At 66.7% G+C, this 40,439-nt stretch carries 39 protein-coding genes; 18 read left to right on the plus strand and 21 right to left on the minus strand.

What is annotated here, in order from left to right; genetic code table 11:
- Positions 1-26 precede the first annotated feature (26 nt).
- The 6 genes from ABE485_RS25095 to ABE485_RS25120 form a co-directional block, all read right to left on the minus strand.
- Complete coding sequence (locus tag ABE485_RS25095) at positions 27-1,046, minus strand: Bug family tripartite tricarboxylate transporter substrate binding protein (RefSeq protein ID WP_346517954.1); 1,020 nt, start codon at positions 1,044-1,046, stop codon at positions 27-29.
- Between the two features lie 91 nt (positions 1,047-1,137).
- Positions 1,138-1,572, minus strand: coding sequence for an ester cyclase (locus ABE485_RS25100; protein WP_346517955.1), 435 nt, complete (start codon positions 1,570-1,572; stop codon positions 1,138-1,140).
- Positions 1,573-1,846: 274 nt separating this feature from the next.
- Positions 1,847-2,731: a DMT family transporter gene (locus tag ABE485_RS25105; protein ID WP_346517990.1), complete on the minus strand. Its 885-nt coding sequence runs from the start codon at positions 2,729-2,731 to the stop codon at positions 1,847-1,849.
- A gap of 56 nt (positions 2,732-2,787) precedes the next feature.
- The gene (locus ABE485_RS25110; protein ID WP_346517956.1) at positions 2,788-3,123 is read right to left on the minus strand and encodes a thioredoxin family protein; all 336 of its coding nucleotides are present in this window, start codon (positions 3,121-3,123) and stop codon (positions 2,788-2,790) included.
- 13 nt (positions 3,124-3,136) lie between these two features.
- Entirely contained in the window at positions 3,137-4,414 is a 1,278-nt protein-coding gene (locus ABE485_RS25115; protein ID WP_346517957.1) for a Zn-dependent hydrolase, read from the minus strand.
- A 116-nt stretch (positions 4,415-4,530) separates the two neighbouring features.
- The gene (locus ABE485_RS25120; protein WP_346517958.1) at positions 4,531-5,328 is read right to left on the minus strand and encodes an enoyl-CoA hydratase/isomerase family protein; all 798 of its coding nucleotides are present in this window, start codon (positions 5,326-5,328) and stop codon (positions 4,531-4,533) included.
- Positions 5,329-5,465: 137 nt separating this feature from the next.
- Here ABE485_RS25120 and ABE485_RS25125 point away from each other — a divergent pair, with 137 nt between their 5' ends.
- Positions 5,466-6,377 carry an SDR family oxidoreductase gene (locus ABE485_RS25125; RefSeq protein WP_346517959.1) on the plus strand — a complete coding sequence of 304 codons (912 nt, stop codon included), beginning with the start codon at positions 5,466-5,468 and terminating at the stop codon, positions 6,375-6,377.
- Here ABE485_RS25125 and ABE485_RS25130 read toward each other — a convergent pair.
- Positions 6,341-7,066 carry a TetR/AcrR family transcriptional regulator gene (locus ABE485_RS25130; RefSeq protein WP_346517960.1) on the minus strand — a complete coding sequence of 242 codons (726 nt, stop codon included), beginning with the start codon at positions 7,064-7,066 and terminating at the stop codon, positions 6,341-6,343. The genes ABE485_RS25125 and ABE485_RS25130 overlap by 37 nt on opposite strands.
- A gap of 169 nt (positions 7,067-7,235) precedes the next feature.
- On the opposite strand from ABE485_RS25130, the gene ABE485_RS25135 reads away from it, so the two are divergent.
- Together ABE485_RS25135 and ABE485_RS25140 are read left to right on the plus strand one after the other, a co-directional pair.
- The gene (locus ABE485_RS25135) at positions 7,236-8,855 is read left to right on the plus strand and encodes an acyl-CoA synthetase (RefSeq protein WP_346517961.1); all 1,620 of its coding nucleotides are present in this window, start codon (positions 7,236-7,238) and stop codon (positions 8,853-8,855) included.
- 142 nt (positions 8,856-8,997) lie between these two features.
- Positions 8,998-10,854: a phosphoenolpyruvate carboxykinase (GTP) gene (locus ABE485_RS25140; protein WP_346517962.1), complete on the plus strand. Its 1,857-nt coding sequence runs from the start codon at positions 8,998-9,000 to the stop codon at positions 10,852-10,854.
- Between the two features lie 114 nt (positions 10,855-10,968).
- Here the strand turns inward: ABE485_RS25140 and ABE485_RS25145 are convergent, their stop codons facing one another.
- The gene (locus ABE485_RS25145) at positions 10,969-11,847 is read right to left on the minus strand and encodes an aldo/keto reductase family oxidoreductase (protein WP_346517963.1); all 879 of its coding nucleotides are present in this window, start codon (positions 11,845-11,847) and stop codon (positions 10,969-10,971) included.
- A 104-nt stretch (positions 11,848-11,951) separates the two neighbouring features.
- Between ABE485_RS25145 and ABE485_RS25150 the strand changes: the two genes are divergently transcribed.
- Complete coding sequence (locus ABE485_RS25150) at positions 11,952-12,866, plus strand: LysR family transcriptional regulator (RefSeq protein ID WP_346517964.1); 915 nt, start codon at positions 11,952-11,954, stop codon at positions 12,864-12,866.
- A 53-nt stretch (positions 12,867-12,919) separates the two neighbouring features.
- Positions 12,920-13,549 carry a class I SAM-dependent DNA methyltransferase gene (locus tag ABE485_RS25155; RefSeq protein ID WP_346517965.1) on the plus strand — a complete coding sequence of 210 codons (630 nt, stop codon included), beginning with the start codon at positions 12,920-12,922 and terminating at the stop codon, positions 13,547-13,549.
- A 64-nt stretch (positions 13,550-13,613) separates the two neighbouring features.
- Here ABE485_RS25155 and ABE485_RS25160 read toward each other — a convergent pair whose 3' ends face one another.
- Positions 13,614-14,000: a VOC family protein gene (locus ABE485_RS25160; protein ID WP_346517966.1), complete on the minus strand. Its 387-nt coding sequence runs from the start codon at positions 13,998-14,000 to the stop codon at positions 13,614-13,616.
- A 300-nt stretch (positions 14,001-14,300) separates the two neighbouring features.
- On the opposite strand from ABE485_RS25160, the gene ABE485_RS25165 reads away from it, so the two are divergent.
- Complete coding sequence (locus ABE485_RS25165; RefSeq protein WP_346517967.1) at positions 14,301-15,482, plus strand: MFS transporter; 1,182 nt, start codon at positions 14,301-14,303, stop codon at positions 15,480-15,482.
- 100 nt (positions 15,483-15,582) lie between these two features.
- On the opposite strand, the gene ABE485_RS25170 is transcribed toward ABE485_RS25165, so the two are convergent.
- Complete coding sequence (locus ABE485_RS25170) at positions 15,583-16,101, minus strand: O-acetyl-ADP-ribose deacetylase (RefSeq protein ID WP_346517968.1); 519 nt, start codon at positions 16,099-16,101, stop codon at positions 15,583-15,585.
- Between the two features lie 264 nt (positions 16,102-16,365).
- On the opposite strand from ABE485_RS25170, the gene ABE485_RS25175 reads away from it, so the two are divergent.
- Complete coding sequence (locus ABE485_RS25175; protein ID WP_346517991.1) at positions 16,366-17,154, plus strand: class I SAM-dependent methyltransferase; 789 nt, start codon at positions 16,366-16,368, stop codon at positions 17,152-17,154.
- A 283-nt stretch (positions 17,155-17,437) separates the two neighbouring features.
- Positions 17,438-17,818: a hypothetical protein gene (locus ABE485_RS25180; protein ID WP_346517969.1), complete on the plus strand. Its 381-nt coding sequence runs from the start codon at positions 17,438-17,440 to the stop codon at positions 17,816-17,818.
- A gap of 131 nt (positions 17,819-17,949) precedes the next feature.
- Here ABE485_RS25180 and ABE485_RS25185 read toward each other — a convergent pair whose 3' ends face one another.
- Positions 17,950-19,179: an MFS transporter gene (locus tag ABE485_RS25185; protein WP_346517970.1), complete on the minus strand. Its 1,230-nt coding sequence runs from the start codon at positions 19,177-19,179 to the stop codon at positions 17,950-17,952.
- Positions 19,180-19,311: 132 nt separating this feature from the next.
- Between ABE485_RS25185 and ABE485_RS25190 the strand changes: the two genes are divergently transcribed.
- Positions 19,312-20,337, plus strand: a complete 1,026-nt coding sequence (locus ABE485_RS25190; protein ID WP_346517971.1) for a GlxA family transcriptional regulator — start codon at positions 19,312-19,314, stop codon at positions 20,335-20,337.
- Between the two features lie 212 nt (positions 20,338-20,549).
- On the opposite strand, the gene ABE485_RS25195 is transcribed toward ABE485_RS25190, so the two are convergent.
- Positions 20,550-21,071 (minus strand): GNAT family N-acetyltransferase, encoded by a 522-nt coding sequence (locus ABE485_RS25195; protein ID WP_346517972.1) that lies wholly within the window; start codon positions 21,069-21,071, stop codon positions 20,550-20,552.
- A 71-nt stretch (positions 21,072-21,142) separates the two neighbouring features.
- On the opposite strand from ABE485_RS25195, the gene ABE485_RS25200 reads away from it, so the two are divergent.
- Positions 21,143-21,694 (plus strand): XRE family transcriptional regulator, encoded by a 552-nt coding sequence (locus tag ABE485_RS25200; RefSeq protein ID WP_346517973.1) that lies wholly within the window; start codon positions 21,143-21,145, stop codon positions 21,692-21,694.
- Between the two features lie 86 nt (positions 21,695-21,780).
- Here ABE485_RS25200 and ABE485_RS25205 read toward each other — a convergent pair whose 3' ends face one another.
- The 3 genes from ABE485_RS25205 to ABE485_RS25215 all read right to left on the minus strand — a co-directional run bounded on the left by ABE485_RS25205 (position 21,781) and on the right by ABE485_RS25215 (position 23,924).
- Positions 21,781-22,191, minus strand: a complete 411-nt coding sequence (locus ABE485_RS25205) for a hypothetical protein (RefSeq protein WP_346517974.1) — start codon at positions 22,189-22,191, stop codon at positions 21,781-21,783.
- Positions 22,192-22,221: 30 nt separating this feature from the next.
- Entirely contained in the window at positions 22,222-22,701 is a 480-nt protein-coding gene (locus ABE485_RS25210) for a hypothetical protein (protein WP_346517975.1), read from the minus strand.
- 332 nt (positions 22,702-23,033) lie between these two features.
- Positions 23,034-23,924, minus strand: a complete 891-nt coding sequence (locus ABE485_RS25215) for a LysR family transcriptional regulator (RefSeq protein WP_346517976.1) — start codon at positions 23,922-23,924, stop codon at positions 23,034-23,036.
- A 150-nt stretch (positions 23,925-24,074) separates the two neighbouring features.
- Here ABE485_RS25215 and ABE485_RS25220 point away from each other — a divergent pair, with 150 nt between their 5' ends.
- Both ABE485_RS25220 and ABE485_RS25225 read left to right on the plus strand, forming a co-directional pair.
- Positions 24,075-25,082 (plus strand): tripartite tricarboxylate transporter substrate-binding protein, encoded by a 1,008-nt coding sequence (locus ABE485_RS25220; RefSeq protein WP_346517977.1) that lies wholly within the window; start codon positions 24,075-24,077, stop codon positions 25,080-25,082.
- Positions 25,083-25,130: 48 nt separating this feature from the next.
- On the plus strand, positions 25,131-26,078 hold the full coding sequence (locus tag ABE485_RS25225; RefSeq protein ID WP_346517978.1) for an amidohydrolase family protein: 948 nt from the start codon (positions 25,131-25,133) through the stop codon (positions 26,076-26,078).
- Positions 26,079-26,083: 5 nt separating this feature from the next.
- Here the strand turns inward: ABE485_RS25225 and ABE485_RS25230 are convergent, their stop codons facing one another.
- The 3 genes from ABE485_RS25230 to ABE485_RS25240 form a co-directional block, all read right to left on the minus strand.
- Entirely contained in the window at positions 26,084-27,139 is a 1,056-nt protein-coding gene (locus tag ABE485_RS25230) for an RNA methyltransferase (RefSeq protein ID WP_346517979.1), read from the minus strand.
- A 34-nt stretch (positions 27,140-27,173) separates the two neighbouring features.
- Positions 27,174-27,881, minus strand: coding sequence for a hypothetical protein (locus tag ABE485_RS25235; protein ID WP_346517980.1), 708 nt, complete (start codon positions 27,879-27,881; stop codon positions 27,174-27,176).
- Between the two features lie 89 nt (positions 27,882-27,970).
- Complete coding sequence (locus ABE485_RS25240; protein WP_346517981.1) at positions 27,971-28,945, minus strand: hypothetical protein; 975 nt, start codon at positions 28,943-28,945, stop codon at positions 27,971-27,973.
- A 403-nt stretch (positions 28,946-29,348) separates the two neighbouring features.
- Here ABE485_RS25240 and ABE485_RS25245 point away from each other — a divergent pair, with 403 nt between their 5' ends.
- Positions 29,349-29,879: a hypothetical protein gene (locus tag ABE485_RS25245; protein ID WP_346517982.1), complete on the plus strand. Its 531-nt coding sequence runs from the start codon at positions 29,349-29,351 to the stop codon at positions 29,877-29,879.
- A 61-nt stretch (positions 29,880-29,940) separates the two neighbouring features.
- Complete coding sequence (locus tag ABE485_RS25250; protein ID WP_346517983.1) at positions 29,941-30,351, plus strand: DUF2185 domain-containing protein; 411 nt, start codon at positions 29,941-29,943, stop codon at positions 30,349-30,351.
- Between the two features lie 53 nt (positions 30,352-30,404).
- Here ABE485_RS25250 and ABE485_RS25255 read toward each other — a convergent pair whose 3' ends face one another.
- Both ABE485_RS25255 and ABE485_RS25260 read right to left on the minus strand, forming a co-directional pair.
- Positions 30,405-33,116: an autotransporter outer membrane beta-barrel domain-containing protein gene (locus tag ABE485_RS25255; protein WP_346517984.1), complete on the minus strand. Its 2,712-nt coding sequence runs from the start codon at positions 33,114-33,116 to the stop codon at positions 30,405-30,407.
- Between the two features lie 246 nt (positions 33,117-33,362).
- Positions 33,363-34,226 (minus strand): pirin family protein, encoded by an 864-nt coding sequence (locus tag ABE485_RS25260; RefSeq protein ID WP_346517985.1) that lies wholly within the window; start codon positions 34,224-34,226, stop codon positions 33,363-33,365.
- Positions 34,227-34,397: 171 nt separating this feature from the next.
- Between ABE485_RS25260 and ABE485_RS25265 the strand changes: the two genes are divergently transcribed.
- The 4 genes from ABE485_RS25265 (at position 34,398) to ABE485_RS25280 (ending at position 40,129) form a co-directional block, all read left to right on the plus strand.
- Complete coding sequence (locus ABE485_RS25265; RefSeq protein WP_346517986.1) at positions 34,398-34,943, plus strand: DNA-deoxyinosine glycosylase; 546 nt, start codon at positions 34,398-34,400, stop codon at positions 34,941-34,943.
- Positions 34,944-35,051: 108 nt separating this feature from the next.
- Entirely contained in the window at positions 35,052-35,825 is a 774-nt protein-coding gene (gene dsrO / locus ABE485_RS25270) for a sulfate reduction electron transfer complex DsrMKJOP subunit DsrO (protein WP_346517987.1), read from the plus strand.
- A 19-nt stretch (positions 35,826-35,844) separates the two neighbouring features.
- Positions 35,845-36,894, plus strand: coding sequence for an NrfD/PsrC family molybdoenzyme membrane anchor subunit (gene nrfD, locus ABE485_RS25275; RefSeq protein ID WP_346517988.1), 1,050 nt, complete (start codon positions 35,845-35,847; stop codon positions 36,892-36,894).
- Positions 36,895-36,931: 37 nt separating this feature from the next.
- Complete coding sequence (locus ABE485_RS25280) at positions 36,932-40,129, plus strand: tetrathionate reductase subunit A (protein ID WP_430795465.1); 3,198 nt, start codon at positions 36,932-36,934, stop codon at positions 40,127-40,129.
- Here the strand turns inward: ABE485_RS25280 and ABE485_RS25285 are convergent.
- Positions 40,126-40,439, minus strand: a 314-nt coding sequence (locus ABE485_RS25285) for a c-type cytochrome biogenesis protein CcmI/CycH (protein WP_430795464.1), incomplete at its 5' end; no start/stop codon positions are given. The genes ABE485_RS25280 and ABE485_RS25285 overlap by 4 nt on opposite strands.

Below are 40,439 nucleotides of genomic sequence, written 5' to 3' on the forward strand. Positions count from 1 at the left end.
CCGGGGCGGCCGGCGCCCGGGCGGGATTATTCGGGCTTCAGGCCGGCTGCTTCCACGACGGGCCGCCAGCGCTCGAATTCGCTTTTCGCGTAGCTGTTCAGCGCTGCGGACTTCATCATCAGCGGCTGGCCGCCCAGGTCTGCAATGCCTTGCTCCAGGTCGGGCTGGCGCAGCACGCTGTCCATCGCGTCGGACAGGGCATCGATAACGCTCCGCGGCGTCGCGGCGGGCGCGAAGATGCCTATCCACGAGGTGACCGATGCATCGCCGTAGCCCAGTTCTTTCAAGGTCGGCGTGTCGGGCAGCGCAGGCAGGCGCTTGTCGCCGGTCACTGCCAATGCGCGCAGTTTTCCGGCCCTGATGTGGGGCGCCGTGCTGGAGACGTAGTCGAAGGCGACGTTCAGATCGCCGCCCAGCAAGCCCGAGATCACGGGCGCCGAGCCTTTGTAGGGCACGTGCACCAGCGAGGTATGCGTCACGCGCTGCAGCAGTTCGCCTGAAAGATGGGATGCGGTGCCGACCCCGGTGGAACCGTAGGCGATGGCGCCGGGCTTGGCGCGGGCCTTGTCGACCAGGTCGGCCAACGAGGCAAGCGCCGGATCGGGGTTGGCGACGATCACCAGCGACAGGCCCATCACGCCATGGACCGCGGTCAGGTCGCGATTGGGGTCGTAGGCGATCTTGTCCTTGTAGACCAGCGGGTTGATGACCTGCGTGGCGATGGTCCCCAGAAGCAGGGTGTAGCCGTCGGGGGACGCCATGGCGACTTGCCGCGTGCCGATCGCACCGCCGGCGCCGGGCTTGTTTTCGACGACCACCGATTGATTGAGCGCCTCGCCCAGCTTGCGCGCGACCAGCCGTGCCGAGGCGTCGGTAATGCCGCCGGCGGTGAAGGGAACGACCAGGGTTACCGGCCTGGCCGGATAGGATTCGGCGGCTTGCGCGCCTGCCGCGGCAACGCTGAACGCAAAGGCCGCGGCGTGCAGCAGCGCCGGGGCGAGCCAGCGCCCGCGCCGGCCGCCCGCAGAGGATTTCGAATGGGTCATGTTGTCTCCTGATTGTTGTTCTTGCCGGCCCACGCGGCGCCGTTGATGGGCGCCGCGCGGCGGGCCGGCTGCGCGTTCCGGCGCCCTGGGCTCAGATCAGGCCCAATGCCCGCAGCTTCGCGTCGGGCGCGGAATAGGGCCGTTCACAGATGATCTTGTCCGAGTCGGGGGCGAACTCGAAGGTGGCCGCGATGCGCACATTGAATTCCCGGCCGGTGGGCGCATAGGTCTTTCCGCCCGCCGCCAGGGGACCGAGATGGGTGCCGCGCAGCCAGAACTCCACCAGCACCGTGTCGCCGTCGGCGGCGATGGCAATGATCTCGTTGCGCAGGTCGGGAAATGGCACGCGCGACGAATCGAAGTACCCGCGGACTTCGTCTTCTCCGTCGAACACCACGCCGCTGCCATGCATTTCGTAGCGCGGATGCTTGAACGTTGCGATTACCGCATCCCATTCGTGCGTGCATTCCAGCGCCATGTGATCGCGAACCGTCTTGATGCGTGCTGCTGCCAAGTCTTGGGACATCCTGTCTCTCCGTGGAAAAGTAGTGGTAATGGAAACGTTTCTACAAGAATAGGAGATGAAGCAGCGGCTAGGCAATAGCGGAAATTAAGGGACTTCCCTGTGTTGTCGCCCACGGAATTCGGAAGCGCGGAAAAACGTTTCTATTTTTCGGCGCAGCGCAAGGGGGCGGTTAGAGGAATGGAATGCGATCGCCCTGGTCCAGGCCGTTGCGGGAGCACCGGCCCGGAACCAGGGCGATCGACAGGCAAGAAAAACGGGACGGCGGTGCGCGTGCCTAGCGCCTGCGCAGCAGTTCCCTGACCATTTCGGCGCCGCTGACCAGGGTGATGCCGGCCAGCACCATCAGCGCCCCGGCCACGAAGCCCGCGTCCAGCGGCTCATCCAGGATCAGCACGCCGAAGCTCACGCCGAACAGCGGCGTCAGGAACGACAGGATGGACAGGCGCGACGCCAGGTAGCGGCGCAGCAGCCAGAACCACGCCAGGTAGCTGGACAGCGCCACGACGACCGATTGGAACGCCACGCTGAGCACCGCCGCCTGCGTGTACCGGATGCCGTGATGGCCGGTGGCGGCGGCAAAGGCCAGCAGACCGACGCAGGCCACCGCCATCTGGTAGAACAGGGTCTTGGCGGGGGCGGCTTCCGACAGCGAGGTCTTGCGGATCGCCACGGTGGTGGCGCCCCACAGCAGGCCGGCCAGCAGGCCCATGGCGTCGCCCAGCAGCATGTTGGCGGCGCCGGCATGGGCGGGCTGCTGGCCGCCCTTGCCCAGGAATGCGACCGCGATGCCGCCGAATGCGATCGCCACGCCCACCCATTGCAGCGGCTTCATGCGTTCTTCGGGCAGCAGCCAATGCAGGCCCAGCGCCGCGAAGATGGGCGCAGTGTAGAGAAACACCGACATGTGCGAGGCCGTGGTGTAGACCAGGCCCTGCGCGACGAACAGAAACTCGCCCGCGAACAGCAGGCCCACCAGCAGGCCGGGCAGGGCGGTGCCGTCGGTGAATGCCCGCAGGCCCTCGCTGCGCCACACGACCACGGCCAGCACCAGCGCCGCGAAGGTGGAGCGCAGGCCGATCTGCATGATGGGCGCGATGTCGTCCGCGACCAGTTTGATCGCGATCTGCTGGAAGCCCCAGCACACGCACAGCAGCAGCATGGTGCTTGTCGCCAGCGCGTCCAGGGGCAGGCGCTGGGGCCTGGCGGCGGCGACGCTCACGGCAGTTCGGCGGGGTAGCTGTCCAGCGCCAGGCCGATCTGCTGGCGCAGGTCCCATTCGGCCAGCGTGGATTGCACGGGTCCGAAGAAGGCGCCGTCGCGGGTGACGAACATGGCGGGCAGGTGGAAGACCTCGTAGCGCTCGACCAGGCCGCGGTTGTCGCCGGCATCGACCCAGCAGACGCGCTCCACCGGCAGCTCCAGCCCGGGCAGCTGTTCGCGCGCGACGCGGCAGGTGCCGCAGGTGCGGCTGTGGAAGACCAGCAGCGACAGGCCGGGCGCGTCCAGCAGGTAGCGGTCGGCGGTGCTGTCGTTGAGTTCTATCTGTTCCATGGGGGTGTGGTCCTCAGGCGCCGCGCAGCGCGCGGTCCAGTTCAAGCACCGACTGGTACAGCACGCGGGTGCCGTCCAGCAGTTGCTCGGGTTCGATCCATTCTTCGGGGCAGTGGCTGCGGCCGTTCAGGCAGGGGATGAAAATCATGCCGATGGGGCCGGTGGGCGCCATGTACACGGCGTCGTGCCCGGCGCCGCTGGGCAGCCGCATCGATGCGTAGCCGAGCTGGTCGGCGGCCGCCTTGACCGCGTCCATGACCAGCGGCGAACAGTCCGTGGGCTGGGCGCGGCTCAACTGCGTGAAGCCGGCCGTCAGGCGCAGCGCCTTCAGGTCGTCGGCCACGCCCGCCATCAGGGTTTCGGGGAAGGCGTCCAGCACGGCGTTGCTGTCGCTGCGCATTTCCAGCGTCAGTTCGACGCGGCCCGGCACCGCATTGGCGGCGTTGGGCGTCATGGACAGCCGGCCCACGGTGGCCACGACGTAATGCGGGTTGCCACTGGCCGCGCTGGCCTGGCGGCTCGCGGCGTCGATGATGCGGGCCGCGCCCACCAGGGCGTCGCGCCGGATGTCCATGGGCGTGGTGCCGGCGTGGTCGGGCTGGCCTTCGACCACGATCAACACGCGGCGGATGCCGACGATATTGGTGACCACGCCGATCGGCAGCTTGCGGCTTTCGAGGACGGGGCCTTGTTCGATGTGCAGTTCGACGAAGGCGGCGGTCTCGCCCGCGCGGCGTAGCGGCGCGCCCAGCGCGGACGGGTCGCCGCCGATGCGGGCAATGCCCTGGGCCAGCGTTTCGCCTTGCGGGTTGCGGGCGGCCAGCATGTCGGCGGTGAGCTGGCCGCACAGCGCGCGGCTGCCCACGCACGAGATGCCGTAGTCGCTGGGTTCTTCGGACAGGAAGTCGATGACTTCGAAGGGATGGTCCAGTTCGATGCCGTGTTCGCGCATCGTGTGTGCGACTTCGATGCCGGCCAGCACGCCGATGATGCCGTCGAAGCGGCCGCCGCTCATGACGGTGTCGCAATGCGAGCCGGTGGCGATGGGCTTGCGCGCGGCGTCGCGTCCGGCGCGGGTGCCGATCAGGTTGCCGCCCGCATCCAGGCGCGTGGCCAGGCCCGCGGCTTCGAATTCTTCGCGCAGCCAGGCGCGCGCGTCGTCAAACAGCGGCGAAAAGGCGCGGCGGGTCCAGGGGACGTCGGGCAGCGTGAACCGGGACAGGGTTTCAACGCGGGACCAGAGGCGTTCGGCGTTCAGGGGGGGAAAGGCGGGCGGTGTGGCTTGCGGCATGAGACTTCCAGAAGATCGCCCTGGATTATGGCATCAATGGCGGCGCCGGCCGGGACGCCAGGGATGGCAATCGTGGCAGGGGCGCGTCGGCGCGCGGCCCCTGCAAGGCGTGCCGTCTACGCGGTCGCCTTGCGCCAGGAAGGCTCGCGCTTTTCCAGGAAGGCGGTCACGCCTTCCTTCGCCTCGTCGGTGCCGCGGATGGCCGCGATGCGTTCCACGGTGTCGGCGATGAGGCCGTCGTCCAGGGGCTTGCCCGCGAAATCGCGCACCAGCCGCTTGCTGGCCTGCACGGCGCCGGGTCCGTTGGCGCACAGGGTCCGGCACAGGGCTTCGGCTGCGTCCTGCACCTGCGCCAGCGGGGTCACCTCATGCACCAGCCCCAGCCGCAATGCGGTGGCGGCGTCGAAGCGTTCCGCCGTCAGGAAGTAGCGGTTGGCGGCGCGCTCGCCCATGGCGCGGATCACGTAGGGGCTGATGGTGGCGGGCAAGAGGCCCAGTCGCGTCTCGGACAGGCAGAAGTGCGCGCCGTCCGCCGCGACGGCGATGTCGCAGGCGGCCACCAGGCCCATGCCGCCGGCGTAGGCGTCGCCGTTGACGCACGCCACGACGGGCTTGGGGCACGCCCACACCGCGTGCAGCATGGCGGCCAGCCGGGCCGCGTCGGCGCGGTTGTCGGCGTCGGTCAGCGAGCCCATCTTGCGCATCCAGTTCAGGTCGCCGCCCGCGCAAAAGGCCTTGCCGGCGCCCGTCAGCAGCAGGACGCGGACCTGCGGGTCGTCCGCGGCCGTCTTGACCGCGGCCGTCAGCGCGGCGATCAGCGTATCGTCGAAGGCATTGCGCATGTCCGGCCGGTTCAGCGTCAGCCGGGCAATGGGGCCGTCCAGGGCCAGGTCCAGCGGGGCATTCAGCGTCATGCGGTGTCTCCGGTGTTGTTGAATATGGCTCAATGGATGCTCTGATCCCGTGGGCTGATTTTATGGGTAAAAGTGCGGAACGGCGATTCAATCGCCAATACTATTGAGTTATCCTCAAAAAAATAACGGAGAGAGACATGAACCAGCACGCAGGCGGCCAGGCCGCCGATCAGCGCTATGCATCGGTGTTCCGCCCCGGACTGTTCGATGGCAAGACGGTGATGGTGACCGGGGGCGGCAGTGGCCTGGGCCGCTGCGCGGCACACGAACTGGCTGCCCTGGGCGCCAGCCTGGCCCTGGTGGGCCGCAATCCCGACAAGCTGCGTGCCACGGCCGAGGAGATCGCCCGGATCTATCCCGAGGCGGCCGGCCGCCTCAGCCAGCACGCCTGCGACATCCGGGATGAAGCCGGCGTGCGCGCCGCGGTTGCCGAGGCATTGGCCGCGCACGGCGCGATCGACGGCCTGTTCAACTGCGCGGGCGGCCAGTTTCCCGCGCCGCTGGACCGCATCAGCTTCAACGGCTGGAACGCCGTGGTGCAGAACAACCTGCACGGCACGTTCCTGGTGTCGCGGGAGGTCTACACGCAGCACATGCGCCAGCACGGCGGCGCCATCGTGAACATGCTGGCCGACATCTGGGGCGGCATGCCGGGCATGGGCCACTCGGGCGCGGCGCGCGCGGGTGTGTGGAACCTGACCGAAACCGCCGCCTGCGAATGGGCGCATGCCGGCGTGCGCGTCAATGCGGTCGCGCCCGGCTGGATCGCGTCCAGCGGCATGGACAGCTATGACGAGGACTACCGTAAAGTGCTGCGCGAACTCAAGACCAAGGTGCCGCTGCAGCGCTTTGGCACGGAGGCCGAACTGGCCGCGGCGGTGGTCTTCCTGCTGTCGCCCGCGGCGGCGTTCATCAATGGAAGCGTGATCCGGGTGGACGGCGGCGTGCCGAACGCGCGTCATTCATGGGCGCTGCAGCCCGCCGAACGCGGCGACACCTACAACGGCTTTCCTCAGTACGCGGCGCCGTCGCTGTTTTCAGAGGCCTGAAGGCGATGCAGGGCGTTCTGCACCTCGCCGCGGAACTGCGCCAGCGCCAGCGCATCCTGGCGCGGCGGCTGCAGGGCCTGCCACAGGAAGCCGACCAGGTGGTCGGCGGTGGCGGCGATGTCGCCGCGCGCGCCGCGCAGCATCGCGTCCCAGAGCACGTGCTCCATCGGCCCGTAGACCGCCGACCGCAGCAGCCGCAGCGGCATGTCGCCGCGGATGTCGCCGTCTGCCTGTCCCTGGGCCAGGATCCGCATCAGCGGGGCGGTGTAGCGGCGCTGCAGGTCGGCGTAGATCTCGCCGAAGTCGTCCTGGCGCGCGCGCCCCTCGGACAGGATGAATGCGCACAGGCCGGGGCCTTCGGCCAGCAGATGGCGCAGATGGGTGTGGACCAGATAATGCAGTTGGGCCCGCGCCCCGTGCACGTGGGGCAGATTGTCTTCCACCTTGGCGATGATCTCGTCGTACCAGTCGCTGATCACGCGCACGCAGAGTTCGCGCTTGCCGCCGAAGTACGTGAACACGGTGGCTTCCGACACGCCCAGGCGCTGCGCGATCTCGGTCGTGGTGGCCGCCTGGAAACCGGATTCGGAGAAGACCTGGCGCGCGACGCGCAGGATGTCGCGGATGCGTTGTTCGGATTTGGCGCTGGCCGGCGGGCGGCGCATCGGGACGGCGGAGGTTTTTTCCATTCGGGCCGGAAGGGGGAGGGCGGGGCGTATTCTCGCCGACAACGGGGACCTTTATTATTGAGCCAGGGTCAAGTTCGTGGCAAGGCGGGGGGGACGTTTCTGTTCCCAGCCCACCGCGCTTCGGATTGAGCAGCCCTGGATTATCTAAAAACAACATCAGAGACAAACCATGCTGTCCAGAGCCGATTCCTACACGCAGCTCGTGTCCCAGTTCCAATGGCAGGTGCCGGCGGCCTACAACATCGGCGTCGACGCCTGCGATAAATGGGCGGACGGCAGCGGCCGTCTGGCGCTGATCTACGAAAAGAGCGACGGCGCCCAGACGCGCCTGACCTTCGACCAGATCAAGGCGCAGTCCAACCGGCTGGCCAACAGCCTGGAGCGCCACGGCATCCGGCGCGGCGACCGCGTGGCCATCTACCTGCCGCAGGCGCCCGAAACCGCGGTCACGCACATCGCCGTCTACAAGATGGGCGCGGTGGCGGTGCCGCTCTTCACCCTGTTCGGCGTGGACGCCATCCAGTACCGCCTGGCCAACAGCGGCGCGGCCGCGCTGGTGACCGACGCCGAAGGCTGCCGCAAGCTGCGCGAGATCCGCGACAGCCTGCCGGGGTTGAAGGTGATCTATTGCATCGATGGCGAGGAGGATGGCGCCGTGCCGTTCCACCCGGCGCTGGCGCGGGAGTCCGACGCCTACCAGCCCGTGCCCACCGCCGCCGACGATCCCGCCGTCATCATCTATACGTCGGGCACCACCGGCAAACCCAAGGGCGCGCTGCATGCGCACCGCGTCCTGCTCGGGCATCTGCCGGGCGTGGAGATGTCGCACGAATTCTTCCCGGAAAACGCCGCCCTGATGTGGACGCCGGCCGACTGGGCCTGGATCGGCGGCCTGCTGGATGTGCTGCTGCCGTCCTGGCACCACGGGGTGCCGGTGCTGGCGCGGCGTTTCGAGAAATTCGACGGCGCCTCGGCGCTGGAACTCATGGCGCGCCATGGCGTGACGCACACCTTCCTGCCGCCCACCGCGCTGAAGATGATGCGCGGCTGCGAATGGCCCGACGCCGCGGGGCCCAGGGCGCTGCGCTCGGTGGCCAGCGGCGGCGAATCGCTGGGCGCCGAGCTGATCGACTGGGGGCGTCGCGTCCTGGGCGTGACCATCAACGAGTTCTACGGCCAGACCGAATGCAACATGCTGGTGTCGTCCTGCTCGTCACTGTTCGATCCCTGCATCGGGGCGATCGGGCGGGCCGCGCCCGGCCACCGCGTGGCTATTGTGGATGACGCGGGCGCCGAAGTGGCGGATGGACAGGAGGGAAACATCGGCGTAATGCGGCCGGACCCCGTCATGTTCCTGGGCTACTGGAACAACCCGCAGGCCACCGCCGACAAATTCGCGGGCGAGTACCTGCTTACCGGCGACATCGGCGTGCGCGATGCGCAAGGCTTCATCCGATTTGTCGGCCGCAACGACGACGTGATCACCAGCGCCGGCTACCGGATCGGCCCGGCGCCCATCGAGGACTGCCTGATCGGCCACCCGGCCGTCCGCATGGCGGCGGTGGTGGGGCTGCCGGACGCCCAGCGCACCGAGGTCGTGGCGGCGTTCGTCGTGCTGAACGACGGGTACGAGGGCGACGACGCGCTGGTCAAGGCGCTGCAGGAGCACGTGCGCACGCGTCTTGCGGCCCACGAATACCCGCGCGTCATCCGCTTTGTAACCAGTTTGCCGACCACCGCCACCGGCAAGATTATCCGCAGGGCGCTGCGCGACGGAAACCCGGCCTGAACCGTCTCACCCGGTGACAATCTCCTCCATGAGGATGGGTTGACGGGTTGCCCGGCGCTGCAAGTATGATGGCGCAAACTGCATACGGCCCCACGCAATTGGGGCCGTATGCCCATTAGCCTTAGTATGGAGATAACCCCAAATGAATAAGCCTTTGGACGGGGGATTGGCAGCCTTGAACGTGCCCGCGTACGTCAAGCACCGCGGCCTGATCGACTGGGTAGCCAGTTTCGTCGCGCTTGCCAAGCCGGACCGCGTCGTGTGGTGCGACGGCTCGCAGGAAGAGTACGACCGCCTCTGCGAACAGATGGTCCAGGCCGGGACCATGCGCCGGCTGAACCCCGCCAAGCGCCCCAATTCATACCTGGCCTGGTCCGATCCGTCCGACGTCGCGCGCGTCGAAGACCGCACCTTCATCTGTTCCGACCGCGAAGAAGACGCCGGCCCCACCAATAACTGGGCCGATCCCGCGGAAATGCGCGATACGCTCAACGGCCTGTTCGACGGCGCGATGCGCGGCCGCACGCTGTATGTGGTGCCGTTCTCGATGGGCCCGCTGGGCTCGGACATCGCGCACATCGGCGTCGAGCTGTCCGACAGCCCGTACGTGGCCGTCAACATGCGCATCATGACGCGCATGGGCAAGCAGGTTTACGACGTGCTGGGCACCGACGGCGACTTCGTGCCCTGCCTGCACACCGTGGGCAAGCCCCTGGCCGACGGCGAAGCCGACGTGGCCTGGCCGTGCAACCCCACCAAGTACATCGTCCATTTCCCCAAGTCCCGCGAAATCTGGAGCTACGGCTCGGGCTACGGCGGCAATGCGCTGCTGGGCAAGAAGTGCTTCGCGCTGCGCATCGCGTCCACCATGGGCCGCGACCAGGGCTGGCTGGCCGAACACATGCTGATCCTGGGCGTCACGTCGCCCAAGGGCCGCAAGTACCACGTGGCCGCCGCCTTCCCGTCGGCCTGCGGCAAGACCAACTTCGCCATGCTGATCCCGCCGCAAGGCATGGACGGCTGGAAGGTCACCACCATCGGGGACGACATCGCCTGGATCAAGCCCGGCCCGGACGGCCGCCTGCACGCCATCAACCCGGAAGCCGGCTACTTCGGCGTGGCGCCGGGCACCAGCGAGCAGACCAACTTCAACGCCATGGCCACGCTCAAGGCCAACGTCATCTTCACCAACGTCGCCCTGACCGACGACGGCGACGTCTGGTGGGAAGGCATGACCGACACGCCGCCGGCCCACCTGGTCGACTGGCAGGGCAAGGACTGGACGCCCGACATCGCGCGCGAAACCGGCCGCAAGGCCGCGCACCCGAACGCGCGCTTCACCGCGCCGGCCGCGCAGTGCCCGTCCATCGACCCCGAATGGGAAAATCCCAAGGGCGTGGTCATCGACGCCTTCATCTTCGGGGGCCGCCGCTCCACCACCGTGCCGCTCGTCACCGAGGCCCGCAACTGGGTCGAAGGCGTCTACATGGCCGCCACGATGGGCTCGGAAACCACCGCCGCCGCGGCCGGCCAGCAAGGCGTGGTGCGTCGCGATCCCTTCGCCATGCTGCCGTTCTGCGGCTACAACATGAGCGACTACTTCGGCCACTGGCTCAAGCTGGGCAAGCAGCTGGAAGCCGCGGGTGCCACCTTGCCGCGCATCTATTGCGTCAACTGGTTCCGCAAGGGTCCGGACGGCAAGTTCGTGTGGCCGGGCTTTGGCGACAACATGCGCGTGCTGCGCTGGATGCTGGGCCGCATCGACGGCCAGTCCAAGGGCGTGGACCAGGTGTTCGGCATTTCGCCCAGCTACCAGGACATCGACTGGACCGGCCTGGAATTCAGCCCGGACAAGTTCGAGCAGGTCATGTCGGTGGACGCCGCCGCGTGGCGCGATGAACTGGCGCTGCACCAGGAACTGTTCGGCCAGCTGGCGCAGGGCCTGCCCCAGGAACTGCCGGCCACCAAGACGCAGATCGAAGGTCGCCTGGCGGCCTGACGCCATCAGGCATCTGTAGCGAAAAACCCGCCTGCGTTGCGCGCAGGCGGGTTTTTTATTGACCTGCCGGCGCCGGACCGGAGCGTCGCCTTGCCGGCGCGGCAATCCCGCCGTTCAAGCCGACGCGTTGCCGCCGATGCCGTCCAGCGCGTCGGCCACGTCGTCCGGCAGGCGCAGCGCCGCCGCGGCCAGGTTTTCCCGCAGATGGCCAAGGCTGGAGGTGCCCGGAATCAGCAGGATGTTCGGGGAACGGCGCAGCAGCCAGGCAAGCGCCGCCTGCATGGGCGTCGCTCCGATCCGCGCGGCCGCATCGGACAGGATCGACGACTGCAGCGGGCTGAATCCGCCCAGCGGGAAGAACGGTACGTAGGCGATGCCGTCATGGTTCAGGTCGGCGAGCAGGGCGTCGTCCCCGCGGTGCGCCAGGTTGTAGTGATTCTGCACGCACACGATCTCGCAGATGCCGCGCCCTTCGGCCACCTGCCTGGCCGTGACGTTGCTGAGCCCGATGTGGCGGATCAGGCCCTGGCGCTGCAGGTTGGCCAGGACGGTGAGCGGGGCTTCGATGGAGCCTTCGGCCGGGCCGTGGGTGTCGAACATGGCGCGCAGATTGACCACGTCGAGCACGTCGCGGCCCAGGTTGCGCAGGTTGTCATGCACGGCGCGCGTCAGCATGTCGGCCGAGAAAGCCGGGTTCCAGGACGCGTCGTCGCCGCGCACGGCCCCGACCTTGGTCACGATCACAAGATCGTCCGGATACGGGGCCAGCGCCTCGCGGATCAGCTGGTTGGTGATGTGCGGGCCGTAGAAATCGCTGGTGTCGATATGGTTGACGCCGGCGGCCACGGCCTCGCGCAGGACGGCAAGCGCGGCGTCGCGATCCTTGGGCGGACCGAACACGCCCGGGCCGGCCAGCTGCATGGCGCCGTAGCCCAGGCGTTTGACCTGGTGCGTGCCCAGGGTATAGGTGCCGCTTTCGTCGATGAGGGACATGGTCGTTGCTTCCGAGTGGTGGGGGGTACGGTTCGGACGATAGACGGTCTGTGGCGCTTTGATAATCCAATACAATCCGAACAGGTTGTACGGATTATGGAACAGTGATGGCCGATCTGAATGATCTCAAGGCATTCGTGGCGGTGGCGCGCGCCCGGGGCTTTCGCGAAGCGGCGCGAACGTCCGGCGTCAGCGCGTCGCGGCTGAGCGACACGGTGCGCCGGCTCGAGGCGCAGTTGGGCGTGCGCCTCTTCAACCGCACGACGCGCAGCGTGGCGCTGACCGAGGCCGGCAACGAACTGCTGTTGCGGCTGGGGCCGGCCTTGACCGAAGTGGACGCGGCGCTGGACGCCGTCAACGGCTATCGCGACAAGCCCGCGGGCACGCTCAAGCTCAACGTGCCGCTGAGCGCGGCCCGTCTGGTCCTGCCCTCGATTGTTCCCGCCTTCCTGGCGGCGTATCCCGACATCCGGCTCGAGGTGGTGGCCGAAGAGAGCTTTGTCGATGTGCTGGCGGCGGGATGCGACGCCGGCATCCGCTACGACGACCGCCTGGAGCAGGACATGATTGCGGTGCCCATCGGCCCGCGCGTGCAGCGCTTTGCCGCTGCCGCGTCCCCCGCCTACCTGGACCGCCGCGGCCGCCCGGAGCACCCGCGCGAACTGATCCGGCATGCCTGCCTGCGCGGCCGCTTTCCCAGCGGCGCGATGCCGGCGTGGGACTTCGAGCGCGACGGCGAGGCGGTGCGGATCGATGGAACCGGGCCGCTGGTCGTGGAGATCGGCGGCGCGGTCGACCTGGCTGTCGAGTCCGCGATTGCTGGCGTGGGCGTGGCGTATCTGTTCGAGGACTGGCTGCGCCCGCACCTGGACAGCGGGGCGCTGGAACCCGTGCTGCAGGCGTGGTGGCCACGGTTTTCCGGACCGTTTCTCTACTATTCCGGACGGCGCCTGGTGCCGTCGCCGCTGAAGGCGCTGATCGATTTCATCAAGCGGCCGGCGGGTCAGGCATCGCCCTGAATGGCGGCGCGGGGGCGTCGCGCCGCAACCCGCTTTTCATGCACAATCAGCCCATGAAACTCGATTCCGAAGACCTCGCCAAGATCTCCTCCCTGACCCTGGCCCACTACGACGAGAACGCCGACTCGTTCGAGGCCGGCACGCGCGATCACGACGTCAGCCAGAACATCGCCGCGTTGCTGCGGCATATTGAAGGCGAACCGCCCTACGACATCCTGGACCTGGGCTGCGGGCCGGGCCGCGACCTGAAGACATTCTCCGCGCTGGGCCATCGGCCTGTGGGCCTGGACGGCGCGCCGCGCTTCGTGGACATGGCGCGCGCCGCAAGCGGGTGCGAGGTCTGGCACCAGGACTTCCTGCAGCTGGCGCTGCCGGTGGGGCGCTTCGACGGCATCTTCGCCAACGCCGTGCTGTTCCACGTGCCGGGGCAGGAACTGCCGCGTGTGCTGCGGGAACTGCGCGACGCCTTGCGGCCGCGCGGCGTGCTGTTCAGCTCGAATCCGCGCGGCGGAAACCAGGAAGGGTGGAATCGCGGGCGCTATGGCGCCTATCACGACCTGGACGGGTGGCGCGCGTTGCTCACGCAGGCCGGCTTCCAGGAACTTGAGCATTACTACCGCCCCGACGGGCTGCCGCGCGAGCAGCAGCCCTGGCTGGCAAGCGTGTGGCGGCGCCTGGACTAGTGCGCGGCTTCATGCAGGGATGCGTCGGCATGGCGCAACGCGCCGCGCGTCGACGTGCATCCACTCAGGCAGGGCGGTGGTACACCGCCTCGACGTTGTAGCCGTCGGGGTCCAGGATGAAGGCGCCGTAGTAGTGCGGGTGATATTGCGGGCGCAGCCCGGGCGCGCCATTGTCGCGGCCGCCGGCCGCCAGCGCCGCGCGGTGGAAGGCGTCGACCTCGGCGCGGCTGCGGGCGCGAAAGGCCACGTGCACGCGCGGGGTGCTGGGCGTGCCCTGGTGGATCCAGAACTCGCCGCCCGGGTCGCCCGCGTCATCGGGCTCGCCAATGCCAAAGCCCATGCCGGTTGCCAGCGCCTTGCGCGGCACAAAGCCCACGGCCGCGAGCGCGCTCAGGTAAAACGCCCGGCTGCGCGCGAAATCGCTCACGTGTATCTCGATATGGTCCAGCATGCGTGTTCCTCCATCAGACGGCTACCGTGGCAGACCAGCATAGGTCAGCGGGCAGGGCGAGGGCGCTTCGATTTGCAACGGTGCCCGTCGCAAGTTGCCCGGCAGTCGGGTGCCCGGGGCGTCGTGAGTGCCGGGGGGGGGCGGGCCGGCTGGGCTGGGTGGGGGGGGCTGTCCGCCGGCTGCCAGCCAGGCGCGAAGGGCTTTCGCTACACTCTCGGGGTTCCCGCGCCGATGGCCGCCGGGCCGGCCTCGCGTGCAGGCACGGCGGCGGCCAGGCGGTCAGTCTCTCATTCTCCCGTCATGTCGCAACCCGATTCGTTCAATCTGAAGCAGATCGCCGTGCCGGCGTTCGGCCCGTCGCTGCTCTATGGCATCAGCAACGGCGCCATCCTTCCCGTGATCGCGCTCACCGCGCGCGAACAGGGCGCGTCGGTGGCCGCCGCCGGCCTGATCGCCGCCCTCATCGGGGTCGGCTCGCTGCTCTCCAACATTCCGTCCGCGCTGATCACCGAACGCTTCGGCGAGAAGCGCGCGATGGCCGGCGCGGCCGTGCTGAGCATGATCGGCCTGCTGCTCGTGATCGGCGTGCCCAACCTGTGGGTGCTGGCGCTGGCCATGCTGATGCAGGGCTGCGCGCAGTCGGTGTTCCAGCTGGCGCGCCAAAGCTACATGATCGAGGTCGTGCCGCTGGCCTACCGGGCGCGCGCCCTGTCCACGCTGGGCGGCACGACACGGATCGGCACCTTCTTCGGCCCCTTCCTGGGCGCGGCGCTGATCCACTTCCTGGGACTCGACGGCGCCTATTGGGTTGCCATCTGCGCCATGTTCGGCGCGGGATTCATCGCCATCAAGGCGCCCGACATCGAACCGTCGGGCAGCAGGGCGGCGGGCAAGCCGCGCGCGCGCATGGGCGAGGTCGCGCGCGACCATCGCGGCGTCTACGCGACGCTAGGCGTGGGCGTGATGCTGATCAGTGCGCTGCGCGCGTCGCGCCAGGTGGTGATTCCCCTGTGGGCAGACCATCTCGGCCTTGACGCCACCACCACGTCCCTCATCTACGGGCTGGTCGCCGCCGTCGACATGTCGGTGTTCTATCCCGCCGGCAAGGTAATGGACCAGCGTGGCCGCCTGTGGGTGGCGCTGCCGTGCACGCTGCTGATGGGGCTGAGCCTGATGGCGATCCCGCTGACGGGTGGGGTGGCCAGCTTCATCCTGGTGTCGTTGCTGCTGGGTTTTGGCAACGGCATCGGATCGGGCATCGTCATGACGCTGGGCGCCGACGCCGCGCCGCCGGGCGCACGCACGCAGTTCCTTGGCATCTGGCGTTTCATGGCGGACCTGGGCTCCAGCGGCGGCCCCGTGGCGCTGTCGGTGCTGACCGCCGTGGCCTCGCTGGGCGGCGCATCGTTCGGCGTCGGCACGCTGGGCCTGGTGGCGGCCGGCGTGTTCTGGCGCTGGCTGCCGCGCAGCGCGCGGGCTTGATGGTTACGCGCCGATAGCGGGAGCCGTCCTGGCCGCTGGCTGACGGAGTCGGCGGCGGCAGGCTATGCCGGATCCTTGAACGCCGCCTCCCTGCATCGGATCATGCAGGCGACCCATTCAAGATGCGCTCATAATGCACCAGGTCTTCCTGCGAGAAACAGCAGAAGATCACCTCTTGAACAGACGAGTCCTTCGACAGGCTGTCGCGGACGCTTTTGACGGCGACTTCCGCCGCCAATTCGATGGGGTAGCCGTAGATGCCGGTGCTGATGCTGGGAAACGCAATCGACGCGACCGCCTTTTCTTCCGCCAGCTCGATGCATCGGCGATAGCAACTGGCCAGCAACGCCGGTTCGCCGTTTTCTCCACCCCGCCAGACCGGGCCGACCGTGTGAATGATGTAGTGGGCGGACAGGCGATAGCCTTTGGTCACCTTCGCATCGCCCGTCTTGCAGCCACCCAGCAACCGGCACTCATGCACGAGGTCCGGGCCTGCGGCGCGATGGATCGCCCCATCGACGCCGCCACCGCCCAGCAATGAGGAGTTCGCGGCGTTGACGATGGCGTCGACTTGAAGCTTTGTGATGTCGGAGCGGATTGCGCGAAGGGTGGTGGGCATGGTTTGGGTCCTTTTGATGGGAACACCGTTGCTGCGGGACGCTGTGGGTGCGATCGCGAAAGCAGCGCTCTGGCAGCGCGGGGTCTGGCCAACATTCAAGAAGGATTGTAGCGGGACACCTTTTCCCGGCCGTTGACCAGATCTCAATCTCGGGGAGGGGAGGCGGGCATCGCGGAGGGAGATTTCCGGCCAGGAGTGGACACGCAGCAGAAGCGCCTTGAGAAGAAAGCTGCGACGCTGAAATTGCACAACTTAAAGGACTATATGACTGAAGCTATCGACGTATTCACCCACAATCAAGCCGCTTGGAACCTTCAAGCCGCGCAAGGCTGTGCATGGTCCAAGCCGGTGACTTCGGAAGAAATCAGGGCCGCTCGTGCAGGCACCTGGAGCGCCCGACTTACGCCCGGACCGCTGCCCTCCGGCTGGTTGGATGATGTACGCGGCCTGCGCGTACTTTGCCTGGCGGCTGGTGGCGGTCAGCAGGCCCCCATACTGGCGGCGGCGGGAGCAGACGTCACTGTCTTCGATTTTTCAGAGGGGCAGTTGGAGCAGGACCGAAAAGTAGCCGCGCGAGACGGCCTTGACCTGCGTTGTGTCCAGGGAGACATGCGAGACCTCTCCACATTCGGAGATGCCAGCTTTGACTTGGTCTTCCACCCGATTTCCAATCTGTATGTACCCGACGTGCGCCCGGTCTGGCGAGAGTGCGCCCGAGTGCTGGTATCGCAAGGACAACTGTTGTCCAGTTTCTGGAACCCTGTGGTTTTCGTAGGTGATCGCGACCAAACGCTAAGCGCCCAAGGCCTGGTGCGTCCCAACCGGAGGCTTCCCTATTCGGACATCGCGCATTTAACCGCATCAGACCTGGCGGCCAAACGCGAGCGTGGTGAGGCACTGGTGTTCGGGCATACGCTCGCAGACCAGATCGGCGGGCAACTTGACGCCGGTTTCGTGCTGACGGGTTTTCACGAGGACTGGCAACCTCAACCACGTTTCGTGGTTGAGAACGTCATGCCAACCTTTATAGCGACCAAAGCCGCAAAGCGTTGACCCAGGCGCTGCGCGGCGAATGCCCGCTTGGGGGGAACCTGTCGGTCGTCGATGGCGGCCTCCGGCCAGAAGCGGAAGTTGGGGTGATCCTGCGCCGAACGCTCAAGTGTCTGCTCTCGTCTGATAACAGCCGCCTCGCCGGCCTACGCGCCTGGCGATACACATCGTTGCATCGATTCATAAGCCAATAACATCAAATCGGGCATATTGCATCCGCCGCATCGGCAACACGATCGCCGGCGGTGCTGCGCAACCCGAACCTTTATCCCATTGGAGACCTGAATTGCCGATTCTCAAGCAAGCTTGCACCGTTGTTTCTCGCGGCAAGACGGCCGCTTTGCTGACCGCCGCCCTGACCTGCGGGAGTGGCGCCGCCGTGGCGCAACAGGCCGTTCCCGGCCAGATGCCGAACCTGGCTGCGCTGGGCGGTCAGATGCATGCCGCCGCCGAGTACTGCAATGCCTATACGGCCGCGCAGCTGGACCAGATGAAGCAACAGCAGAAGACGGCGGCAGGCGCCCAGGGCATGGCTGCCGCGGACTTCGACGCTGCCTTCTCGCAGTCGTACACCGCGGCCAAGGGTCAACTGGGCTCGCTAAGCGCGGCTGATAAGACAAAGACCTGCGCGCAGCTCAAGGCGATTTCGGCGTCGCGCCCGCAGTAGTCGCCACGCCCTCATTACCGACCAGCCCGCATCCTCCCGGATGTCCCTTCCTGGCCAGGAACAGCCACAACCAGAGAAAGGAAGCGGACATTCAGTGCCGACTTCGGCGTCTGGAGAGGTAAGCCGCAGGGTCAATTCGCCTCTGCTACCGCAGCTGCTCCCCGGGCCGTCCCACGCGCCCACCACCATGTCATCAGACCGGCAGCCAGCACCACTGGCAGCATGGCCGCGTTCAGCGCTTCCCACCCGAAGGCGTCCAGTGCCGGTCCGGCCGCCAGTGTGGCCAGCGCGGTAACGGCATATCGCAGCATCTCGGCCGCGCCTTGCGCGCGGGCGCGTTCCGACGGACGGTAGGACTGCGCCAGCAGCGTGGTGCCGCCGACGAACATGAAGTTCCATCCCACCCCCAGGCAGAACAGCGCCACATAGAACGCGGGCAGCGACGGGGACGTCATCGCGATCAGCGAGCACGCGACGTTCAGCAGCATGCCGGCACCCAGCACCCGCGGCAGGCCGAAGCGCTGGATCAGCGTGCCGGCAAAGAAAGCCGGCGCGTACATGCCGACCAGGTGCCATTGCATGATGTTGGCGCCGTCACCGATGCTGTGGCTGCACGCCACTGCGGCCAGCGGCGCGGCGGTCATGATGAACATCATCGAAACCGACCCGACCACGTTGTTGGCAAGCGCGGCGACGAACACCGGTTGGCGGGCCACCTCGCGCAGCGGCCGCGCCGGCAGGCTGGGGTGGGTCTCGCCTGCCGCGGCGGGCGCTTCGGCGTCGCGATAGCCGCCCCACAGCAGCGCGGCCGACAGCAGTGCCAGCAAGGCCACCATCAAATACGCGCCGGCAAAGGTTACCGGTGCAAAAAGGTCACGACTCCAGGCGGCCAATGCGGGGCCGGCAATGGCAGCGATGACGCCACCCGCCATCACCACCGAGATCGCGCGGCTCTTGGCGATGGGCTCGACTGCGTCCGCCGCCGCCAGCCGGTAATACTGGGCAAAGGCCTGGAATACGCCGACGAGCGCGGTGCCGGCGCAGAACACCCAGAAATCGCCATGAAACACGGCCCATACCGATAATCCGCCGCCCGCCGCGCCGGCCAGTGCGCCCAGTACGAATCCCCTGCGTCGGCCGATGCGCTGCATCAGCAACGAGGCAAACCAGGTGACCAGTGCGCCCGCCACCGTGATGAGCGCGAATGGCAGGGTCGACAATGCTTTGTTGGGCGCGAGCATGTGGCCGGTCAGCGCCGTCAGCGTCAGGTCGATGGAGATGGCGGCGACGAACAGGCCCTGGCAGATGGCCAGGATGCGGGCGTTGCGACGGCCGGTAGTGGGGGAGGCTGACGAGGGCATGGCGGGATCGAATGGGAATGAGCGGTTTGGGAGGGGCGGCAAGCGCGGCCGCGTGGGGCTGACGGGTTTGACAGGCCTCACTTTATCGGCGCAAACTTTGGCGTAAATGACATAATTCCCTTAAAAATCGCCATGCCGCACGACGTCATCTTTCTACTGGTGCCGGACTTCCAATTGCTGGACATGTCTGGCCCTGCTGCGGTGTTCCAGACGGCCGGCAAGCAGGCTCGAACTGTCGCCGGTCCGGCCTATGCGGTTCACGTCGTGTCGGAGCGTGGCGGAACGGTGCGCAGTTCTTGTGGGGTCGAAGTCTTGACTCAATCCTGGCGCGACGCGCCCGCAGGCACGCTTGTGGTGCCGGGCGGCGAGGGCGCGCGGGCGGCCGCCGTCTCCCCGGCCATGCGCACGTATCTGCACGCTCATCGCCAGGCCGGCCGGCGCCTGGCTAGCGTCTGCACGGGCGCGTTCGTGCTGGCAGCCGCGGGCCTGCTTGACGGGCTGCGCGCCACCACCCACTGGCGCCATGCCGCCGAGCTCGCGCGCAACCACCCGGACGTGCGAGTCGACGCGGACCGGATCCACGTTCGCGATGGCGATACTTGGACCTCGGCCGGCATCACCGCCGGCATCGACCTTGCGCTGGCGATGGTCGAATCCGACCTGGGCGCGGAGGTGGCGGGCGCCACGGCCCGTGAGATGGTGGTCTACCACCGCCGCTCGGGCGGCCAGTCGCAGTTCTCGGCGCTGCAGGACCTGGCGCCCGACAGCGAACGCATCCGCGCTGTGCTGGAGCACATCCGCGGCAATCTTGGCGCGGCGCTGACCGTCGAGCATCTGGCCGACGTGGCCTGTGTCAGCCCGCGCCAGTTCCTGCGCAGCTTCAAGGCCGAAACCGGCGAAACGCCCGCCAAGGCGGTCGAACGCATTCGGGCGGAGGCGGCGCGCGCGCACCTCGAGGCCGGTGCAGACAGTATCGACAGCGTGGCGCGGCGGGCGGGCTTTACCGACAGCGAACGGATGCGGCGGACTTTCCTGCGGGTCTACGGCCAGCCGCCACAGGCGCTGCGGCGTATGGCTAGGCAAGGCCGGGCCTGGGTCGACACCGTCCGGGACCCGGATCTTCCCGGCTCAGCGGCAGCGGCCCTCGAGCGGCGATAGGCATTCAGCCAGCGTCTCGATGCTGCTCAGGGATTGAGTGGTAGGAATAAAGTTCGCCGTTTCGGGAAGCGGCGTTTTCGGACTGCTGATTTTTATCTCAAAGCCCGTCTCTTTTTTGGCGGGCGCTGTCTTAATTGCGCACTTTGTCGGCCGGCGACGTGCGGATCACGGACTACGCCTGTTCTCGGCCATGAGCGGTCATTGGTCTGTCGTCATTCTTCATTCGGATGCGCAGGGGTGCGCAACACCTTTTGATAGAACGCGAGGTCGAGCCAGCTTCCGAACTTGTAGGCCACCTCCTTGATAACGCCAGCAGGCTCAAAGCCCAGACGTTCGTGCAGCACGATGCTCGCCTGATTCGTGGTGTCGATCCCGCCTACCATGGTGTGGACATCCCTTGCTTGCGCTTCTTCGATCAGCTCGGTGAGTAGGCGGCGTCCGAGTCCCAGGCCGCGGCACTCGTGGTGGATGTAGATCGAATGTTCAACGCTGTACTTGTACGCGGGCCACGCACGAAACGTTCCATAGGATGCAAAGCCCAGCAACTTCCCGGCTTCGTCCTCCACCCCAAGGACCGGGAAGGAGTTCTTGCGTTTAGTCTCGAACCAACCGGCCATCGCCTCAGCTGGGCGAGGTTTGTAGTCGTACAACGCGGTGGAATGCAGGATTGCATGGTTGAAAATCTCAAGCATGGCAGCAGCGTGGCGGTCTTCAGTGCAATGTACGGTGTGCATACAAGTCCTCTAATTTCACGATAGAATACGAATCGTCTAATATACGAGACGATTGAGAAAAAGGAAACTCGATGTTGGTTGAAGACGTAATTGCGCAACGCATTTCGGAGTTGAGAACTTCGCAGCGGCTGAGTCTCAGCCAGTTGGCCGAGCGCTCCGGCGTCAGCAAGGCGATGATTTCGAAGATCGAGAGACGGGACAGCAGCCCAACTGCGGCAGTGCTCGGCCGTCTTGCGTCGGGCCTTGGGGTCGCGCTGACAGAGCTACTGGCGCCGATTTCATCCCCTAATCCATTTTTGGTCCGTCATAAGGCAGACCAAACAACTTGGCGGGATCCCGCCACAGGTTACGTCCGCCGGCAGATCGCAAAACTGGATGAGAGAACCGGCACTGAACTCATAGAAATTGAATTGCCCAATGGCGCCCGCGTCGACTATCCCCAATGGCATTCGAAACCGTACCGCCAGCGCCTATGGCTGCTCAAGGGCGTACTTGAACTGAGTTACGGAGACGAGACACGACAACTGATAGCCGGCGACCAACTAGACTTTGCCGTTGACAAGACTGTCAGCTATTTCGCACGCGAGGAATGCCGTTATCTGCTGAACGTGCTCCATGTCTAACGTGCTTAGCAAAACCGATAGGGCGGCGTTCTTAGGACGCTGACCGCTTTGGGTCGGAAGATGTCGGCGGAAAGCAATAGCCTGGTTCAGGATTCGCAGACCCACGCTATTGGCACATCGTCTACGGAAAACTGCACGGACGGCCAATAGCCGTCCATGAACCAGGTAGCGTCGCGCGCCGCCAGATGCAGCACGTAACCCCCGTCTGTCGACACAACCAAGTCCGATGCCACGAAGTGTTCGAGGAACGCTGCGGGGGCATCTTCGGGGTCGTCGCTGTCGCGCCCCGCGCGCCAGAGGAAATGCAGCGCCGCGTTGCGGTGCACGGCCAATACTTGGGCGATCGAACGGGCTCGCGCCAGCAACGGTACTGCCGCCTGCAGCTCGGCAGCAAGCAACACCATGCGCAGCTGGCCACCGTCGGCGATTGCACAGTCCAACCAGGTTTCCTGAGCAGGAATACCGTCGTGGGTATACGTCTTTAGATCGAGCGGCATATGGGGCTGCGTGGGCTGTTGCATACGGCGTCACCCCAGAAGCGCCGCCGTGGCGCGGCCCGAAATCATGCCTTCGAAGAGGGCACCGAGATTCGGGGAGACGACGCGGATATCCTCGAACTCCGGCTCGATGCCGTGCACGATGCGGCCCGAGTCGCGTTCTATCGCCAGGAACTCGTATTCGCCGGCAACGCTCATGTAGATCGGCGTGTGCTGTTGCCAGAAGTTCAGGACCGCCTGCCGGCCGGCGTCGTCCAGCGCAGCCTCCAGGCTGATATCGCGCAGGGTGTGCCAAGGAAAGGCGCTACCCGCCGTGCAGTCATGGTCGGCTGCGCTCAGGAACCAGCGTGTTTGATCCGCGTTCTGCAATTCGGTGAATGTCGCCAGGAAAGCGCCATAGCCGTACGCTTCGAACGGCGCGGCCGCTGGCGTCGCGGTGGGCGTGGCCCGCAGCACCGTCCAGCCATGAGCGGCGAGATGATCCAGGAAGCGTTGTGCCTGCGATGTCATGTCGGTTTCCTCGAATGGGGATTCATGATATTGCAGTCCACTTGCCGGGAAAAACAGTCCAGTCGCTTTCTGCAGCTATTTCAATCCCAACCTAGTCGTTGACCGGCATAGGCTTGTGTCACCACCTTTGCAGCACTTTCCTCGTCGCCTCTGCAGCAGAGAAATCTGACCGAGTTGCGAATGGAAAATGTCGTAGCGCTTCTTGGCGCATGCAGGTCGGCGAAGCCTGGCGCCGTCATTGTGACCGCTTTCGGCCAGGTACGGTCAGTCAGGCGGAGCTTGCGGCGAACACTCAAGCGTCTGATCCCCTAAAACCCCCGCCGGATGCCCGCCTACTCGTTCGTGTGCGACAGTTCCTGCACCAGCCCCGCCTCGAGCTGCCGCGCCACGCGTCCCAGGCCGCGGTTCAGGGGCCATACGATGTCCAGGTCGAGACGGCCTTCCACATCGACGGGCACCACACTCAGCCCATGACGGCGCGCATACAGGCCGCTCAGGCTGTCGAGGATGGCCACGCCCAGGCCGCGTTCCGCAAAGGCGCAGGCGGCCGAGTATTGATTCACCTCTATCACCGGCAGAAACGGCAGGCGCTCCTGCTCGAACTGCCGTGCGGTGAGCGCACCCACCTGCAAGTGACGGCTGAGCGAGATGTAGGGGATGTCCACCAGGTCGGCCAAGACGAGACGGTGGCGATCTGCCAGTGCGTGGCCCGCCGGCATCACGGCCTGCAGAGTCAGCCGCGCCAATGTCTTCTGACCGACATTCGGCAGCGCGGCCGAGCCGATCACGATGCCGATGTCGATGCGCTGATCGGCCGCCAGTCCCGCCACGCCTAGCGTCATGTCCGTACGCACGCTGACGCGCACGCCAGGCTCGTGTGCCTGCAACCATGCCATCGCTCCGGGCAGGATGCTCGCGCCGACCGCAGCGACCGCGCCCACGTCCAGCCGCGCGTGCGCTCCGCCACGCATGCTGGCCGCCACACGTTCGGCGTTGTCCATCGCCGCAAGCGCATGGACGATCTCCGGCAGCAGCATGCGAGCCTCGGCGGTCAGCGCCAACCGGCGCTTCTCGCGGCTGAACAAGGCGAAGCCCAGCTTGTCTTCCAGCGACTTCAGCATGGCGCTCGCCGCGGGCTGCGACATCCCGGTGGCAGCGGCCGCCAATGTGACGGATCCGGTGCGTCCCACGGCTTCAAACAGCGCCATTTCGCGTTTATTCATGCGAACCTCGTTATTCATACATATTCATGTATGAAATGACTCAATATATATATTTGACCATATCAAGCCGCATGCCGGACACTGGCTCCACATCACAACAGCCGGCGCGGCTTTGAAGCGGCGCACGGCAAAAATGGCGAGGAGACACCAATGCAAACGAAACCTGGCGTTCACCCACGCAGGCTGCTGGCCAGACTGCTCGCACCGCTGCTCGGCAGCGCGTTGCTGGCTTCGGCGGCGCCCGCGCTGTCAGACACCACCTCGGCGGGCGGCACGATTCGGATCGTCGTCGGCGCCCCGCCGGGCGGTGCGCCCGATACCGTGGCCCGCATTGTGGCGCAGCACATGCAGGTGGGCGGGCGGGCCGTGATGGTCGAGAACAAGAACGGCGCCGCGTCCATGATCGCGGCCGCGTATGTGGCACGCGCGCGGCCCGACGGCAACACGCTGCTGCTCGCCAGTCAGACGACGGTCGCGGTCGCGCCCACGCTGCAGAACGTGACGACGTTCGACCCTCTGAAGGATTTCACCGGCGTGGCGCTAGTGGGCAGCGCGCCGCAAGTGCTGCTGGCCGGGCCGAAGCTGCGCGCCAACTCCGTACAGGAGCTCATCGCACAGGCCAAGGCCGCGCCGGGCGAGATCGATTTCTGCTCGGGGGGCATCGGCACCTCGCCCTACATGGCGGCCGTGCTGTTCGCCCAGACGGCGGGCATCGAGTTGCACAGCATCCCGTTTGCCGGCGAACAGGCCTGCATCACCGAAATGCTGGCGGGCCGGTTGCCGTTCATGTTCGCCAACGCCTCGACGGCCCTGCCTTATATGAAGGATCAGCGCCTGCGCGCCCTGGCCGTGACGAGCAAAGCGCGCGTCAGCTTCGCGCCGCAGTTGCCCACCACGGCGGAAGCGGGCCTCAAGGACTACGAGGTCGCGACCTGGCTTGGCCTGCTTGCACCCGCCGCCACGCCGCCCGACGTCGTCAACGCGCTGAACGCGGAAGTGCGTCGCGTGCTGCGTTTGCCGGATGTGCGCGAGAAGCTGGAGGCGCAAGGGTACGCACTGTCGGACGACAGCCCGGCGGCCTTCACCCGCTACTACCAGGCCGATCGCGACAAATGGGTGCGGCTGATCCAGACCGCCGGCATCAAACAGAACCCCTGAGCGCGGCCGCTTGCTTGCGCTTCCCGAACTCATCCTCCCGAGCAACCCATGAGCCGTACGCAGCCCGCCTCTTCTTCCGACGACCCGCGCACCGTGCTGCGCGTGCGTCACAGCCCCGTCACCGGCGCGATTCCGCCTGGCGCCTGCGATTGTCACGTGCATATCTTCGGTCCGTTCGACCGCTATCCGCTTGCCGAAAACCGCGTGTTCATGCCGGGGCTCGCGTCGACCGATGATCTGCTGGCGCTGCACGCGGCGCTTGGGGTCGACCGCGCAGTGGTCGTGCAGGCCAGCCCGCAAGGCACCGACAATCGTTGCATGACCGATGCCCTTGCTACCCTGAACGCGGCAGGCCATGCGTCGCGGGGGGTTGCGGTGCTGGCGCCCGATATCTCGCGCGACGGCCTGCGTGCGCTGCATGCGGCGGGCGTGAGAGGCGCCCGCGTCAACTTGCAGTCGTTCGGCCAGCAGGATCCGGCCATCGCGCGCGATGCGCTGGCGCGCACGGCCGAGCAGGTGGCCGAGCTGGGTTGGCACGTGCAGATCTACACCACGCTGCCCGTGGTGACCGCGCTTGCGCCCGCGCTGCGCGATTGTCCCGTGCCCGTCGTGATTGATCATTTCGCACTGGCGAGCGCCGTGGCCGGCACGGGCCAGCCCGGCTTCGATGCGCTGCTGGAGATGGTGGCGGCGGGCAATGTGTACGTAAAGCTGTCTGCACCGTATCGCCTCACGGTCTGGCAGGACGGTCGCCCGCCCATCGAGGCGCGCGAGATCGCACGCGCCCTGATCGATACGCGGCTTGACCGCATGCTGTGGGGCACCGACTGGCCGCATTCGGGGGCCTGGCCTGGCGTGGCGCGCACGCGTGATCGCAGCGAACCGCTGCATCCCATCGACGATGGCGAACAACTCTCGGCTTTCTGCGCGTGGGTGAGCGAGGCAGAGAAGCAGGCGATCCTGGTCGAGAACGCCGCGCGGCTTTACGACTTCTGAGGGCCTTAGGCGGCTTGCGTCCTTGCCGTCCGCCTGCGCCGCAGTTCGACCACCTGCTCTGCGCCCACGGCGCGCGCGCGCAGCTGGCCACAGCCGCCGTCCACATCCTGCCCGGCGCTATTCCGTACCTTGGTCAGCACGCCACGGCTCTGCAGATTGCGGACGATCTCGCGGATGCGCTCGGAATCGGGGCGCTGGTAGTCGTCCCCTTCAAGGCTGTTGAACGGAATGACGTTGAGCACGCCATACTTGCCCTTGAGCAGGCGCACGACTGCATCGAGTTCGTCGTCGCCGTCGTTGATGCCCTTGAGCAGCGTCCATTGATACTGGATAGGGTAGTCGGTGTCGCGGGCGTATTTCTCGCCCAGTTCAATGAGTGCTTCCGGCGAGATTTTTGGGGCGCGCGGCAGCAGGTGTTCACGCAATGCGGCTTTGGTCGTGTGCAGCGACAGCGCCAGGGCGGGCTTGATGCGTTGCTGCGGCAGGGCTTCGAACACGCGCAGGTCGCCCACGGTGGAGAACACGAGATTCTTGTGGCCGATATTGCCTTCGGTGCCAAGCAGGTCGATGGCTTCGAGCACGTTCTCTAGGTTGTGCGCGGGTTCTCCCATGCCCATGAAGACGACTTTCTTCACCGGGCGCAGGCGCCGCGCCAGCACGACCTGGGCCAGGATCTCCATGCTTGTGACCTGGCGGATCAGGCCGCTCTTGCCGGTCATGCAGAAGCGGCAGCCGACCGCGCAGCCAACCTGGGTGGACACGCAGAGTCCGTCGCGCGGCAACAGCACGCTTTCCACCATCTGTCCGTCGGCAAGTTCGACCAGCAAGCGCGAGCCGTCGTTGCCGGCGTGTTCGGAGCGGACGCGGGCCAGGCCGTCCAGTTCCGCGGTCAAGGCGGGCACGGCGTCGCGCAGCGCGAGAGGCAGGAAGTGCTCGGCGCTGCGCCGTCGCGTGCCCGTGTCTAGCGCCTGCCCTTGCAGCCAGACGCGCGCGAGCCGGCCGCGATGGACGGGCAGGGCGCCGAGAGCGGCAAGGCGTAGGTCGAAGTCGGAGTAGCGCATGGGGGGCGCATTTTACTCTGCTCCCTGCAACAACTCAGGCGACCGCTTTGCGAGCGGCCCGCCGAACCCGGCGGCGGTACCACCACGTGAGCGCCGCCCACACCAGGGCCCAGGCGCCCAGGATCGCGGCCAAGAAGGGCCAGAAGATGAAGGTGGAAACGTCGTCCCAGCCGGGCGCGGTGCGCTTCAGACCGATGGGCGCGCTGATTTCCAGTTCGATCCGTTCGCCCTGAAGCGCCGGCCCGGCTTCTTCCACCGTGAAGGTGAGATGCGAAGTTCCCTTCGCCAGCTTCGGGAAGGAGGGCGTGGTTTCAAGCAGTGCGCCATCGGCATGGCTTTCAGGCCAGAGCTTGCGGTAGAAATGCGTGGCGCTGGTGCCGCTGCGCGGGGCCGCGGCCACCACGATGTCCAGTTCCTTGCCATCGCGCACACGAATGCGCACCGGCTGTCCGGGGTTGACGAAACGGGCCGCGTCCGGCGCGCCCAGGCGCGTCGTGTACTCGCCCAGTTCGGGTCGTTCCCTGCCCATCGGGCCGCCAAAACGCGCCTCCATCCACAGCGGCGCTTCGCGGATGCGGTAAACCTCGGCGTGCGCCGTCTGGCCGGGGGTAAGCGTGATCGGCGTCAGCGTCGCGTCGGCGGACGGCACGTACCGCACCATGCCCACCGCGAACCACGCCATGGCGGCGAGCCAAAGCGCCCAACCGATCGTCAGGGATATCTTGAAGAACGCGCGCCACATATCGTGCTATCCAGGTTTTTTCCAGCGTCAACGGGTGCCCCGTTTGAAGCGGGCGCCTTTTCCGCGGCCAATTTATTTGTGTATGGCGCTCAGTGAGCCGACGCGAGCTTTCTCGACGGCGTGTAAAGCGCCAGCTTTCCGACCAGGCAGCCCAGGACCAGCAGCGCCGCATACACCAACAGGGTCACTGGGGCCGTCACATCGGACTGGGCAGCCTGTATCAGCTGGCTCCATGTCATGGCCCGAATAGCCAAAAAGGCCATGCCGACCCCCACCACCTGCGCCAGCCAGAAGGCCAGCGTGCCGTGGGCGAGCGCACGCCCCTGGCGCGCGGCGCCGATCGGGCGCGGCAGGATTCTCAGGCAAACGTACGTGCACAGCAACGAGAGGAGGGCGGGCAGGACCAGGTAGCCCAGCGTGAATGCCAGCCAGCCCATGGTGATCGCCTGCGCTTGCAGGTAGCTGCCCACGGCGACGCATACGCTCAATTGCCAGCCCAGGACCATCAGCCCCGCGTTCCAGGCCGCGTGGCGCTGTTCGTACGCGGGACCGCCGGCGGGGCCCGCGGGCTGCACGGTCCGCGTGGCGATGCGCACGGCGAGATACGCGCCAAGGATTTCCAGGACTATGGCCAGGGCATTGATGAGCAGCGTCATTGTCATGTACTGCTCCGCCGGACCGGCGTGTTCCACGATGTACTGCATCAGCAGGTATTGCAGGTAAACCGTGGCGGCCGACTCGGCCAGCAACAGGATCAGCAGCAGGGCGATGACGGTGCCGAAGAGTGTGCGGGGGGCGTCCACGGCCTGTGTGTTCTTCTGCCGCAGCCAGCGATGCATGGCGCCCCACACGGTCAAGCCGACGAAGACGGCCGACGTCGCAATGCTGGCCAGCAGCGGCATCAGGAATTGCGGCTGGCTGAACGTCTCGCGCAGCTGTGCGGACTCGGGTAGTCCAAACACCGAATAGCCTTGCACCAGCGCGGCATAGGCAACGCGCACGATGACGGCCGTCAATGCCAGACGCCAGGCGAGCGAGGAGGGGATGCGGGCGGAGTTGTTCATCGGCGTTGTGCGAGGCGTGTCGAGCAATAACAGCGGTCGAAATAATTAGGGATCGAACATATCACGGGCCTACGGCGCGTCTTGCAAGCGGTTGGGCGCGGAATGCGTTTCTGATGCTGCTGAATGTTACGTGGCGTCGCTAGGGGAAAACCCAAGCCTGCTTCCCTGTGTAATGGCTTATCTCGCCTGTTCCTGATGGCGCGTCTGGCGCGCCATTTGGACGGCGCCGTAACAGGTTGGCAGGTGATCAGAAATGAAATATCACGATATCCACTTCTTATTACTGGTTGGGCGCGGCTGGCAATACGCGCACGCAGCGCTCGGTGATAAAAAGCCAGCCACGATGTGCCTATCCCCCCCGCTCACGTCCGCCTAGGACTGAACCGAACCAGGAGTTTTGAACGTGCAATTCCACGCGAAGAGGGCGCGCAATATCGCGTTTGGCATCGGTTCGGCGCTTGTCTGCGGAACGATGCCGGTTTCCTCCATGGCAGCTGATGCCAGCTCCAATCTGAAGTGGTCCACGGATCCAAGCACCCAATGCCGCTTCGTTGCGCCTGATTCGCTGGGTAACGGCCATAAATACTGGACGGGCTATTGTTCCACCGTCACCCATGTCGCCACCGGCATCGGCATGATCGTGGCGCGCAAGGATAATCAGGCCGGCCCTGCCTTTTTCGGCGAAGTGCGCGCGGGCGTTCCGGTTATCGGTGTTGTCGACGACGGAGATGGCTTGCGGGCAGGCCTGTTCGATGGCAAGGAGATCGGCGCTGCCAAGGAAGCCGAACAGGTGGATATCGACGACAGCTTCACAGTCGCCGTGCGCGCCGCGACGATGGTCAGTGAGCATTACGCCCAACAAAACAACACCGGATCTGCAAAGCACTATCAGGGTGTCGCCCAGCAGTTTGCCAGTCAGTTGGAAGGCGATTAAACCGACGAGTGCCCGCGCGCGCCGCGGGTTCCTGGCGCGAGGCGGTTTTGAATGTGCCTTGTTGAACACAGCCATCTGCCGGACCGATTATTCATCCAGAGCACCCTATCCATTGCCAATGAACACATCAGCGAAAAAATTTGCGCTTTCACCGTCTGACCTTAAACCCTTGGCTACCGGTAAAGGCGGTTGCATTGCGACTGACAAGATTACGGTTGAAGGCCGGCCGGTCGGCTACATGGTGCGTGAGGAACCGATGTTCCCCGAAGACAGCGGCTGGGCGTTTCAGGCGGGAGACGAGACGCAGGCTTATATGGATGATTCGTCGAATCATGGTGTTTTCGACGTGAACACCATCGCAAACCTTTCCCCCGATATCATCCCGCTGCTTGACCTGCCACCGCCTGTCGCATTTGCACGCCTGGCGTCTGGAGAACTCGTGCAAGTGCCTTACGAGGCGCCCTTGGAATAAACCCGTGACAGGCCGGCGCTCGAAAGAACAGGCCTAGGCCCACCGCATTCCACCTAAAACGTCATCCTGAAACCCGCCGTGGCGGTGACGATGTAGCTGCCGGAGAAATCCGAATCGGCGTCGATCTGGCCGTAGATCGCATAGCGCTCGCCCCAGCCGTAGTTTGCGCCCGCGCCCACGCTGCCCCAGGTTCTCGCCATGCGGCTGGACGCCGGCACGCCGGCCACGCGCACACGCGTTCCATCCAGGAATTCGTGTTTCACGTTGACGACGCCATAGACGCTGGATTCCCGCTTCACGCCAGCCGTTTGCCAATTGCTTTTGTAGTCCAGCGCGATACCCAGACGGCCCAGCAAGCTGTCGCCCTTGTCGCTTTCAACACGCGCGCCGAATTTGTCGTTGAAACTGTCAAAGCGGGTCGCGACATACGTCAGTTGCGCCTGCGGGATCAGGGCGAGTCCCTCGTTCAACGGCAGTGCCTTGCCCGCTTCGACGCCCAGGCCATAGCTGTGGGCCTTTTGCCCGTCCTTCAGGCCACCCGCCAGCCGTGAATCCAGGTCGCTGTCGAACCAGGTCGCCTGAGCCTGGGTATCGATGTAGAGGCCGTTCCTGCCGTACCAGGTCAGCGTCGGCGTCAGGCCATAGGCCGTGGTATCGATCGTGCCGTTGCCATACGTGGACGAGACACGCGTGTCGGCCTTGCCGTAGTGAAACGCCAAGCCGCCCACCAGGCGGGAACCTTCTTCCTGGCCGGCCAGGATGCGGTCCACACCGAATTGCGCCTTCCAGCTATCGATATTCTGGCGTGCGCCCGTGGTGGACGAGGACGGTTCGAGCCGGCTCGTGGTGGCTTCCACGCGGCTCCATGCGCCGTTGCGGCCGGCGTCCGCCGGATCGTAGAGGCGGTTGCCGACCCGCTGGCGCAGGGTGGGCAGCCGGCTCAGGTGAAGCAGGGTGCCGGCGTAGGCTTCATAGACCGGCACGCCGGGCTGATAAAGCAAGGGCGGTTCCGCGGCCGGCGACTCGCCGCCGGTCTGGGGTGTGCCGGGATCGGTCAGGGACGAGCGCAGATACCAGCCGCCATCGGCGGCATCCTGCTGCAATACATAGCCATAGGCGCCGGCCACCAGGGCGGGGCGTCCCTCGATGACGTAGTCGCCGTTGGCCAGGTTGAACTGCCCGGTCGAGACGCCATTGACCTGCACGATCTGGATGCCTCGCTGGGTCGCCGCGCCAGCGCCTCCCATGTTTGTCACCGTGACGGGTGTCGCGCCCGCGGTGTCGCCCGTGATCACCAGCTTGTCGGTCGGCGAGTCATCCGAGCCGAGCTGGGTGCGGATTTCCAGGTTGCCGCCCTGTGCGGCATAGTCGCCGGCGATGGTAAGGGTGCCGAAGCCGCTGCGCGGACCGGGCGCGATCGTGCCCTGGTTGACCGACGCGCCCACGCGTCCCGTGCCGGTCAGCCGTGCCCCCGCAAGTACATTCACCGGCCCGCCCAGGGCGCCATCCACCTGCAGCGTGCCGGCCTGAATATCGGTGATGCCCGTGAACGCCGCGCTGTTGCCCGACAACGTCAGGGTGCCGGCGCCCAGCTTGTTGAAACGGGAGGTCCCTGAGAGCGCGGTGGAAATGCCCACCTCGTAGCCGTTGGTATCGAACCCTGCGCCGCCGGCGCCCACCGCCTGCGTGGAGAAGCCTTTCAGGAAGTCGCTCTGATCACGATTGGCGCGCAGGATGCCGCCATCCAGGTTGAAAGCGGCGTTGCCGGCGCCCTTGACGACCGAGCCGGTCTCCAGCACGCCGCGGCCGGTTGCATCGCCGATCAGGTTCAGCGTACCGGTGGCGGTGCCCGCAACCGCAAGCCACGTATCCTTGGCGGCGACTGCCATCCCGCCCTTGTCGATGGTCAACGTTCCCGTGCCTTCCGAGCCGATTTCGATGCGGTCGCTTGCCGACAGTGTGGAGATATCGGCCGTAGCGCTCGATACGGACACCGTGCCGACGCCGCCCGCGCCTCGGCCGATGTAGATCGTTGCCGCGGCGCCGGGCGCACTCGATCCGACTGTGCGAACGGTGGCGCCATCCAGGACGCGCAGGTCGCCCGTTCCGTCGAGCCCCACATAGATATTGTTGAAGGGATTCCACACCGTTGTCCCGCCCGACACGATGGCGGTTCCATCGCTGCCGGCAAGCCAGCCGAGAATGCCCTGGCCGCTGTGCACGGCGCCGCCGTTGTCGATCTGCAGCGTGCCCTGGCCGCCTGCGCCGATCATGAACCCGTTGCTCGTGGAGAGCCTCCACGTTGCCCCCGTTCCGGAAATAAAAACGCGCCCGACGCTGCCGTTATCGTTGCCGATGGTGCCCGAGTCGCTTTCCGCCACCCCCCAGTCCTGGATCGTCAGGGTGCCGCTGCTGCCAGCCTCCACCCCGACAAGAACCCGGTCCAAACTTGTCCAGGTGGACGACGTGCCGCCGGCGTCACGGCCTGACACCGTCAACTCGCCCACGGCGCCATTCAGGTATCCGATGTATCCGGCCATGTTGCTTACGGAACCGCCGGCGTCGATCGTCAACGTCCCGGCGACGCTGTCTCCAACGCTCAGATCGCCGCCGACAATCCAGTTCGGCGTCTGGACCGGCCCGGGAAGAATCTCGCCGGAACCGGTGACCGATTGGGCATTCGCGGGATTGGCCAGGTTCGCCGCGCAGCAAACGAAGACTGCCGACTGCAACCAGCCCGCGCGTAGGGGTTTCCTTGTGACCATGCCAAATCCTTTCCGAGTAAACGCAATCTTCTGTCGGTACGGCATGCGACGCTGTTTTCTTAATGGGTGTTTGCATAGGGCGGGGCCCGATTTCCGAAATCAAGGCGGGATGCCGCCGCACCCAAGGCGTTGATGCCGGGGCGTCGAGACTCCGGCTTCGCTGCATTGCGGCGCCCGATCCGCGCGCGCGCCTGGAACGAAAAAAAGCCGCGCATTTCGCGCGGCTTTCTATTGTGACAGCAGTCTTCAATGCATCTGCCCATACCGCCCGGCGTTGAAGTCCTGGATGGCCTCCACGATTTCCTCTTGGGAGTTCATCACGAAGGGCCCGTAGCCGACGACGGGCTCATCGATGGGCTCGCCGCTCAGGACCAAAAACATCGCGTCGTTGTTGGCCTCGACGGTGATGTCTTCGCCCTCTTGCGAGAACAGGGCCAGTTGCGCGTCGCGTGCGACCGATTCGCCGTTGACCAGCACCGTGCCGCGTAGCATCACCAGCATGCTGTTGCGCCCGGCGGGGATGGGGAAGGTCGCCGACTTGCCCGCGGCCAGCTTCACGTCCCAGACGTCCATCGGCGTGAAGGTGCGCGCGGGGCCCGCCTGGCCGGCGTAGCTGCCCGCAATCACGCGCAGCGAGCCGGCGTCGTCGGGCAGCGCCACCACGGGAATGTCCGCGCTGAGGATGCCCTGGTAGCCCGGCGCCGCCTTCTTGTCCTTGGCGGGCAGGTTGACCCAGAGCTGCACCATTTCCAGCTTGCCGCCCGTCCGGGTGAAGGCATGGGAATGGAACTCCTCGTGCAGGATGCCCGAGGCCGCCGTCATCCACTGCACGTCGCCGGGACCGATGACGCCGCCGTTGCCGGTGGAATCGCGGTGTTCGACTTCGCCGCTGTAGACGATGGTCACGGTTTCAAAGCCGCGATGCGGATGCTGGCCCACGCCGCGCGGCTGGCTGGCCGGCCCGAATTCGGCGGGGCCGGCGTAGTCCAGCAGCAGGAAGGGGCTGGTGTTCTTGCCCTTGTCGTTGTACGAGAACATGGAGCGCACCGGAAAGCCGTCGCCCACCCAGTGGGGACGGGGGCTGGCATGCAAACCGAGGATCTTCTTCATGATGAGGTTTCCTGTTGCGCGGCCCCTTCGGGGCCGTTCGTCATAAGAATGAAGATAAGGGCGGAACGCCGGTTCCGGTAGACCCCAAATCCGATAAGCACTGTTCCATGAGTCGGACGATCAGCAAGGGGGGCAGGGCGCCGACGTTTTTCCGGGAAGTATGCTCCCGGAATGGAAGCAGATTTGGATGGCGCCCCGGGCCGGCGCGACGAACAGGTATGGGGCTTTGCCCCGGTGGCGTCCGCCGGGGCGCGCGTGCTGGTGCTGGGTTCCATGCCCGGTGTCGCGTCGCTCAGGCAGGTGCAGTACTACGCCCACCCCCGCAACGCGTTCTGGCCGCTGGCGGCCCGCATTCTGGGATTTGATCCCGGCCTGGACTACGCCGGCCGCCTGCTGGCGCTGCAATCGCGCGGCGTGGCGCTTTGGGATGTGCTGCAGGCCTGCGAGCGTCCCGGCAGCCTGGACGCCGACATCCGCCGCGACAGCCTTGTTCCGAACGACTTCCGGGCCTTCCTGGACAGCCATCCGTCCATCGTCCGTGTCTGCTTCAACGGCGCCAAGGCGGCCGCAATGTACCGCCGCCATGTGCTGCCCGGCCTGGCGGGCGCGCCGTTGCAGTATGTGGAGCTGCCGTCCACCAGTCCGGCGCATGCGGCCGCGTCGTTTGATCAGAAGCTGGCGGCCTGGGAGCCGGCGCTGACGATCGCGGACCGCTAGCCGGCTCAGCGCAGGGTTAATCTGTCCCCATTGACTGATATCAAGGCTCTATATAACTAGGGGTGATAAGTTAATTTCCGTAACAGCTATATGTTTCGGAGTTTATCTATGCACACCCCAACCAGCCCCCCGGAAACCCCTCTCCCGGGCAAGCGCGGCTTTCTGAAAGGCCTGCTCGGGCTAGGCGCCGCCGCCACCGTCATCCCCATCCACGCGCAAGCCGCTACCGGCATCAACGGGCAGCCGCCGCGCCGGCCCGGCATGCCCGGCAAGCGCTACGGCATGGTGGTCGACATGCGCAAGTGCATCGGCTGCCAGTCCTGTACGGTGAGCTGTTCGCTGGAGAACGTGCCGCCGATCGGGCAGTTCCGCACGACCGTGCTGCAGTACGAAGTCACGCCGGATGCCGGCGGGCCGTGCGCCATGGTCATGCTGCCGCGCCTGTGCAACCACTGCGACAAGCCGCCCTGTGTGCCGGTCTGCCCGGTGCAGGCCACCTTCCAGCGGGAAGACGGCATTGTGCTGGTCGACAACGAGCGCTGCGTGGGCTGCGGCTATTGCGTGCAGGCCTGTCCCTACGACGCCCGCTTCATCAACCACGAGACCCAGACCGCGGACAAGTGCACGTTCTGCGAGCACCGCCTGGAAGCGGGCCTGCTGCCGGCCTGCGTGGAAAGCTGTGTGGGCGGGGCGCGCGTGATCGGCGACATGAACGATCCCGACAGCGCCATCTCGCGCCTGCTGGCTGAACACAAGGCCGACATCAAGGTGCTCAAACCCGAGATGAAGACCGATCCCCACGTCTATTACATCGGCCTGCCCGATGCGTTCGTGCACCAGGTCGACGGCCAGGCCGGCGTGCGCCTGGCGGGCGGCCACTGAGCCATTGAAGGGGACTCTCATGCAAATCTCTGAATTGCTCACGCCGGTCTACGACGCCGCCTGGCTGCCCTGGGCCGTGCAGTATTTCTTCCTGATCGGCATCAGCGCCACCACCGCGCTGACCGCCGCCTTCGCGGCCTTCGGGCGCGCCGATTCGTCCGCGCGCCGGCTGCTGCCGGCCGCCGCGACCGTGCTGCTGGTCAGCGCCATCGCGGCGCCCGTGTCGCTGCTGGCCGACCTGCACCAGCCCGGCCGCTTCTGGCATTTCTATGCGCATCTCACGCCCTGGTCCTGGATGTGGCTGGGCGCCTTGCTGCTGCCCGTGTTCGTGACGCTGGCCCTGCTGTTCTGCGCGGCATGGTGGTGGGGCAGGATGGGCTGGGTGCGCGTGGTGGCCGTGGCGCTGGCGCTGTCCGCGCTGTCCATCCTGGTCTACACGGGCGCCGAGGTGATGGTGCTGCGCTCGCGGCCCCTGTGGCACACCGTTTTCCTGCCGGTGAACTTTGCGCTGACGGCCTGGCTGGGCGCGCTGGGCGCGATGTTCCTGATCGGCCGCTGGCTGCCGGGCGGGATGCGGGCGTTGCCGGTGGACATGCTGCGGCGCCTGAGCGTGACCGCGGTCGCGCTGATCGCGCTGGGCGCGGGCGCCTGGGCTGTGCTGGGCGTGCTGGGACTGGACGCGTCGTTCGATGCCGCGCTGCGGCTGTTCGCCGAGTTTCCGATCTGGCGCATCAGCCTGGCCGGCGCGGTGATCACGGCCTTCTGCATCATCGCGCTGCTGCAGCGTCCCTGGCGCACGCTGGCCGCGCCGCTGCCATCGGCCGTGCTGGCGCTGACCATGCTGGGCGCGGCGTGGATCTTCCGCTGGGTGGTCTTCATGAGCGTGCAGGGCGTGCCCAAGTACGGCGCCGGACTCTATCTGTACGAAATGCCCTGGGGCAGCGACGGGCTGCTGGGCATGGTGGGTGTGCTGGGCCTGTGCGTGGCGCTGGTCACCGCCGTGACCTGGGCTCTGGAATGGTTCCCGGCCCGCGCGCGCAGCGTGGCGGCCTGGGCCGGCCGCGCCTGAGCCGGCCGCAAGACGAAAGAACATGGAAAAGAAAGCAATGGACAAGCAACACGAAGACGACAAGCGCCGCCCGGCGGATGATGGCCCGGACGAGCCCCGCGACGAGGCCCGGCGCAAGCTGATGGTGCGCGGCGGCCTGGTGGCCGGCGGCATGGCGGCGTTCGCGGCGGGCTATGGCGACACCGTGACCAAGGCCGTCAAGGGCCTGGCGCAGGGCACCGCCGGCGTTCCCACCGCGCATGTCGTGCGCGGCAACTCGCTGACGCCGGAATTCCGCATCGACCCGCTGACCGGCGTGCTCAGTGCGCAGCCGGGCCAGACCGTCAGTCCGTCCAGCTGCCTGGGCTGCTGGACGCAATGCGGCGTGCGGCTGCGCGTGGACACGAAGGAAAACCGCATTCTGCGGGTGGCCGGCAATCCCTATCACCCGCTGGCGACCACGCGGCCCGCCGCCATGGACACGCCGGTGCGCGAGGTCTATGCGCAACTGGGCGGCGACAATGGCCTGGAAGGCCGCGCCACGTCGTGCGCGCGCGGCTCGGCCATGCTGGAGCAGATGAACAGCCCCTTCCGCGTGCTGCAGCCCATGAAGCGGGTAGGCAAGCGCGGCGAAGGCAAGTGGCAAACGATCACTTTCGAGCAACTGGTCCAGGAAGTGTGCGAAGGCGGCGACCTGTTCGGCGAAGGCCACGTGGATGGCCTGCGCGCGATCCACGACCGCGAGACGCCGCTGGATGCGCAGAACCCCGAATATGGCGCCAAGGTGAACCAGTTCCTCTTCACCGACGCGTCCAATGAAGGGCGCACCCCGCTGATCCAGCGCTTTGCCGGGCAATCCTTCGGCACGGTCAACTTCAGCAACCACGGCTCGTATTGCGGACAGAGCTTCCGCGTGGGCGCGGGCGCGGCCCTGGGCGACCTGAAGGGCATGCCCCATGGCAAGCCCGACTGGGACAACGCGCGCTTTGGCCTGTTCATCGGCGCGGCGCCGGCGCAGGCCGGCAACCCGTTCCAGCGGCAGGCCCGCCAACTGGCGGAAGCGCGCGTGCGGCCGCAGGAATCCGGCTTCACGTATGTGGTCGTGTCGCCCGTGCTGCCGGCGTCTTCCAGCCTGTCGGCGGGATCGGGCAATGAGTGGGTGCCCGTCAATCCGGCCAGCGACCTGGCGCTGGCCATGGGCCTGATCCGGTGGATCCTGGACAACGAGCGGTTCGATGCCCGCATGCTGGCGCAGCCCGGCCCCGCGGCCATGAAGGCGGCGGGCGAGGCGGCCTGGACCAACGCGACGCACCTGGTGGTGGCCGAGCCCGGCCATGCGCGCCTGGGCAGCTTTGTGCGCGGGGCGGACATGGGCTGGGCGCGGCCGGCCGACGCGGACGAGAAATGGGAGGACGTGTACGTCGTGCGCCTGCAGGACGGCACGCTGGCTGCGCACACGGCCGGCGCGCCCGCCGAGCTGTTCGTGGACGACGCGATCGCCGTACCGGGCATGGCGGGCGCGTCCGGCCCCGTGCGCGTGCGCACGTCGCTGGAACTGCTGCGCGGGGAGGCGCGCCGCAAGTCGCTGGACGACTATGCGCGGCTTTGCGGCGTGCCGGCGTCGAAGATCGAGTCGCTGGCCGAGCGCTTCACCAGCCATGGCAAGCGCGCCGTGGCCGACGCGCACGGCGGCACCATGAGCGGCGCGGGCTTCTATACCGCCTACGCCATCGCCATGCTGAACACCCTGGTGGGCAACCTGAACGTGGAAGGCGGGCTGGTCCTGGACGCCGGGCCGTTCCCGCCCTACGGCGCGGGGCCGCGCTATAACATCGCGGGCTTCGCCAACAAGGCGACGCCCAAGGGCGTGTCGCTGTCGCGCAACCGCTTTCCCTACGAGAAGTCCAGCGAATTCAAGCGCAAGACGGCGGCGGGCCAGCGCGCCTATCCGGCGGCGGCGCCCTGGTACCCGGCCACGGGGGGGCTGAGCTCCGAGATGCTGGCGTCCGCGCTGGCGGGGTATCCGTATCGCGCCAAGGTCTGGTTCAACCACATGAGCAACCCGGTCTACGGCATTGCCGGGTTCAAGAGCGTGGCGCTTGAGAAGCTGAAGGATCCGCGCGTCCTGCCGCTGTCGGTGTCGATCAATCCCTTCATCAACGAAACCAACGCGCTGGCTGACTACATCGTGCCGGACACGGTGACCTACGAAAGCTGGGGCGTGTCGGCGCCCTGGGCCGACGTGGTCGCCAAGGCGTCCACCGTGCGCTGGCCGGCCGTGGAACCGCGCGTGGCGCGCACGGCCACGAACGAACCCGTGTGCCTGGAGACCTTTCTGATCGCCTGCGCCAAGCGCCTGGGCATGCCCGGGTTCGGCGCCGACGCCATTTCGGACAAGGACGGCGCCAAGTACGCGCTGGACACGCCCGAGGACTTCTTCCTGCGCGGCATGGCCAACATCGCCTTCGCGGCCGGCCGCGCCGTGCCCGAAGCGAGCGATGACGACATGGCGCTGACCGGCGTGGACCGCTATGCCCCGCTCCTGCAGCAGAAGCTCAAGCCGGGCGAATGGCGGCAGGTCGCCATGCTGATGAGCCGCGGCGGCCGCTTCGACAGGATGGAGGACGCCTGGATGGATGGCGGGCAGGGGCGGCGCACGCGCGTGGCCTACGCCAAGCCGCTGCATGTCTGGAGCGAGGAACTGGCGGGTTTTCGCCACGCGATGACGGGCGAACGCTACAGCGGCTGTCCCACCTGGTATCCGGCGCGTCTGGCCGACGGGCGCGATATGCGGGCGGAGTACCCGGCGCAGCACTGGCCGTTCCTGCTCACGTCGTTCAAGTCCAACCTGATGAGCTCCATGTCGATCGGCGTGAACCGGCTGCGCCAGGTGCATCCGCACAACCCGGTGAGTATCAACCGCCAGGACGGCGAGCGGCTGGGCATCCGCAACGGCGACAAGGTGCGCATCGTGACGCCGGGCGGTTCGGTGACCGGGCTGGCGCTGCTGCGCGACGGCGTCCAGCCGGGCGCGCTGGGCATCGAGCACGGCTACGGCCATACCGAACTGGGCGCTCGCGCGCACACGGTGGACGGCAAGGCCATGCCGCACGATCCCGCGCTGGCGGCAGGCGTCAACCTGAACGATCTGGGCTTCGGCGACGCCACGCGCGGCGAACACGCCAACGTCTGGATCGACTGGGTGTCGGGCGCCGCGGTGCGCCAGGGCCTGCCGGCGCGGGTCGAACGGGCCTAGCGCACGACGGTGTCGGCCACCAGCTCCAGGCCTTCGGCGCGGGTGCCCAAGCCGGACAGCGTGCCGCTCAAATCGCCGGGCTGGGCGGCGGCGCCGCCCGACCGGCTGACGCGGATCTCCACCTGTACCTTGCCGGCGCCGGACAGGGTGGCCTGCGGCGACATGGAGGTGCTGTCGTCCAGCACGAAGTCGCGCGGCAGGTCCGCCACCCGCAGCCGCAGGATGGCCAGCGGCATGCGGGGGCCTTCCGCGGGCCTGGCCAGGATGAAGACGGTGTCGGTGGGCTGGACCTGGGCGCGCAGCGTTTCGG

The sequence above is a fragment of the Achromobacter spanius genome (genome assembly GCF_039673305.1).
In the GTDB taxonomy this organism is placed as follows: Bacteria; Pseudomonadota; Gammaproteobacteria; order Burkholderiales; family Burkholderiaceae_B; genus Achromobacter; species Achromobacter spanius_F.

Excerpts from the sequence above, each read along its gene's own strand:
- ABE485_RS25130 (WP_346517960.1), bottom strand. The coding sequence starts at position 7,066 with ATGGAAAAAACCTCCGCCGTCCCGATGCGCCGCCCGCCGGCCAGCGCC.
- ABE485_RS25205 (WP_346517974.1), bottom strand. The coding sequence starts at position 22,191 with ATGCCGCTCGATCTAAAGACGTATACCCACGACGGTATTCCTGCTCAG.
- ABE485_RS25215 (WP_346517976.1), bottom strand. The coding sequence starts at position 23,924 with ATGAATAAACGCGAAATGGCGCTGTTTGAAGCCGTGGGACGCACCGGA.
- ABE485_RS25280 (WP_430795465.1), top strand. The coding sequence starts at position 36,932 with ATGGACAAGCAACACGAAGACGACAAGCGCCGCCCGGCGGATGATGGC.
- ABE485_RS25115 (WP_346517957.1), bottom strand. The coding sequence starts at position 4,414 with ATGCCGCAAGCCACACCGCCCGCCTTTCCCCCCCTGAACGCCGAACGC.
- ABE485_RS25120 (WP_346517958.1), bottom strand. The coding sequence starts at position 5,328 with ATGACGCTGAATGCCCCGCTGGACCTGGCCCTGGACGGCCCCATTGCC.
- ABE485_RS25260 (WP_346517985.1), bottom strand. The coding sequence starts at position 34,226 with ATGAAGAAGATCCTCGGTTTGCATGCCAGCCCCCGTCCCCACTGGGTG.
- ABE485_RS25125 (WP_346517959.1), top strand. The coding sequence starts at position 5,466 with ATGAACCAGCACGCAGGCGGCCAGGCCGCCGATCAGCGCTATGCATCG.
- ABE485_RS25240 (WP_346517981.1), bottom strand. The coding sequence starts at position 28,945 with ATGAACAACTCCGCCCGCATCCCCTCCTCGCTCGCCTGGCGTCTGGCA.
- ABE485_RS25100 (WP_346517955.1), bottom strand. The coding sequence starts at position 1,572 with ATGTCCCAAGACTTGGCAGCAGCACGCATCAAGACGGTTCGCGATCAC.
- nrfD (WP_346517988.1), top strand. The coding sequence starts at position 35,845 with ATGCAAATCTCTGAATTGCTCACGCCGGTCTACGACGCCGCCTGGCTG.
- ABE485_RS25175 (WP_346517991.1), top strand. The coding sequence starts at position 16,366 with ATGACTGAAGCTATCGACGTATTCACCCACAATCAAGCCGCTTGGAAC.
- ABE485_RS25160 (WP_346517966.1), bottom strand. The coding sequence starts at position 14,000 with ATGCTGGACCATATCGAGATACACGTGAGCGATTTCGCGCGCAGCCGG.
- ABE485_RS25210 (WP_346517975.1), bottom strand. The coding sequence starts at position 22,701 with ATGACATCGCAGGCACAACGCTTCCTGGATCATCTCGCCGCTCATGGC.
- ABE485_RS25190 (WP_346517971.1), top strand. The coding sequence starts at position 19,312 with ATGCCGCACGACGTCATCTTTCTACTGGTGCCGGACTTCCAATTGCTG.
- ABE485_RS25165 (WP_346517967.1), top strand. The coding sequence starts at position 14,301 with ATGTCGCAACCCGATTCGTTCAATCTGAAGCAGATCGCCGTGCCGGCG.
- ABE485_RS25265 (WP_346517986.1), top strand. The coding sequence starts at position 34,398 with ATGGAAGCAGATTTGGATGGCGCCCCGGGCCGGCGCGACGAACAGGTA.
- dsrO (WP_346517987.1), top strand. The coding sequence starts at position 35,052 with ATGCACACCCCAACCAGCCCCCCGGAAACCCCTCTCCCGGGCAAGCGC.
- ABE485_RS25145 (WP_346517963.1), bottom strand. The coding sequence starts at position 11,847 with ATGTCCCTCATCGACGAAAGCGGCACCTATACCCTGGGCACGCACCAG.
- ABE485_RS25105 (WP_346517990.1), bottom strand. The coding sequence starts at position 2,731 with ATGCTGCTGCTGTGCGTGTGCTGGGGCTTCCAGCAGATCGCGATCAAA.
- ABE485_RS25195 (WP_346517972.1), bottom strand. The coding sequence starts at position 21,071 with ATGCACACCGTACATTGCACTGAAGACCGCCACGCTGCTGCCATGCTT.
- ABE485_RS25095 (WP_346517954.1), bottom strand. The coding sequence starts at position 1,046 with ATGACCCATTCGAAATCCTCTGCGGGCGGCCGGCGCGGGCGCTGGCTC.
- ABE485_RS25230 (WP_346517979.1), bottom strand. The coding sequence starts at position 27,139 with ATGCGCTACTCCGACTTCGACCTACGCCTTGCCGCTCTCGGCGCCCTG.
- ABE485_RS25170 (WP_346517968.1), bottom strand. The coding sequence starts at position 16,101 with ATGCCCACCACCCTTCGCGCAATCCGCTCCGACATCACAAAGCTTCAA.
- ABE485_RS25220 (WP_346517977.1), top strand. The coding sequence starts at position 24,075 with ATGCAAACGAAACCTGGCGTTCACCCACGCAGGCTGCTGGCCAGACTG.
- ABE485_RS25225 (WP_346517978.1), top strand. The coding sequence starts at position 25,131 with ATGAGCCGTACGCAGCCCGCCTCTTCTTCCGACGACCCGCGCACCGTG.
- ABE485_RS25110 (WP_346517956.1), bottom strand. The coding sequence starts at position 3,123 with ATGGAACAGATAGAACTCAACGACAGCACCGCCGACCGCTACCTGCTG.
- ABE485_RS25200 (WP_346517973.1), top strand. The coding sequence starts at position 21,143 with ATGTTGGTTGAAGACGTAATTGCGCAACGCATTTCGGAGTTGAGAACT.
- ABE485_RS25155 (WP_346517965.1), top strand. The coding sequence starts at position 12,920 with ATGAAACTCGATTCCGAAGACCTCGCCAAGATCTCCTCCCTGACCCTG.
- ABE485_RS25255 (WP_346517984.1), bottom strand. The coding sequence starts at position 33,116 with ATGGTCACAAGGAAACCCCTACGCGCGGGCTGGTTGCAGTCGGCAGTC.
- ABE485_RS25135 (WP_346517961.1), top strand. The coding sequence starts at position 7,236 with ATGCTGTCCAGAGCCGATTCCTACACGCAGCTCGTGTCCCAGTTCCAA.
- ABE485_RS25185 (WP_346517970.1), bottom strand. The coding sequence starts at position 19,179 with ATGCCCTCGTCAGCCTCCCCCACTACCGGCCGTCGCAACGCCCGCATC.
- ABE485_RS25235 (WP_346517980.1), bottom strand. The coding sequence starts at position 27,881 with ATGTGGCGCGCGTTCTTCAAGATATCCCTGACGATCGGTTGGGCGCTT.
- ABE485_RS25140 (WP_346517962.1), top strand. The coding sequence starts at position 8,998 with ATGAATAAGCCTTTGGACGGGGGATTGGCAGCCTTGAACGTGCCCGCG.